General features: G+C 62.6%; 51 protein-coding genes, 2 tRNA genes and 2 pseudogenes (2 of these 55 only partly in view). 37 read left to right on the top strand and 18 right to left on the bottom strand.

Annotated features, from left to right (window positions below; all coding sequences use genetic code 11):
- The 3 genes in view from ACYHH6_RS25005 to ACYHH6_RS24995 are tightly spaced (at most 36 nt apart) and all read right to left on the bottom strand, a layout consistent with a single transcriptional unit that may run on beyond the window.
- A protein-coding gene (locus ACYHH6_RS25005; RefSeq protein WP_352588137.1) for a zinc-dependent alcohol dehydrogenase family protein crosses the window boundary here: on the bottom strand, window positions 1–711 show its 5' portion. 330 nt of this gene lie to the left of the window's left edge; only the first 711 of its 1,041 coding nucleotides appear in the window; its start codon is at window positions 709–711; its stop codon lies beyond the left edge, outside the window.
- 36 nt (window positions 712–747) lie between these two features.
- Window positions 748–1,398, bottom strand: a complete 651-nt coding sequence (maiA, locus tag ACYHH6_RS25000) for a maleylacetoacetate isomerase (protein ID WP_352588140.1) — start codon at window positions 1,396–1,398, stop codon at window positions 748–750.
- 4 nt (window positions 1,399–1,402) lie between these two features.
- Window positions 1,403–2,095, bottom strand: a complete 693-nt coding sequence (locus ACYHH6_RS24995; RefSeq protein ID WP_352588143.1) for a fumarylacetoacetate hydrolase family protein — start codon at window positions 2,093–2,095, stop codon at window positions 1,403–1,405.
- Window positions 2,096–2,303: 208 nt separating this feature from the next.
- Between ACYHH6_RS24995 and ACYHH6_RS24990 the strand changes: the two genes are divergently transcribed.
- Window positions 2,304–2,987 carry a response regulator gene (locus ACYHH6_RS24990; protein ID WP_023681717.1) on the top strand — a complete coding sequence of 228 codons (684 nt, stop codon included), beginning with the start codon at window positions 2,304–2,306 and terminating at the stop codon, window positions 2,985–2,987.
- 580 nt (window positions 2,988–3,567) lie between these two features.
- Here ACYHH6_RS24990 and ACYHH6_RS24985 read toward each other — a convergent pair.
- Both ACYHH6_RS24985 and ACYHH6_RS24980 read right to left on the bottom strand, forming a co-directional pair.
- Window positions 3,568–4,911: an ATP-binding response regulator gene (locus ACYHH6_RS24985; protein WP_352588146.1), complete on the bottom strand. Its 1,344-nt coding sequence runs from the start codon at window positions 4,909–4,911 to the stop codon at window positions 3,568–3,570.
- Window positions 4,912–4,915: 4 nt separating this feature from the next.
- The gene (locus ACYHH6_RS24980; RefSeq protein ID WP_352588149.1) at window positions 4,916–6,022 is read right to left on the bottom strand and encodes an FIST N-terminal domain-containing protein; all 1,107 of its coding nucleotides are present in this window, start codon (window positions 6,020–6,022) and stop codon (window positions 4,916–4,918) included.
- A gap of 324 nt (window positions 6,023–6,346) precedes the next feature.
- Between ACYHH6_RS24980 and ACYHH6_RS24975 the strand changes: the two genes are divergently transcribed.
- From ACYHH6_RS24975 to ACYHH6_RS24965, 3 genes are all read left to right on the top strand, one after another.
- The gene (locus ACYHH6_RS24975; protein ID WP_112565388.1) at window positions 6,347–6,847 is read left to right on the top strand and encodes a (2Fe-2S)-binding protein; all 501 of its coding nucleotides are present in this window, start codon (window positions 6,347–6,349) and stop codon (window positions 6,845–6,847) included.
- Between the two features lie 111 nt (window positions 6,848–6,958).
- Window positions 6,959–9,310 carry a xanthine dehydrogenase family protein molybdopterin-binding subunit gene (locus tag ACYHH6_RS24970; protein WP_352588152.1) on the top strand — a complete coding sequence of 784 codons (2,352 nt, stop codon included), beginning with the start codon at window positions 6,959–6,961 and terminating at the stop codon, window positions 9,308–9,310.
- 12 nt (window positions 9,311–9,322) lie between these two features.
- Window positions 9,323–10,120, top strand: a complete 798-nt coding sequence (locus ACYHH6_RS24965) for an FAD binding domain-containing protein (RefSeq protein ID WP_352588155.1) — start codon at window positions 9,323–9,325, stop codon at window positions 10,118–10,120.
- A 162-nt stretch (window positions 10,121–10,282) separates the two neighbouring features.
- On the opposite strand, the gene ACYHH6_RS24960 is transcribed toward ACYHH6_RS24965, so the two are convergent.
- The 5 genes from ACYHH6_RS24960 to ACYHH6_RS24940 all read right to left on the bottom strand — a co-directional run bounded on the left by ACYHH6_RS24960 (window position 10,283) and on the right by ACYHH6_RS24940 (window position 12,851).
- Entirely contained in the window at window positions 10,283–10,771 is a 489-nt protein-coding gene (locus ACYHH6_RS24960; RefSeq protein WP_352588158.1) for an SRPBCC family protein, read from the bottom strand.
- Between the two features lie 72 nt (window positions 10,772–10,843).
- Complete coding sequence (locus ACYHH6_RS24955) at window positions 10,844–11,335, bottom strand: GNAT family N-acetyltransferase (RefSeq protein WP_352588161.1); 492 nt, start codon at window positions 11,333–11,335, stop codon at window positions 10,844–10,846.
- Complete coding sequence (locus ACYHH6_RS24950; RefSeq protein ID WP_352588164.1) at window positions 11,332–12,087, bottom strand: copper homeostasis protein CutC; 756 nt, start codon at window positions 12,085–12,087, stop codon at window positions 11,332–11,334. The genes ACYHH6_RS24955 and ACYHH6_RS24950 overlap by 4 nt, the downstream gene beginning before the upstream one ends.
- 106 nt (window positions 12,088–12,193) lie before the next feature.
- Window positions 12,194–12,625: a cupin domain-containing protein gene (locus ACYHH6_RS24945; protein WP_112565404.1), complete on the bottom strand. Its 432-nt coding sequence runs from the start codon at window positions 12,623–12,625 to the stop codon at window positions 12,194–12,196.
- Window positions 12,626–12,689: 64 nt separating this feature from the next.
- Window positions 12,690–12,851: a hypothetical protein gene (locus ACYHH6_RS24940; RefSeq protein ID WP_352588167.1), complete on the bottom strand. Its 162-nt coding sequence runs from the start codon at window positions 12,849–12,851 to the stop codon at window positions 12,690–12,692.
- 269 nt (window positions 12,852–13,120) lie between these two features.
- On the opposite strand from ACYHH6_RS24940, the gene ACYHH6_RS24935 reads away from it, so the two are divergent.
- The 3 genes and pseudogenes from ACYHH6_RS24935 (at window position 13,121) to ACYHH6_RS24925 (ending at window position 16,345) form a co-directional block, all read left to right on the top strand.
- Window positions 13,121–13,480, top strand: coding sequence for a hypothetical protein (locus ACYHH6_RS24935; RefSeq protein ID WP_352588170.1), 360 nt, complete (start codon window positions 13,121–13,123; stop codon window positions 13,478–13,480).
- A gap of 1,286 nt (window positions 13,481–14,766) precedes the next feature.
- Window positions 14,767–14,901, top strand: a pseudogene (locus ACYHH6_RS24930) (ATP-dependent DNA ligase); the annotation flags it as partial.
- 553 nt (window positions 14,902–15,454) lie between these two features.
- A complete protein-coding gene (locus tag ACYHH6_RS24925) occupies window positions 15,455–16,345 on the top strand; it encodes an FHA domain-containing protein (protein ID WP_352588173.1) in 891 nt (296 codons plus the stop codon).
- A gap of 247 nt (window positions 16,346–16,592) precedes the next feature.
- On the opposite strand, the gene ACYHH6_RS24920 is transcribed toward ACYHH6_RS24925, so the two are convergent.
- Window positions 16,593–16,667: transfer RNA gene (locus ACYHH6_RS24920), tRNA-Asn, on the bottom strand.
- A 232-nt stretch (window positions 16,668–16,899) separates the two neighbouring features.
- On the opposite strand from ACYHH6_RS24920, the gene ACYHH6_RS24915 reads away from it, so the two are divergent.
- On the top strand, window positions 16,900–17,160 hold the full coding sequence (locus tag ACYHH6_RS24915; protein ID WP_352588176.1) for a hypothetical protein: 261 nt from the start codon (window positions 16,900–16,902) through the stop codon (window positions 17,158–17,160).
- Window positions 17,161–17,184: 24 nt separating this feature from the next.
- On the opposite strand, the gene ACYHH6_RS24910 is transcribed toward ACYHH6_RS24915, so the two are convergent.
- On the bottom strand, window positions 17,185–17,346 hold the full coding sequence (locus ACYHH6_RS24910; RefSeq protein WP_352588179.1) for a hypothetical protein: 162 nt from the start codon (window positions 17,344–17,346) through the stop codon (window positions 17,185–17,187).
- 262 nt (window positions 17,347–17,608) lie between these two features.
- On the opposite strand from ACYHH6_RS24910, the gene ACYHH6_RS24905 reads away from it, so the two are divergent.
- From ACYHH6_RS24905 to ACYHH6_RS24870, 8 genes are all read left to right on the top strand, one after another.
- A tRNA-Cys gene (locus ACYHH6_RS24905) sits at window positions 17,609–17,682 on the top strand.
- A 109-nt stretch (window positions 17,683–17,791) separates the two neighbouring features.
- The gene (locus ACYHH6_RS24900; RefSeq protein ID WP_352588182.1) at window positions 17,792–18,466 is read left to right on the top strand and encodes a protein-L-isoaspartate O-methyltransferase family protein; all 675 of its coding nucleotides are present in this window, start codon (window positions 17,792–17,794) and stop codon (window positions 18,464–18,466) included.
- A 185-nt stretch (window positions 18,467–18,651) separates the two neighbouring features.
- Complete coding sequence (locus tag ACYHH6_RS24895; protein ID WP_352588185.1) at window positions 18,652–20,040, top strand: TolC family outer membrane protein; 1,389 nt, start codon at window positions 18,652–18,654, stop codon at window positions 20,038–20,040.
- A gap of 371 nt (window positions 20,041–20,411) precedes the next feature.
- The gene (locus tag ACYHH6_RS24890; protein WP_352588188.1) at window positions 20,412–21,329 is read left to right on the top strand and encodes a PopZ family protein; all 918 of its coding nucleotides are present in this window, start codon (window positions 20,412–20,414) and stop codon (window positions 21,327–21,329) included.
- 257 nt (window positions 21,330–21,586) lie between these two features.
- Window positions 21,587–24,370 (top strand): valine--tRNA ligase, encoded by a 2,784-nt coding sequence (locus ACYHH6_RS24885; RefSeq protein ID WP_352588191.1) that lies wholly within the window; start codon window positions 21,587–21,589, stop codon window positions 24,368–24,370.
- Window positions 24,371–24,729: 359 nt separating this feature from the next.
- The gene (locus ACYHH6_RS24880) at window positions 24,730–25,965 is read left to right on the top strand and encodes an outer membrane protein transport protein (RefSeq protein WP_352588194.1); all 1,236 of its coding nucleotides are present in this window, start codon (window positions 24,730–24,732) and stop codon (window positions 25,963–25,965) included.
- A 290-nt stretch (window positions 25,966–26,255) separates the two neighbouring features.
- Entirely contained in the window at window positions 26,256–27,980 is a 1,725-nt protein-coding gene (gene ilvD, locus ACYHH6_RS24875) for a dihydroxy-acid dehydratase (RefSeq protein ID WP_352588197.1), read from the top strand.
- Entirely contained in the window at window positions 27,967–28,791 is an 825-nt protein-coding gene (locus ACYHH6_RS24870; protein ID WP_112564806.1) for a tetratricopeptide repeat protein, read from the top strand. The genes ilvD and ACYHH6_RS24870 overlap by 14 nt, the downstream gene beginning before the upstream one ends.
- Before the next feature lie 50 nt (window positions 28,792–28,841).
- On the opposite strand, the gene ACYHH6_RS24865 is transcribed toward ACYHH6_RS24870, so the two are convergent.
- The 4 genes from ACYHH6_RS24865 to erpA form a co-directional block, all read right to left on the bottom strand.
- Window positions 28,842–29,096, bottom strand: coding sequence for a hypothetical protein (locus tag ACYHH6_RS24865; protein ID WP_352588200.1), 255 nt, complete (start codon window positions 29,094–29,096; stop codon window positions 28,842–28,844).
- A gap of 115 nt (window positions 29,097–29,211) precedes the next feature.
- On the bottom strand, window positions 29,212–30,006 hold the full coding sequence (xth, locus tag ACYHH6_RS24860; RefSeq protein ID WP_352588203.1) for an exodeoxyribonuclease III: 795 nt from the start codon (window positions 30,004–30,006) through the stop codon (window positions 29,212–29,214).
- Window positions 30,007–30,014: 8 nt separating this feature from the next.
- On the bottom strand, window positions 30,015–30,407 hold the full coding sequence (locus ACYHH6_RS24855; RefSeq protein WP_112564799.1) for a VOC family protein: 393 nt from the start codon (window positions 30,405–30,407) through the stop codon (window positions 30,015–30,017).
- Window positions 30,408–30,411: 4 nt separating this feature from the next.
- Window positions 30,412–30,759 carry an iron-sulfur cluster insertion protein ErpA gene (gene erpA, locus ACYHH6_RS24850; RefSeq protein WP_142865088.1) on the bottom strand — a complete coding sequence of 116 codons (348 nt, stop codon included), beginning with the start codon at window positions 30,757–30,759 and terminating at the stop codon, window positions 30,412–30,414.
- Window positions 30,760–30,835: 76 nt separating this feature from the next.
- Between erpA and ACYHH6_RS24845 the strand changes: the two genes are divergently transcribed.
- From ACYHH6_RS24845 to ACYHH6_RS24785, 13 genes and pseudogenes are all read left to right on the top strand, one after another.
- Window positions 30,836–32,050: a deoxyguanosinetriphosphate triphosphohydrolase gene (locus ACYHH6_RS24845; protein ID WP_352588207.1), complete on the top strand. Its 1,215-nt coding sequence runs from the start codon at window positions 30,836–30,838 to the stop codon at window positions 32,048–32,050.
- Between the two features lie 62 nt (window positions 32,051–32,112).
- A complete protein-coding gene (argS, locus tag ACYHH6_RS24840) occupies window positions 32,113–33,870 on the top strand; it encodes an arginine--tRNA ligase (RefSeq protein ID WP_352588210.1) in 1,758 nt (585 codons plus the stop codon).
- Window positions 33,871–33,973: 103 nt separating this feature from the next.
- Window positions 33,974–37,333, top strand: coding sequence for an SPOR domain-containing protein (locus ACYHH6_RS24835; protein WP_488500479.1), 3,360 nt, complete (start codon window positions 33,974–33,976; stop codon window positions 37,331–37,333).
- 133 nt (window positions 37,334–37,466) lie between these two features.
- Window positions 37,467–38,486, top strand: a complete 1,020-nt coding sequence (nagZ, locus tag ACYHH6_RS24830; RefSeq protein WP_192257311.1) for a beta-N-acetylhexosaminidase — start codon at window positions 37,467–37,469, stop codon at window positions 38,484–38,486.
- A 61-nt stretch (window positions 38,487–38,547) separates the two neighbouring features.
- On the top strand, window positions 38,548–39,351 hold the full coding sequence (locus ACYHH6_RS24825) for a segregation and condensation protein A (protein WP_488500516.1): 804 nt from the start codon (window positions 38,548–38,550) through the stop codon (window positions 39,349–39,351).
- The gene (gene scpB / locus ACYHH6_RS24820; protein ID WP_352588593.1) at window positions 39,348–40,133 is read left to right on the top strand and encodes an SMC-Scp complex subunit ScpB; all 786 of its coding nucleotides are present in this window, start codon (window positions 39,348–39,350) and stop codon (window positions 40,131–40,133) included. The genes ACYHH6_RS24825 and scpB overlap by 4 nt, the downstream gene beginning before the upstream one ends.
- A 180-nt stretch (window positions 40,134–40,313) precedes the next feature.
- On the top strand, window positions 40,314–40,535 hold the full coding sequence (locus tag ACYHH6_RS24815) for a twin-arginine translocase TatA/TatE family subunit (RefSeq protein WP_023667688.1): 222 nt from the start codon (window positions 40,314–40,316) through the stop codon (window positions 40,533–40,535).
- A 29-nt stretch (window positions 40,536–40,564) separates the two neighbouring features.
- Window positions 40,565–41,311 (top strand): Sec-independent protein translocase protein TatB, encoded by a 747-nt coding sequence (tatB, locus tag ACYHH6_RS24810; protein WP_352588596.1) that lies wholly within the window; start codon window positions 40,565–40,567, stop codon window positions 41,309–41,311.
- Complete coding sequence (tatC, locus tag ACYHH6_RS24805) at window positions 41,308–42,183, top strand: twin-arginine translocase subunit TatC (RefSeq protein ID WP_192257305.1); 876 nt, start codon at window positions 41,308–41,310, stop codon at window positions 42,181–42,183. Before tatB ends, tatC begins: the two co-directional genes overlap by 4 nt.
- A 116-nt stretch (window positions 42,184–42,299) precedes the next feature.
- A complete protein-coding gene (serS, locus tag ACYHH6_RS24800; protein WP_352588600.1) occupies window positions 42,300–43,604 on the top strand; it encodes a serine--tRNA ligase in 1,305 nt (434 codons plus the stop codon).
- Window positions 43,604–44,365 (top strand): 5'/3'-nucleotidase SurE, encoded by a 762-nt coding sequence (gene surE, locus ACYHH6_RS24795; RefSeq protein ID WP_352588603.1) that lies wholly within the window; start codon window positions 43,604–43,606, stop codon window positions 44,363–44,365. Before serS ends, surE begins: the two co-directional genes overlap by 1 nt.
- A 26-nt stretch (window positions 44,366–44,391) precedes the next feature.
- A pseudogene (locus tag ACYHH6_RS24790) lies at window positions 44,392–45,046 on the top strand (protein-L-isoaspartate(D-aspartate) O-methyltransferase).
- A 259-nt stretch (window positions 45,047–45,305) separates the two neighbouring features.
- Entirely contained in the window at window positions 45,306–46,814 is a 1,509-nt protein-coding gene (locus ACYHH6_RS24785) for a peptidoglycan DD-metalloendopeptidase family protein (protein ID WP_352588609.1), read from the top strand.
- 126 nt (window positions 46,815–46,940) lie between these two features.
- On the opposite strand, the gene ACYHH6_RS24780 is transcribed toward ACYHH6_RS24785, so the two are convergent.
- Entirely contained in the window at window positions 46,941–47,831 is an 891-nt protein-coding gene (locus tag ACYHH6_RS24780) for an NAD-dependent epimerase/dehydratase family protein (RefSeq protein ID WP_352588930.1), read from the bottom strand.
- Window positions 47,832–47,942: 111 nt separating this feature from the next.
- Between ACYHH6_RS24780 and ACYHH6_RS24775 the strand changes: the two genes are divergently transcribed.
- Complete coding sequence (locus ACYHH6_RS24775) at window positions 47,943–48,758, top strand: AraC family transcriptional regulator (protein ID WP_352588612.1); 816 nt, start codon at window positions 47,943–47,945, stop codon at window positions 48,756–48,758.
- 3 nt (window positions 48,759–48,761) lie between these two features.
- Here the strand turns inward: ACYHH6_RS24775 and ACYHH6_RS24770 are convergent, their stop codons facing one another.
- Complete coding sequence (locus ACYHH6_RS24770) at window positions 48,762–49,637, bottom strand: ATP-binding protein (RefSeq protein ID WP_352588614.1); 876 nt, start codon at window positions 49,635–49,637, stop codon at window positions 48,762–48,764.
- 271 nt (window positions 49,638–49,908) lie between these two features.
- Here ACYHH6_RS24770 and yajC point away from each other — a divergent pair, with 271 nt between their 5' ends.
- The 7 genes from yajC to ACYHH6_RS24735 form a co-directional block, all read left to right on the top strand.
- A complete protein-coding gene (gene yajC / locus ACYHH6_RS24765) occupies window positions 49,909–50,256 on the top strand; it encodes a preprotein translocase subunit YajC (protein ID WP_112564772.1) in 348 nt (115 codons plus the stop codon).
- Between the two features lie 55 nt (window positions 50,257–50,311).
- The gene (locus ACYHH6_RS24760) at window positions 50,312–51,412 is read left to right on the top strand and encodes a SecDF P1 head subdomain-containing protein (protein WP_352588617.1); all 1,101 of its coding nucleotides are present in this window, start codon (window positions 50,312–50,314) and stop codon (window positions 51,410–51,412) included.
- Window positions 51,413–51,597: 185 nt separating this feature from the next.
- Window positions 51,598–54,147, top strand: coding sequence for a protein translocase subunit SecDF (gene secDF / locus ACYHH6_RS24755; RefSeq protein WP_352588620.1), 2,550 nt, complete (start codon window positions 51,598–51,600; stop codon window positions 54,145–54,147).
- An 11-nt stretch (window positions 54,148–54,158) separates the two neighbouring features.
- A complete protein-coding gene (locus ACYHH6_RS24750; protein WP_112564768.1) occupies window positions 54,159–54,548 on the top strand; it encodes an Mth938-like domain-containing protein in 390 nt (129 codons plus the stop codon).
- Window position 54,549: 1 nt separating this feature from the next.
- Window positions 54,550–55,395, top strand: coding sequence for a phytoene/squalene synthase family protein (locus tag ACYHH6_RS24745; protein WP_352588622.1), 846 nt, complete (start codon window positions 54,550–54,552; stop codon window positions 55,393–55,395).
- Between the two features lie 82 nt (window positions 55,396–55,477).
- Complete coding sequence (locus tag ACYHH6_RS24740) at window positions 55,478–55,912, top strand: hypothetical protein (RefSeq protein WP_352588624.1); 435 nt, start codon at window positions 55,478–55,480, stop codon at window positions 55,910–55,912.
- On the top strand, window positions 55,912–56,600 hold the 5' portion of the coding sequence (locus tag ACYHH6_RS24735; RefSeq protein WP_352588627.1) for a sterol desaturase family protein. It continues 262 nt past the right edge of the window; only the first 689 of its 951 coding nucleotides appear in the window; its start codon is at window positions 55,912–55,914; its stop codon lies beyond the right edge, outside the window. Before ACYHH6_RS24740 ends, ACYHH6_RS24735 begins: the two co-directional genes overlap by 1 nt.

The following is a 56,600-nucleotide window of genomic DNA, read 5'->3' as shown; positions in this document are numbered from 1 at the left end:
CGACATATGCGCGCCGCCATTGGTGATCTGCTTGACCGCCTTGACGACATTCGGCGTCGTCGAGGCGTTGATGGTCGCCACCGCGCCGATCTTTTTGGCGAAATCCAGCTTCTCGTCGGTGAGGTCGATGGCAATGACATTGGCGCCCATGGAACTGGCGATCATGATCGCCGACAGGCCGACACCGCCGCAGCCATGCACCGCCACCCATTCGCCCGGCGTCACCCGGCCCTGGTCGACAATGGCGCGAAACGAGGTGACGAAGCGGCAGCCGAGGCTGGCGGCGGTGGCGAATTCCATCTCCTCGGGCAGGCGCACCAGATTGGTGTCGGCATGCTCGATGGCGACATATTCGGCAAACGAGCCCCAGGCAGTGAAGCCGGGCTGCGTCTGGTGCTCGCAGACCTGATGATTGCCCGAAGTGCATTCGAAGCAGCGGCCGCAGCCAACGCAGAACGGCACGGTGACGCGCTCGCCGGCCTTCCAGCGGGTGACCTGCTTGCCGACGGCGACGACGATGCCGGCCAGTTCATGGCCCGGCACATGCGGCAGGGTGATGCCGTCATCATGGCCCATCCAGCCATGCCAGTCGCTACGGCAGAGCCCGGTCGCCTCGACCTTGATGACGACGCCGTCGGCGGCCGGTTTTGGATCCGGAACGGTCTGGATTCTCGGCGCCTCACCGAATTTTTCGAAGACGATGGCTTTCATCGGCAACTCTCCGTGCTCTGCTCCGGCATTGTGCGCCTATTCCGCATCTATCTGATTCTCCGGCGCTGCCTTCTGAAAGGCCGGCAGTGCCATGCAGGCGGCGTGGATGCGCGATATTGTGGGGTAGGGCGTCAGGTCGACGCCGAAGCGGGCGTTGCTGGCGATCTGGGCGACCAGACAGATGTCGGCGAGGCCCGGCGCGTCGCCGTGGCAGAAGGTGCCGGTCTCTGGCGACGAAGCCAGAATCTTTTCAAGCGGCTGGAAACCTTCGTTCACCCAGTGGCGGAACCAGTTGACGACGTCCTGATCGCCGGCGCCGAACAAGGTGCGCAGTGAGGTCAGCACGCGCAGATTGTTCACCGGGTGGATATCGCAAGCGATCATCTGCGCCAGCATTCGCACGCGCGCCCGGCCGAGCGCGTCCTTGGGCAGCAGCGGCGGTTCGGGATTGGTCTCATCGAGATACTCGATGATCGCCAGGGACTGCGTCAAAAGCGTGCCGTCGCCGAGGATCAGCGCCGGTACCAGCCCCTGCGGATTGACCGCTAGGTAAGCCGGTTCCAAATGGTCGCCATGACGTAGATGATGCGGCACGTACTCGTAGGTCAGCCCCTTCATCTCCAGCGCGATGCGCGCGCGGTAGGAGGTGGAGGAGCGGTAGTAGTTGTGGAGGACGAGGTCGCTCATCGGATCACGGCTGGCCAATGGTGATCTCGATGGTGCCGATGCCGTCGACACCGCCGGTCATCGTCTGGCCCGGCGCCACGGCGCCGACGCCTGCCGGCGTGCCGGTAAATATCAGGTCGCCCGGTTGTAGTGCAACCGACTCGCTGCAGATCGAAACGATATCGGCGATAGGCCAAATGAGTTCGGCGAGGTCGCCGTCCTGTTTCACCGCGCCGTCGATGGCGAGCCAGATGCGGCCCTTTTGCGGGTGGCCGGATTGTGCGGCAGGGACCAGCGGGCCACACGGCGCCGAGCGATCAAAAGCCTTCGACCAGTCCCAGGGCCGCGCCGCTTTCTTTGCCTCGTCCTGCAGGTCGCGGCGGGTGAGGTCGATGCCGACGCCGTAGCCCCAGACATGGTCGAGCGCTTGCGCGCGCGGGATGCGGAAGCCGGCCTTGCCGATCGCCGCGACCAGCTCGATCTCGTGGTGCAAGTTTTTGGTCAGCGGCGGGTAGGGGATCGTGCTGCCGCTGTCGACCACCGCATCGGCCGGCTTGGTGAAGAAGAAGGGCGGGTCGCGTTCGTCATTGCCGAGTTCGCGGGCATGCGCGGCGTAGTTGCGGCCGACGCAGAAGATGCGGCGCACCGCAAAACGTTCGGCCGAACCGGCGATGGCGACCGATGGGATCGCGGGCAACGGGAGGACGAAGTCTGTCATGCGCGGTCTTTCTGCTTCAGCTGCCGGCACATTTGACCGATTTCGACCGCCGGGCAAGGCATGAGCGTCCGCAAAAGCATCGGCGCCGCCTTGATTGCTTGGAAGAAGTCGGCTTCGCCTCCGGGGTTAAGATGGCGATAGACTATTTGCCAATAAGCTGCCCATGGTCAGGGGAGTATCCTGTCCAGGGAGGACTGAAACGAACCCCATGACCGCAATCAACGATCGCGCCCGCTTCCTGATCATCGACGACCATCCGCTGTTTCGCGAGGCGTTGCACAGCGCCGTGCAGATGGCCTACCCGGAAGTCGACACGGTGGAGGCGCGCTCGATCGCCGAAGCGCTGGACCTTCTGGGTGGTATAAAACCGTTCGATCTGGCACTGCTCGATCTCAACATGCCCGATGTCCATGGCTTCGACGGGCTGCTGCAGCTCAGGACCCGCCATCCGCGCCTGCCGGTGGTTGTCGTCTCGGGCTATGAGGAGCCGAAGATCATCTCCGAGGCGCTGTCCTATGGTGCGGCCGGCTTCATCCCGAAATCGGCGCGCAAAAGCGATCTCGCCGCCGCCATCCGCTCGGTGATGGAGGGCGCGATCTATGTGCCGGAAAACTACGAGGGACAGCCGCCGGACGCCGACAGCACCGACCGCGCCGACATGGTGCAGCGCCTGGCCAAGCTGACGCCGCAGCAGCTACGCGTGCTGCAGATGCTGCGCCAGGGCCTGCTCAACAAACAGATAGCCTACGAGTTGCAGGTCGGCGAGACCACGGTGAAGGCGCATGTCTCGGAGATCCTGCGCAAGCTCAACGTCTACAGCCGGACGCAAGCGGTGATCGAGGTGTCGAAGCTAGACAATGCGGAGCTTTTCCGGGATCAGGCGGGGTTTTGAGGGTGGGCTGAAAGTGCACCGTCGCCGTAATTCGGGGATGACGATGCGGGCGAGGCGGGCCATGGCGGTTTCAGAGGATTGGAAGCGAAGGGAGAAGTGCACTGTCGCCGTAAATCCAAAAAAGCATAATCACAGGCGAGGATTATTCAATTTCTTATAGCTATCCCAGATACGATTGGCGATGAATATTATGTATCGTTCATGGTAATATAAAAGATATAAAATAATAATTAAAATTATAGTTGCTGCAATCATCCCAATTAATGAAACTATAAACAATGTTGGAGAACTGTCAAATTTAATCCAGCCGAACCTACCTCTCATCTCTCCGGTCGACAAGGCGAATATAGATTTACAAATCGTATATCCGATTAATCCTATCAGGACTACATAGGTTGTAATTTTTTTCCAAACGCTCATACAGAGTATGATCCTAATATTGAATTACGGTGACAGTGAAATAATTTCTTTTGCGTCTTTTGGTTGTGATCATCAATAGATCTTGCAAAATCCCAATCTTTAAATGGCAGCGCGCTGTCGCCAGCTTTCCCAGGTTTTCAAGAAGGTGCATCGGCCACTCTTACGCCAGCAGATGCGCCAGCAGCGCCCGTAATTGCGCCGGTTTCAGCGGCTTGCGCATCAGCTCGATGCCGGCGGCGCGGGCAGCTTTGACGACCGCTTCGGAACTGTCGGCGGTGACGATCAGGGCCGGCACGGCGCGGCCGAGATAATCGCGGACTTCGGCTATTGTCGCGGTGCCGAGATCGCCATCGTCGAGATGCTGGTCGGCAATGACGATGTCGGGCACCCAGTCGGTGTCGCCGAGCAGGCTGAGTGCGTCCTCAGTCGAGGTCGCGGCGCGCACCAGGCATTGCCAGCGCTCGAGCAGGGATGTCATCGCCTGCAGTACATCGGCGTCGTTTTCGACCAGCAGCACCTTGGTGCCGAACAGGCCGTAGCCGCGCGGACGCTCCATCTCGGCAAGGCTGGCGATGGCGTCGGCGCTGGCGCCTATGCCGACCGGAACATCGATGTGGAAGATCGTGCCGCGTCCGACCTTCGAGGAGAACGTCACGGGATGGCCAAGCGCGGCGGCCATGCGCCGCACGATGGCAAGGCCGAGCCCCAGCCCGCCGCCGGAGATTCCGGCATCGGCCGGAATGGCGGAGCCGCGATGGAACTCCTCGAACACCGCCTCGCGCTGGTCGTCGGGAATGCCGCAGCCGGTGTCGGCGACGTCGATGCGGATGGTGTCGCCGCGATGCCTTGTGCCGACCAGCACGCCGCCCGAACGGGTATAGCGCAGCGCATTGGACAGGATGTTCTGCAGGATGCGGCGCAACAGCGTGCGGTCCGAACGCACCACGGCGCTGACCGGGCGGAATTTCAGTGTCAGCCCCTTCAGCTTGGCAACCGGCTGGAAATCCGAGCGTAGCGAGGAAAACAACGTCTCCAGATTGACGTCGCCAATGTCGGGTTGGACCACGCCGGCATCGAGCTTGGAAATGTCGAGCAGCGTGCGCAACAGGTCTTCCATGGTCTCCAGCGAGCGCTCGACCTGACGGACGAGTTTCTTGCCCTCGTCGCTGGTCTGCACTTCGGCCAGTGCCGAGACGGAGAGGTGGGCGGCGTTGAGCGGCTGCAGCACGTCATGGCTGGCGGCGGCCAGGAACCGGGTCTTGGACAGGTTCGCCAGTTCGGCGTTTTCCTTGGCGGCGCTGAGGTCGACGTTCGATTGCTCCAGCCGGCGCAGCGTCGAATGCAGTTCTTCGGTGCGGATGCGCACCCGGTTTTCCAGCGAAATCGCGGTCTGGAACAGCGAGAAGGCATTGCCTTGCTGGTCCATCGAGCGCTCGACGCGGCTGACCAGGGCGGCGTTGATCTTCTTCAGCCTGTCGACGTCGTCGATATCCCTGAGCGGCATGGGCCTATTCCGCCGCCTGGCGCTCGCCGAAAGCGATGCCGGTGAAAGTCTGGTTGAGATGCATCGAGCGATACTGCTCGCCATAGGTGCCGAAACCGATGACGTTGTTGACCCGGTAAAGCTCCGAAATGTCGCGGAAAACCTGGCGGTTGCGCGCATCGAGCCGGCGCAGCACGCAATCGAAACCGAGGATCATGTCGATGCCACCCAGCCGCTCCTCGACGTCGCGCAGTGCGGCGCGTGTCGATTCCACCATGTCCTTGGGCTGGGCGATCGACAGCACGACGCCGTCGTCGATGGCGCAGAAGAACGACAGCGAGCCGTCGGGATGCATCTTCTGGATCGAGCGGCAGTAATATTCGCCACCCACCTTCACCACCACCGGATGCGAGGCGAAGCTCATCGGCGTCAGGGTCTGCGCGACGATGCCGACCGAGGCGGCATATTCCTCGGCCGCATTGGTGGCGTTGAATTCGCGCACGGTGCGGTGGTCGGGATCGGATGCCGTCACCACCAGCTTCTCGTCGGTGGGAACGAAATTGTCGGTCTTGAAGACATGGAAGGGAATTTCGGTTGATATCAGCACGATGATGGCGCTGTCGGAGGCCACCTTGCCGTTCGAGATCAGCCTGGTGGTTTCGAATTTCAAATCGTCGCCCGCCGAACCGCCGATCAGCGGGATGTCGTCCAGCCCCCAATGGATGGCCGAGGTCACAGCTTCCTCGGCAAAGGACAGGCCGTCGATGAAGCAGAGCGCAAAGGTGCTGTTGGATTGGCAACTGCCGATGCGCCCGCGCAGCAGGCGCCGCAAGGCCTCGACTTCACCGGTGATCCTGTCCATGCCCGACGAGGAGAGATTGTCGACCATGGCGCTGACCGCGCAGAATGAGGCCGAAGGAAGCAGAAGAGCCAGCACATGGCCTTCCTCCAGCCCCTCCGGGGTGATCTCGCCGGCAGTCGAACAGGCGGCATAGGCCAGCGTCGGCGCATGGGTCTTCAGCGCTTGCGACAGGGCGGTGGCGTCGACCAGGCTCTGCGAGAAGAACAGCAGCGCAAAGCCTGCGTTGATGGCAGCGGCCTCGGTGGCGACCGCCCGGGCGAATGCATCCATGTCAGGCTCGTCTGTGGTGAGCGCCGACAGACCGGATGCATAGCTCGTCCGTGAACTGGCCAGCAGCTTTCTCCGCATTCCTCCGACGCATTTTTGTGTGCGCCTGTTTTTATGTCTTTTGGCGCCAGCGTCGATGACATTGTTGCCTTCAATCCGCACTTTGGCAATGGGGCGGACGAGCCGATGATTTTCGTTTCTCCATGACCGAAAGTACAATGAGCACCGTGTGTTTTTTGCGCGTTGTGCGGTGTACGAATAGCGCCTGGCCGAGCGCCAAAGCCGCATCGGCAGCATGATTACCGAGGTTATACCCAGGGAGGATGCATGTCGGACGTTTCGTTTGTCGTGAACGGAAAACGGGTCAGCGGCGCTGCCGAGGACCGAACGCTTCTGGTTCATTTCCTGCGCGAAAATCTTGGTCTCACTGGAACGCATGTCGGCTGCGACACCTCGCAATGCGGCGCCTGCGTCGTGCATGTCGACGGCAAAGCGGTGAAGTCCTGTTCGATGCTGGCCGTGCAGGCCTCCGGGTCGACCGTGGTGACGATCGAAGGGCTGGCCAACGGCGCCGACCTGCATCCGGTGCAGGCCGCGTTCAAGGAACATCATGGGCTGCAATGCGGCTTCTGCACGCCAGGCATGATCATGACGGCGACCGACATGATCGCGCGCCATCCCGAAGGCCTCGACGAGGCGACGGTTCGCACCGAGCTCGAAGGCAACATCTGCCGCTGCACCGGCTACCACAACATCGTCAAGGCGATCCTCGCCGCATCGAAGACGATGGCGAAGGCATCGAAGGGCAGGGCGAAACAGGCGGCGTGAGTAAGGCAATAGGGCAGTAGGGCAATAAGGCAGTAGGGGGACACGAGCTAATTTCCCTACTGCCGTACTGCCCTACTCACCTACTCCCCTAAATTCCGGAGGAATTTTCTTATGGGCATTGAAGGTATTGGCGCACGCGTGGCGCGCAAGGAAGACAAAAGGTTCATCACCGGCGCCGGCCGTTATGTCGACGACATGGTGGTGCCCGGCATGAAGCATGCCGCTTTCGTGCGCAGCCCGCACGCCCATGCGCAGATCAAGAAGATCGACGTCAAAAAGGCTCAAGGCATGCCCGGCGTCATCGGCGTCTTGACCGGCAAGGAACTCAAGGCCGACGGCATCGGCAACCTGATCTGCGGCTGGATGATCCATTCCAAGGACGGCTCGCCGATGAAGATGGGCGCGTGGTCGCCGCTCGCCGTCGACAAGGTGCGCTATGTCGGTGACGCCATCGTCATCGTGGTGGCCGAAACCAAGGGCCAGGCACGCGACGCGGCAGAAGCCGTCGAGATCACCTACAAGGAATTGAAGGCGGTGGTCGATGCCACCAAGGCGCTGCAAAAGGGCGCGCCGCAGATCCATGCCGAAGCCGAGGACAACCTGATCTTCGACTGGGAGATCGGCGATGCCAAGGCGACCGACGCGGCGATCAAGGCCGCCGCCCACGTCACCCGCATGAAGATCGTCAACAACCGGCTGGTGCCCAACGCCATGGAGCCACGTGCGGCGCTTGGCCATTACGACAAGGCCGAAGACCATTTCACCTGCTGGACCACCTCGCAGAACCCGCATGTCGCGCGGCTGGTGATGAGCGCCTTCTACAATGTCGCGCCGGAAAACAAGCTGCGCGTCATTGCGCCCGATGTCGGCGGCGGCTTCGGCTCGAAGATCTACATCTACCCGGAAGAAATCGTCTGCCTGTGGGCGTCGAAGAAAACCGGCGTGCCGGTCAAATGGGTCGCCGACCGCACCGAAAGCTTCCTTACCGATGCGCATGGCCGCGACCATGTCTCGACGGTCGAAATGGCGTTCGACAAGAACAACCGGATCACCGGCTTCAAGGTCGACACCATTGCCAATCTCGGCGCTTACATGTCGCTGTTCTCGTCTTGCGTGCCGACCTATCTCTACGCGACGCTGCTGTCGGGCCAGTACAACATCCCGGCCATCCACGCCAATGTGCGCACCGTCTACACCAACACCGCACCCGTTGATGCCTATCGCGGGGCAGGGCGGCCGGAAGCGACCTACCTGCTGGAGCGCACCATGGAGACGGCGGCGCGCGAACTTGGTGTGTCGCCGGCCGAACTGCGGCGCACCAACTTCATCACCGAGTTTCCGCATCAGACGCCGGTGATCATGAATTACGACGCTGGCGACTACGGCGCTTCGCTCGATGCGGCGACAAAGGCGTCCGACTATGCCGGCTTTGCCAAGCGCAAGGCAGCCGCCGCCAAGCAAGGCAAGCTGCGTGGCATCGGCATGAGCTGCTACATCGAGGCCTGCGGCATCGCGCCGTCGGCGGCGGTCGGCTCGCTCGGCGCCGGCGTCGGCCTGTGGGAATCGGCCGAGGTGCGGGTCAACGCCGTCGGCACGATCGAAGTGCTGACCGGTTCGCACAGTCACGGCCAGGGCCATGAGACGACCTTCGCGCAACTGGTCAACCAGCGCTTCGGCGTGCCGATCGACTCGGTCTCGATCGTCCATGGCGACACCGACAAGGTGCAGATGGGCATGGGTACCTACGGCTCGCGCTCGGGCGCCGTCGGCATGTCGGCCATATCAAAGGCGCTCGACAAAGTCGAGGCCAAGGCCAAGAAGATCGCCGCCCACCTGCTCGAGGCCGACGAGGGCGACATCGTCATCGAGAATGGCGAGGTCAAGGTTGCCGGCACCGACAAGAGCCTGCCCTGGTTCCAGGTGGCGCTTGCGGCCTACACCGCCCACAATCTGCCGGCCGGCATGGAGCCCGGATTGAAGGAAACCGCCTTCTACGATCCGGCGAACTTCACCTTCCCGGCAGGCTGCTACATCTGCGAGGTCGAGATCGATCCGGAGACCGGCACGACCGAGATCGTCCAGTTCGTCGCGGCGGATGATTTCGGCAACATCATCAACCCGATGATCGTCGAAGGACAGGTGCATGGCGGCATTGCCCAGGGCATCGGCCAGGCGCTGCTGGAAGGCGCGCACTACGACGCCAGCGGGCAACTGCTGACGGCGAGCTACATGGATTATACGATGCCTCGCGCGGGCGACCTGCCGTCATTCAAGGTCTCGACCTCCAACACGCCGTGCCCGAGCAATCCGCTCGGCATCAAGGGTTGCGGCGAGGCCGGCGCCATCGGCTCGCCGCCGGCGGTGATCAACGCCATCACCGACGCCATCGGGATTGTCGACATTGCCATGCCGGCCTCGCCGTCCACCGTCTGGGCGGCGATCCGCGCGGCGAAGAAGCATTGAGGAGGAACGAAGATGTATTCGGTCAACTACCATCGCGCCGCCTCGGTCGCTGACGCCGCCAAGCTGGTGAAGAGCGGCGACGCCAAGCTTTTGTCGGGTGGCATGACGCTGATCCCGGCGATGAAGACGCGGCTTGCCGCACCTTCCGACCTGGTCGACCTGTCGCGGATCAAGGAGCTGCAAGGCGTCAAAGTGTCGGGCAAGACCGTCACCATCGGCGCCGCTACCACTCACTACGACGTCGCCAATGACGAGAAGCTCAGGAAGGCCTGCCCGGCATTTGCGCATTTGGCGTCGCTGATCGGCGACCCTGCCGTGCGTTACAAGGGCACGATCGGCGGCTCGGTCGCCAACAACGATCCGGCCGCCGACTATCCGGCGGCACTGCTGGCGCTGGGCGCCACCATCGTCACCAACAAGCGCGAGATTGCGGCGGCCAAGTTCTTCACCGGCCTGTTCGAGACGGCGCTGAAGGATGGCGAGATCATCACCGCGGTCAGCTTCACCGCGCCGGCCAAGGCGGCTTACGAAAAGTTCCGCAATCCGGCATCGCGCTATGCGATCGTCGGTGTGTTCGTGGCCAAGGGCAAGGACGGGGTCAGCGTCGCCGTCACCGGCGCCGGCGATGACGGCGTGTTCCGTTCGAAAGAGATCGAGGCGGCACTGGCGAAGAACTTTGCCGCATCGGCGCTCGACGTCATCAAGGTTTCGGCGAAGAATTTGATGACCGACCTCCACGCCTCAGCCGACTACCGCGCCAGCCTGATCGCAGTGATGGCAAAACGCGCGGTGGCGGCCGCCAACGCCTGAATTTTTCTGACATGAGTGATGGAAAAGGGGCCTTCGTGGCCCCTTTTTATACGCTCAAGCTTACGCTCGCCTGGCTGCTCGTCGGCTTTCCGCTGCTGTCGGGTTCTGGATGACCGTCAACAGCGCCATGGCGCTGTTCCAGTAGCGCTCAGCGAGGCGGCATCAGGCTGCTTCGCTCTTCTTCTGCGCCGCGAGATAGCGGCGCAGTCCGGCTTCGCCGCGCGGCGTCGTCCAGCGATGGTTCCAGGCAAAGGCCGGCCTGAGCAACGGCGCCAGGAATTTGAGGATCGGCCTCTCGACCGTCACCTGCCAGACGAGATCGACGTGGGTGCCGGTTCCCGAAGGCGACAGTTCCGCCCGCCACAGCCCGTCGAAATCGCCGAATGTCTTGACCACCACCAGCCGACCGGGCTCGAGCTCGGCCGCCTCGATGATGAAGTTCAATTCATAGGGCAGGGCGCCGCGCGCCCGAGCTTTGGCGCGCGAGCCGACGACGCCCTTGCCCTTGCGGTCGAGCGGCACGACCTTCTTGTAGACGTCGCTCCACCACAGCGGCAGCAATTCGGCATCGGAGAGCACGTCCCAGACCTGTTGCGGCGTCGCCTCGGGAATGTCCCAGCTTTCGTCGAAGCGGAAGACGTTGCTCGGCATTGGTGTTTCGCCCTGGTTGCTGGAAGCGGGTACATTAGCCTTGGCTTGTTTGTGGCGCCAGAGCCGCCCGGGTCAGTCAGCGATCTGCCTGAGGTAGTAGCGCACCGCCTTCTTGCCGCCATGGATCACCGCGTCGCCGACCTCGGCAAAGCCGAGCGCGGCGTGGAAGGCGTCCGAAACCGGATTGGGCGGGTCGGCATTGACCTCGCAGGTGACGATGCTGTGGCCGGCGCGGGCGACCTCTGCGAACAGATCCTCATAGAGCCGGCGGGCATGGCCGCGGCCCCGGGCCTCGCCGGCAACGACGACGCGGTCGACATAGACGAAGCGTGGATAGCGCTCGCGGAACCAGAGGAAGTTCGGGCTATCGTAGCGCGCATCCTGGTCAAAGGTCATGATGAAGGCTTCGAGGGAGCCGATGCGCCTGATGTAAAACGCTTCGCTAAGCAGGAAGGATAGCCGTTCGGGTTCGAGCCATGACAGTTCGGCCGCATGCTCATTGTTGAGTGCGAGGATCGCCGCTTCGTCCTGGCGCGAGACGCGGCTGATCGGCGCGGCCGTCATGTCCTGGCCGCCGCAATCGTCGCCGCCACCAGCGCCGCGTCGGTCACCGTGGTGCGGTACTCGCGGTCGAGATCGGTGCCGCCCATGCCGACTTGCGGGTTGCGGTAGGCCATTGCGCTCGGCAAGTCCTTGAGCGCGGCGAAATGCATTTCCGTCAGCCCGGTGGCTGCCAGTACCCCAGCGATGTTTCCGGGATCGAGAGCGCCGCAGCCGAGAATGTTGATGCGGCTGCCGGCCTGGCGGACGAGATCCGCCAGCAGGCCGGCGCCTTCCACCGCTGTGTCCCTCTGGCCGCTGGTCAGCACGCGGCCGACCTTGGAGCGGATCAGCGCTTCCAGCGCCTCGGCGGGGTCGCGAGTCATATCGAAGGCGCGGTGGCAGGTGACGGCGAGCGGACCGGCCGCCTCGACCAGTGCGCCCATGCGCGCCTCGTCGATGGTGCCATCCGCATTGAGGCAGCCGACGACGACACCGGCGACGCCGAGATCGCGAAGTGCTGCAACATCGGCGAGCATCGAGCGGTATTCGGCCTCGCTGTAGAGGAAATCGCCGCCGCGCGGCCGCACGATGACATGGAAGGGAATGGTCGCGCTCTCGAGTGCAGCGCGCACCGTGCCGAAGCTGGGCGTGATGCCGCCTTCGACCAGGCTGGCGCAGAGCTCGACCCGGTCGGCGCCGGCGGCCTGCGCCGCCAGCAATCCGTCGATGCCTTCGACGCAGATTTCGATCAGGGGGCGAGCATTTCCGGCCAAGGGGCGATCCTTCGTGATTGCAGACGGCCAGCCCTAGCATTGGCTCGGTTGCCGGGAAAGCGGAACAGCCAATCGCTGCTTGGGCCAGCCGGCAACCCGGCCGCTGTTATTGGCGCAGCACCGTGTTCTTGGCGCCTTGCTCGACCTGGTCGATGACCAGGAGCTTGACCGGGCCGTCGCCGATATTGGTCGCCTGGTGCCACTGGCCGATCATCTCGACGATGAAATCGCCAGTCTTGTAGGTGTTGCTGTTGCCGGTCTCGACATTCGTCACCTTGAGCGTTCCAGCCTCGACATAGGCGTAGCGGGCAAACGGGTGCTTATGCACCGGCAGCGTGGCGCCCACCGCAATATCGTAGGTCGAGACCAGCACCTGGACATTTTTCTGCGGCAGCACGATCGGCTGGCCCGAAGCCGTCTGGGTGCGATCGGCAAGCGGTGTGACGACGACCGGCGGGCTGGAACTGTCCAGCGCCGCGGCAGGGTTTGCAGATAGCGCGGCCGCGAGCAGCAGTGCCGATGCCAGAATCTTTCGCATGGTTCCTCCAGGTTCTGCCTTCACCGTCCCGCGGCAGGGATGAACGCGAGCTGGCGAGCCTTGGCTATCTGTACGCCTTGAAGGCAATCAGACCAGAGAAGACGATTATCGCCATCAGGATCAGCACCCACGCGGCGACGTTACGCGAAAGGCGCCTCCGGCGACCGCGCACGGCCTGGTCTCTCCAGCGTTTGGCCTGATCAGCCCCTATGTTCAGTTTGTCCATTTTGACTTCTCCCGCGAGTACAATGCGGTTCATGCCAATTGGAGTCCAGATGTTGTCCCTGCCGTCCTATCGCCGCACCTCTGGACACCGCTTCGGGGTTTGCACAGAGCTAGTTTCTTCCGCGCCGATGGCATGTCGCGCATCTCAAAGGATCGTTTCCATAGGCCGATCCCAGATCGAACTGAATTCGATGTGAATCCCTGCTAAGCGTGGGCAAGGCTTCATCAAAATGAACGGCGACATGGTTCACGAATGTATGGAACCGATGGATGGAACAGCATCGGGAGTTCGAGGTTGCAGGAATGTGTTGGCTGGGAGATCGCCCAGGTGCGCGGTCCGCGAAAGCGGTCATCGAGGTCGAATGCGCTGAACGTGTAGCCAAGACGGCGAGATTGAAATCGCTTCGCCTGGCGCAAATTTTGCTGGAGGCGGATCCGTGCGTTTCATTCAACGAGGAACTCGACTGCTCGGTGCTTGTCGCCGTACTGGCGCGGGAAACTAAACGCCCACGTCCCGAATCCAGCGTGGGCCATCACCGGCTGCTGGATCCCAGCACGACTATTCCCTTTTTTCCATCAAAATCTAACGACTGGAAAAGCGCATTGGAAAGCACTTGTCGTAACCGTTGATTCAACCATTGCTGGTACTAATGGGTTGTGTGGGAGCGGCTCCGACAGTGCGGCGGGGGTTGGGTTGCCGGAGCCGCCTGCGCAGCCGGTTGGGATTTGACCGCGCCGTCCTATTCTGGGACAGCGCGGTCAATGATTCGTTAAAATTCTCCGGATCTAATTTCTCCGGATCTAATTAAGTGCATACTAATTGAATTGTCGGTTGGCGGCAGAGCACTGCGCAACGCGATTACGCGATGCTGGGCGTGACATCCTGGGGGCAATGATTCGGCCGGCGGTAGTTCAGCCAAGCGCTTCTTGGCAACGCAATGCCATCTTCAAGTTGGTCGATGATGTAAAGGGGCCGGCGCCGCAATGGAGGTTGCCTGATCAGCGCCGGCCAAGCGGGAATCGGGTCCGCCGCAGCTGCAGCGGTAGCTGATTCTTGACGTAACGTCATGCCGTCCTGTGATGGGCACAATCGCTGGCTTTGAAAGCAGTCTGGTGAAGCCTTCCCGCCCGACATGACAATTCGGCGGTTCGATGTCCGACATCGTCGACACGTGAGGGCCGTCAAAGTGAATTGGTTAACAGATTGGCAGAACGGCCTCTGATTTGATCGGGGAAGACTTGGCACCTTTTGTGCAAAGTCTGGAATTGCCGGCTAATCCCGGCCCTGATTTGTGTGACAAATCGGGATGGGCTCGTCGGGAGTTGGGGTTGGGGCCAACATCCGGCGAGTTCCGGTTCACAATGGGAGATAGCTACCCAAACGCGAGACTTTGGTTGCAAGCACAAGATGCACGAAATCAAACCGGCGCCCAGGCAGTCGGGTTTGGGGCTTTACCTGCCTAAGCGCCGGCCGGGCGGAATTGACCCACCGCTATAGGACCTAGCCGACTTTCGCCGTACCTTCGTCATGCGTTTGAGCAGGAGAGATCAAAACTGGGCCGCCAACCGACGGCGGCAAGCGATTCCGCCAAGCAATCAGGTCTGCCGTGCCTATAGTGCCCGTCGCCAAAATTACAGGTTGGCCCGAGAGGCGGAGAAGCAGCGCGAGACCTATTTCGGGAGCGTGCTTGGGCCTTGTCGTAACCGTTGATTCAACCGTTGCTGGTAATAAGACGGGTGTGGGAGCGGCTCCGGCACACTGGGCTGGGTAGGGCGCGTTTGCCGGAGCCGCCTGCGCAGTCGGTTGGGATTTGACCGCGCCGTCCTATTTTGGGACAGCGCGGTCAATGATTCGTTAAAATTTTCCGGAACTAATAAAGCGCATGCTAATTGAATTGCCGGTTGGGGGCTGGCGCATGCGTTTGAAGTTTGTCGAGCCGTTGATGCCGACCCTTGTGGAGAAGCCTCCCGAGGGCGATGCCTGGATTCACGAAGTCAAATTCGATGGGTATCGATCGCAGATAGTGATCGACGAAGAGGGCACGCATCTTCGCGGCGAGGAGGACTTGCGGCACGCCTCGTTACAGGATTTCCGCGAGCAGACATGATGCTGTTTCGTTGCGGAGATAGAACGCTTGGACCGACGATTAACATCCCTTATCGCCGGTTTTTGTCCCGCCGCCCTTCGTTCGTTCGAAAAGGCGACGGGACACCTTTCGACCCCTAGCTTGGCGGCTGCGCCGGCCCTGTCCCGTTCCATTGGAGGAACTGCACTTCCTTCCCAGTGATAGCCGCACGGCGTTCAAGAGCACCTCCTGCAGGAGACGGGTAGCTCGGTAGTGGCGATAGGGGGTTGGGTGGGCAGGCGCCGGCCAAAGGCGGGTAAGGTCCGCCGCTTGAGAAGCGTAACTGAGTCGCCTGCGTGCCCTTAATGGTGTGATCGCCTAAGTCAGCCGGTGGCCGGCAGCATCAGCACCGCAACCGCCCGGACGGCTATCAGAGGCAGGCGGGCCATGCCCACCATGTCGTGCTGACGGTAGCGCCACACTGCGCTGCCGTGCATTCTACAACGCAAGCATAGGCCGGTGCCGGAGTTTTAGGACGATGGATCAGGAAAGAGTTCTAGCCGCAGTCCTCTTAGCCGATGTGGTGGGCAGCACGCCGCTCTATGAGCGCATCGGCGACGATGCCGCTCTGCAGCAGGTCTCGGATTGCCTAGACGCGATACGCGAGATCGCCGCCCGGCACGGCGGTGATTTCATTCACTCGAAGGGCGATGACGTGCTTAGCCTGTTCGAGAGGCCAGAGGGGGCACTGAGGGCCGTCCGTCAAATTGTTAGCCAGCTGACAAGAGGGTCGCTGACCACCCGGATCGGATTGCACTTCGGGGCGGTTATTCGCACGCGGGGCGAAGTATTCGGCGACGTTGTCAATGTCACCGCAAGGTTGTCCACCACGGCCAACCCGGGGGAGGTGCTGATCAGCCAGAGCTTCTTCGAAGCCCTTTCCTCAGAGGGCCGCAGTTCCTTGCGGCTCATCGACAAAATGCCCTTCAAGGGGAAGGAAGAGCCGTTCGACGTCTATACCCTGGGTGGCGATGATGGGGCACTCACTACGCAGATCGCCAGCCGGGGCACCATTATCGATAGGCGGTTCGCCCCGCCAAGGCACATCAATCTGGTCATCCGCTATGGAGATCAGTTGCGATCTTGCCGCAACAACGAATTCGTGACCATCGGCCGATCTCCTGAATGCAATATCGTCGTCCCGCGGCCCTGGGTCTCAAGGCACCACGCGACCTTCACCATTTCGAACGGCAGGGCGGGGCTTGTTGAGCGAAGCTCGTCGGGCACATTTGTGTCGACTGGGCCCGACCATGAAGTGTTCGTTCGCCGTGAAGCAGTTCTCCTGTTCGGCTCCGGCGTCATCTCGCCTGGGCGGAGGTCGTCCCTCAGCGACGCTCAGATCCTTAGCTACGAAATTATCTCAGGCTGACCCGGCTGGAGAGCATCAGAGCGGCGAGGGCGAGGCGAATTGCCAATGCTGCAGCAAAGGCGCGCCAATTCCGTCTCGGCCGTGTCCGTTGCAGGCCGATCAAATCGTCAAAACGTGTTCCATGGCCATTTTCTCTCCTTCGGGCGATCTCATGCCGATCGGCGCCTAGCGAAGTCGAGTTGTGTAGATATGCTGTAGACCAGCCAATTTTCGGCTGTTCCTGCAACTCTGAAACCTATGGAAATGTTGGCTCCCCGGGCCGGATTCGAACCAGCGACCAACCGGTTAACAGCCGGTTGCTCTACCACTGAGCTACCGGGGAACAGAGGCTCTCATGTGAGTGGCGCAGCCTATAGCAAACCCGTTTCGGCTTTGCAAAGAAGCATTTCGCATTTTTTAGCGCTTTTTCATGCAATGGTTTCTGGCAATCGCCCGATGAAACCACATATGAGCGGTCTTGGACGCCGTCCGGCCCTGGTCGGCGGAACCGAAAGGGCGATTGCAGCCTTTACGATATATGGCTTTAACTGGTGGCAACCGGATCGACGTTCGACATGACTGCAGCAGGCGAAAACCAGGCACCGGCGCGGAAAATTGCGGTGTTCGGCCGCGAGTTCACCATGCCGCGCTCACGCGTCCTCAGGATCGCCATCGGCGTCGTGCTGGTGTTTTTCGGCATTCTCGGCTTCTTGCCGATTCTCGGTTTCTGGATGATTCCGCTCGGCCTTTTGGTGCTTTCCTACGAATTTGCCGCGGTGCGCCGCCAGCGGCGGCGGTTCGTCGTCTGGTGGGAACGACGCCGGCGGCCGGGTTGAAAGCGATGGGCGCACGGTCCCGGCTCAGCCGTCGCTGCGCTTTTCCAGCCCCTCGCAGATTTCCTTGAGGACGGCAGCCGCTGAAGCCAGCCGCGCGCGATCGTGCGGCGAGAGCCGGCTTGCGCCCTCGATGGCGAGGCGGTCGATCGCGTAGCGCACAAGCTGTTCGCAGCGCAGCAGCGACAATCTGCCCGATGTGCTGGATACCCTGTCTGCCGCGGGCCGACGCATGGATTACCTCCATCTCCCGCTACGCAGAGCCATGGGTTCGAGTTTCGTCCGGCGCTCGGTCATGCTTAATGACCGGCTAATATGCTGGCGTGCCAAGCGATTAGCCGCTCGGGAACCACGTTGCGGAGGCTGACGCGGAAAGCGCGCCGGAATGCTGCGCGGACGCTTGACGACCTTTCGTCGCCACCATATTGAGTTCGCTCGCCGGGAGCGACGAGGCCTCGTGGCGGAGTGGTTACGCAGAGGACTGCAAATCCTTGCACCCCGGTTCGATTCCGGGCGAGGCCTCCAGTTGCTTCAGCTCCCGCGCGGCGGGGGCTTGAGTTCCGGTCGAATGCGCCGCAGTGTTGGCGCGGCAAGCGCATCTCGGCGCATTGGTTTTTGACGGATTGGTTGGGACATGAGCGCTGATTTCTCCGAGCTTCGAGTCAAGATGGTTGACGGCCAGGTCCGCACCACCGATGTGACCGACGCAGCATTGCTCGATGCCATGCTTGCCGTGCCGCGCGAGGCCTTTGTAGGGGCCGAGCAGCAGGCTCTTGCCTATATTGACGAGGATATCCGCATCGCCGACGGCGCCGACGGCAACGGAGCGCGCTACCTCATGGAGCCGTCGCCGCTGGCCAAGCTTTTGCAACTGGCCGAGATCGACGCCGGCGATTCGGTACTCGATGTCGGCTGCGGCACCGGCTATTGCGCAGCACTCCTGTCCAGGCTGGCAAAATCCGTCATTGCGCTGGAAAGCGATGCCGGACTGGCAGAAACGGCCGAGGCCGCACTCTCGGCGCAGGGCTGCGACAATGTCACCGTGGTCACCGGGCCGCTGCCGCAAGGCCATGCCGCCAAGGCGCCCTACAATGTGATTCTGATCGGCGGCAGCGTCGAGGAAGTGCCGGCGGCGCTGCTCGGCCAACTCGCCGAAGGTGGCCGTCTGGTCGCCGTTGAAGGGCAGGGCAATGCGGGTGTGGCCCGGTTGTTTTTTAAAGCAGGGGGGGTTGTAACCGGAAGAAGGGCATTTAATGCGGCAATTAAGCCACTACCGGGATTTGAACGTATTCATGCGTTCGAATTCTAAGTGATTTTGCCTTGCAGCAAAGGCGCTGTCATGTTGGCTTGCGATTGGACAATCGTTGCTGATTTGGTTAACCGGTGTTTCGGGAGGCCGTCAGCGGGGGAACGATAATCGACGCGGCGCTGGCTGATCCCTCGGGATTGGCTGGCGTGGCGTGGTTCCCGTGCAAAACGAATGAGGGATTTAAAGTGCCGTCCTTAGCCAAAAGCTTGTTTGCTACCGTCCTTATTTCCGCGACAGCGCTTTCGCCGATAGCCGCCTCGGCGGAAACCATTCTCGGCGCGCTTTCCAAGGCCTACCAGAACAATTCGTCGCTGAATTCGGCCCGTGCGGGCGTGCGCGTCACCGATGAGGGCGTGGCGATCGCCAAGTCGGGATACAGGCCGGTCATTACCGGGAATGCGGACGTCGGCTACGCCAGCCGGCACCTCAACGGTTCAAACGCCGGCACTCGTCTGACAACCGGGAGCTTCGGCGTCGCCATCAATCAGATGCTGTTTGACGGGTTTCAGACCAAGAACAACGTCGCGGCAGCCGAGGCGCAGGTCAAGGCGTCGGTCGAGAGCCTGCGCAACACCGAAGAGAATACGCTGTTCAACGCGGCAAGCGCCTATATGGATGTCATCCATGACCGTCAGGTGGCGGTGCTGACCGAACAGAATTTGCAGTTCCTGACCGAGCAGGCGCGCGCGGCGCGCTCGCGCTTTGAGGTCGGCGAAGGCACGCGTACCGACGTGGCGCAGGCCGACGCCTCGCGCTCGGAGGCGGTGGCGCAGTTGAGTGCGGCCCGCGCGCAGGCGCTGGCCAGTGCCGCAACCTATCGCCAGATCGTCGGTGACGAGCCGGGCAAGCTCAAGGCGGCGTCGCCATTGGCGAAGCTTTTGCCGAGGAGCCTCGATGCGGCGATCGACATCGCGGCGACCGAACATCCGGCCATTCTTTCTACCGAGCATCTGGTCGACGCGGCCGCATTTCAAGTGAAGTCGCACGAAGGTGCGCTGCTGCCGCAGCTTTCCGCTTCCGCCGGCGTTTCGGACGACTACTCCAAAAACTCGCCGGAAACCTTGACGTCGCAGAATGGCACCACCCGTTCCGCCAACATCGGTGCGACACTGACCATTCCGATCTATTCGGGTGGCCGCACCTCGGCCCTGGTCCGCCAGTCGAAGGAATCGCTTAGCCAGGCTCGCATCGAGGTCGATGTCAGCCGCGACCAGGTGCGTCAGGCGGTGACATCGGCATGGACGCAATACACCGCTGCACAGGAGAGCGTCGCGGCCAACCGGCAGGTGATCGCCGCCGCGCAGTTGGCTTTGAACGGCGTTATCGAAGAGCGCAATGTCGGCCAGCGCACGACGCTCGATGTGCTGAACGCCCAGAACGATGTCATCAGCGCCAAGATCAACCTTGCCACCTCCGAGCGCGATGTGGTGGTGGCGAGCTATGCTATCCTCTCGGCCATGGGCCGCCTGTCGGTCGAGAGCCTGGCGTTGAATGTGGTGAAGTACAAGCCTGAAGAGCACTACAGAGCCGTCAAGGACAAGTGGATCGGTCTGCGCACACCGGACGGCCGCTGATCGCGCCCAGGCGGTTTCAAGTCCCGCCAGGATTGGAGTGTTAGAGCGCCGCGCATTCCACGGATTCGCGGCGCTATCCTTTTGTACCGACAGGATCTTTTCCGAAGAAGGTTTTCGGTTCGCAGCCATGTCTAAATTGTTGAAATCCCGCATCTCCCGAGATTGGGGATTCTCCGATGGCGATCCGTCGGCTACGCTGTCGCCATGATTCGTGTCCGGCTTTGACGGACAGAGAATCTTAGAACGGGTCACTACAGCGCCGCGCGTCCGATTGGACGCGCAAGGACGCTGTAGCACTTGGATTTTGCGCATGATCCTGTCCGAAAATCGAACCGATTTTCGGGGTCATGCGCGGGGCGGCGGATGTGACGATGGCGACGGCAAGCAGCGCGCAGCGCGAACCTTCCATGGAAGAAATACTGGCTTCCATCAGAAGGATCATCGAAGACAGCGACACCGGCCGCAAGCAGCCGGGTGACGCCGATGAGTTGCGTCAGGACCTTGTACCTGCCGCCGGGCCGGCCTCGGATGTCGACGCCTTCCGCAGCGAGCCGCACAGCGCGGCCGAAAGCAAGAAGCCGGTGACGCTAGCCGAGGTGCAGGCGCAACTGGCCGAACCTGTCGCGGCGCGGCTGGAGCCGCGCTCCGAGCCGGCTTCGGTGAAGCCGGCCACGCTGGCAAATCCTGCTGCTACAACCGTCGCGCCCCCCACGCATGCGCCGATGACCCTGGCGGAAGTGAGCGCCAGAATAGCCAGCGAGTCTGCCCCGGCAGCCAGGGCGGAAGCGCCAGCCCGGCCAAAGGCGGAGACCACCGATTCCATCGTCACCGATTGGCGGCGCGAAATTGCAGCCGTGGGCAGCCAGACAAAGCCCGCCGATGTGGCCAAGCCGCTAGACGTCAGGCCGCCAGAGATCAGGCCGCAAGAGATGAGGCAGGAAGAGACCGAGAAGCGGCAGGCTGCTGCCGCGGAGATCGAGGCTTTCGAGGACGATCTCGCGGCCGAGCCGGCTTTCGAGTCAGGCCCGTCGAGCAGCGAGCAGGCGCGCCAGGCCGATGCAACACCGGTTCGCTCGGCGATCGTTTCGGAACACACCGGACGGCAGGTCGCAGCGGCCTTCGGCGAGCTCTCCGACGCCTTTGCCAGCCGCAGCAAGAAGACCTTCGACGAGATGGCCGAGGAGATGCTTCGGCCGATGCTGCAGGATTGGCTGGACAACAATCTGCCGACGCTGGTCGAGCGCCTGGTGCGCGAGGAAATCGAGCGCGTCGCGCGCGGCGCGCAGTAATTCCGCCGATCCGAAGAGGAAAAGCGCGGCCTTGAGCTTTTTCTGAGCTTCAGCTTCCCTTGGCTGCTGTGGCAAAAGCGATCAGGTTGCCGTCGATATCCGCGGCAATGAAACCACGGGCATGGCCTTCCCGTTGAAATGACCGGGGCGACGCCTATTTGCCGGTGAAGGACCAGGCCGCCCTGCGGTTGACTTGGCCAAAACCTTCCGATTTACACCGGGTCAGCAAAACTCCCGATAGCGCGGACCATTTTCCCATGCTTGAAAAGACCTACGACGCCAAGACCGTCGAGCCCAAGATCGCCAAAATCTGGGAAGAGGCGGACGCCTTTCGCGCCGGCGCCGGCGCGGAGGAGGGTGCCGAGGCCTTCACCATCGTCATCCCGCCGCCCAACGTCACCGGCTCGCTGCATATGGGCCATGCGCTCAACAACACGCTGCAGGACATCCTCGTGCGCTTCGAGCGCATGCGCGGCAAGAATGTGCTGTGGCAGCCCGGCATGGACCATGCCGGCATCGCCACGCAGATGGTGGTCGAACGCCAGCTGATGGAAAAACAGATCCATCGCCGCGACCTCACCCGCGAACAATTCATCGAGAAGGTCTGGGAGTGGAAGGCCGAATCCGGCGGCGCCATCTTCAACCAGCTGAAGCGGCTCGGCGCCTCGGCCGACTGGTCGCGCGAACGCTTCACCATGGATGAGGGCCTGTCCAAGGCCGTGCTCGAAGTCTTCGTCGGCCTGTACAAGGAGGGGCTGATCTACAAGGACAATCGCCTTGTGAACTGGGACCCGAAGTTGTTGACGGCGATCTCCGACCTCGAGGTCGAGCCGCAGGAGGTCAACGGCAATCTGTGGCACTTCCGCTATCCGATCGAGGGCGAGGCGTTCGATCCGGAAAATCCGAAAACCTTCATCACCGTGGCGACGACCCGCCCGGAGACGATGCTGGGCGATACGGCGGTCGCCGTGCACCCGGACGACGAGCGCTACCGGCATCTGGTCGGCAAGAATGTCGTCCTGCCTATCGTCGGCCGGAAGATCCCTGTTGTGGCTGACGAGTATTCCGATCCGGAAAAAGGCTCCGGCGCGGTCAAGATCACGCCGGCGCACGACTTCAACGATTTCGAGGTCGGCAAGCGCCACAAGCTGCCGGCCATCAACATCCTGACCATCGAGGCAGCCATCAAACTGAAGGACAACGAGGACTTCCTCGCTGGCCTTGAGATCACGCCGGAGCGTCAGGCCGTCTGGGACGAACTCGACGGTCTCGACCGTTTCGTCGCGCGCAAGAAGATCGTCGACCTGATGGAGGCCGGCGGCTTCCTCGAAAAGGTCGAGCCGCACCGTCATGCCGTGCCGCATGGCGACCGCGGCGGCGTGCCGATCGAGCCGTTCCTGACCGAGCAGTGGTATGCCAATGCCGCCGAACTCGCCAAACCGGCAATCGCCTCGGTGCGCGAAGGCCGTACCAACTTCGTGCCGAAGAACTGGGAAAAGACCTATTTCGACTGGATGGAGAACATCCAGCCCTGGTGCATTTCGCGCCAGTTGTGGTGGGGCCACCAGATCCCGGCCTGGTACGGGCCTGACGGGCGCGTCTTTGTCGAGAAGACCGAGGAAGAGGCGCTGGCCGCTGCCATCGAATATTATCTGGCGCTGGAAGGGCCGTGGAAGGCCTGGGTCGAGGACAAGCTCGAGAATTTCAAGCCGGGCGAGATCCTGACCCGTGACGAGGATGTGCTCGACACCTGGTTCTCCTCGGCACTTTGGCCGTTCTCGACGCTGGGCTGGCCGGATCACACGCCGGAGCTGAAGACCTATTACCAGACCGACGTGCTGGTGACCGGCTTCGACATCATCTTCTTCTGGGTCGCCCGGATGATGATGATGGGCCTGCACTTCATGCACGAGGAGCCGTTCCACACAGTCTATGTGCATGCGCTGGTGCGCGACAAGAACGGGCAGAAGATGTCGAAGTCGAAAGGCAACGTCATCGATCCGCTCGACCTCATCGACGAGTTTGGCGCCGACGCGCTGCGCTTCACGCTGACGGTGATGGCGGCGCAGGGGCGCGATGTGAAGCTCGACCCGGCGCGCATCGCCGGCTACCGCAATTTCGGCACCAAGCTGTGGAACGCGACGCGCTTTGCCGAGATGAACGAGGTCGCGCGCAATGACGATTTCTGGTTGAACGACGCCAAGCTGCCGGTCAACCGCTGGATCCTGACCGAGCTGACCAGGGCGTCGCACGCGATCACCGAGGGCATCACCAGCTACCGCTTCAACGAGGCGGCGGGCGCTGCCTACCGCTTTGTCTGGAACCTGTTCTGCGACTGGTATCTGGAACTTCTGAAGCCGGTGTTCATGGGCACTGACGAGGCGGCCAAGGCGGAAAGCCGCGCCTGCGTCGCCTTCGTGCTCGACGAGATCTACAAGCTCCTGCATCCGATGATGCCGTTCATGACCGAGGAATTGTGGGCGCAGACGGCAGGCGAGGGCAGGACGCGCGCAACGCTGCTTTGCCACGCCGCCTGGCCATCACCAGACTTCGAGGACGCGGATGCGGCCGCCGACATCAACTGGCTGGTCGATCTGGTCTCCGGCATACGCTCAGTGCGCTCGGAAATGAACGTGCCGCCGGCAGCGATCGCGCCGCTGGTGGTGGTCGGCGCCAGCGCCGAGACCCATCAGAGGCTGGAACGCCATGCTTCCGCCATCAAGCGGCTGGCACGGGTCGGCGACATCTCGCTGCAGGACGCAGCGCCCAAGGGTTCGGCCCAGATCGTGCTCAACGAAGCGACCATCTGTCTGCCGCTCGGCAGCCTGATCGATCTCTCCGCCGAGGCGGCGCGGCTGCAGAAGGAACTGGCCAAGGTGACCGAGGAAATCGCACGGCTGCACAAGAAGCTTTCGAACGAAAGATTCGTCGCCAGCGCGCCGGAAGAGATCGTTGCAGCCGAGCGCGAAAAACTCGACGAATACCGCGATCAGCAGGAGAAGCTTTCGGTGGCGTTGACCAGGGTGCGCGACGCCGGTTGAACACCCGGTTCGCGAGGCCCCGACTAGCGCTTCTCGACAGCTCTTTTGCCCAAAAAACAGGCATTCCGTTGCGTTAATATTGACGTAAACGGAAAGTTTCAGCCCCATTGTTGCCATAATGTAACAATCGGGCGGAATGCCGGCAAAACAGCCGGATTTCGCGCCGTTTTAAGCGTTTCTTTCTGATTTTTTTCCTAATGTGCCTCCCAAATGGCCATTTTTGGACCTGCTGGCCAGGCCGCCACTGTGTTCGAAATCAGGTCCGCAAGAGTGTACGTGTACGCTATGTGATTTCATTGTTGCACCGTTAACCTGAATTGGTTCTAGCTTCACCCACTAGTATTTCGGGGAGGACATCCATGAGCAATTTGCGTTTGAAAACACTGCTGGGGGCGGGGTGTTTTTCGCTGGGCTTGATCGGTTCCGCGCATGCCGGCGGCATCGAGCGCGGTGGCTACGACATCGACCTTCTGTTCGACCCAGCTCCGTTCGCCACGGAAGCCGAGGCGACTTATGTGATGCCACAGCGCAAGCTCAAGAACGCGGTCGATACCGATCCGAGTGACGGCAATCTTACATTCCTGGGCAGCACGGCGAAAGACAGCAAGAGCTACTGGGTGCCGCGCATCGGCGTCAAGGCCGAGGTCGTCAAGGGCGTCGACTGCATGTTCGACTATTCCCAGCCGTGGGGCGCGCACACAAATCCGGGTCTGTGGGCCGGTGCCGAGTCCAACATAGAAACCGACATCAAGAGCAACAACTACGCCGGCACTTGTTCTTACAAGATGGATGCCGGCAAAGGCCAGGTTCGCTTCATCGGCGGCGTCTATTACCAGGAAGTCTATGGCTTCAAGGAAGACCTGGTGTCGCCGCTGGTGCCGGGTTTCCAGGGAACCGGTCGTGTTGATCTCAAGGGCACGGGCTGGGGCTGGCGCGCCGGCCTTGCCTATGAAATCCCAGAAATCGCGCTGCGCGCCAGCCTCGTCTACAATTCGCGGGTCAAGCTCGACAACATCTCGGGCACGCTGGACTTGACGCATGTTGGCCTTGTCGTGCTGCCGATCTATGGTGCGACGCAGTACATGCCGGATACGGTCGAATTGAAGTTGCAGTCAGGCATTGCGCCCGGCTGGCTCGCCTTCGGTTCGCTCAAGTGGGTCAACTGGAGCCTGCTGCAGAGTGTTCCGATTTGCGTCGTAGGTACTCCCGCTGCGGCATGCGTTACGGGTGATGCTCTGCATTCAGGCCAGATTACCTCGCTGGACCTGATGTATCGCGACGGCTGGACGGTTACGGGCGGCATCGGCCACAAGTTCAACGATGAGTGGAGCGCGGCCGGCCAGCTTTCCTGGGATCGTGGCACATCACACGGCTACGGCTCGCAGACCGACACCTGGACGTTGGGCGGCGGCGTCGCCTACACGCCTTCGCGCAATATCGAAGTTCGTCTGGCCGGCGCGGTCGGCGTCCTGACCAGCGGTCATTCAGGGGTCGTGAATGGCGACAACGGTTACCAAGCCGGCACCGACGTCAGCTACGATTTCGGCAACGATCTGGTCACGGCCATTTCTGGCGGCGTCAAGATCAAGTTCTAAGCCTCTGAAAATTCACACAAAAGGCCGGGCACTTGCCCGGCCTTTTTCGTTTGAGGCACGGTGTCGAGCCGTGCCGCCACGCGCCGGCGTTGCAAATCCGTCTCATCACTTTCGCCTCTCGCGATTGTGACGTTTTGGCAACAGTTCCCGGCCAACCCCCGCGCTGCGGCCCCGGCCGAAGAAATTGCCCATTTCCCGCCATAAACCCGGCGCACCTCGAATTCGTCTCGGGACACGCGCCAGAAGGCTCGGCGATGGGGCAGGCCGCACCGCCCGCGGCAAGGAAGAGTATGGACGCCAAAGTCATTTCCAAGGCCAAGCTGCCTAGCCGCCATGTGACCGTCGGTCCGGCGCGTGCGCCGCATCGCTCGTATCTCTATGCCATGGGCCTGTCGGCGGCCGAGATCGCGCAGCCGCTGGTCGGCGTCGCCTCCTGCTGGAACGAAGCCGCACCTTGCAACATCTCGCTGATGCGTCAGGCGCAGGTGGTCAAGAAGGGCGTCGCGGCCGCCAACGGCACGCCGCGCGAGTTCTGCACCATCACCGTCACCGACGGCATCGCAATGGGCCACCAGGGCATGAAGTCGTCGCTGGTGTCGCGCGACGTGATCGCCGATTCGGTCGAACTCACCATGCGCGGCCATTGCTACGATGCGCTGGTCGGCCTTGCCGGCTGCGACAAGTCGCTGCCCGGCATGATGATGGCCATGGTGCGGCTCAACGTGCCGTCGATCTTCATCTATGGCGGCTCGATCCTGCCCGGCAGCTATCGCGGCCGCCAGATCACCGTGCAGGATGTATTCGAGGCGGTCGGCCAGCATTCGGTCGGCACGGTCAGCGATGCCGAGCTGCTCGAGATCGAGCAGGCCGCCTGTCCGTCAGCCGGCTCCTGCGGCGCCCAGTTCACCGCCAACACCATGGCCACCGTCGCCGAGGCGATCGGCCTGGCGCTGCCCTATTCCTGCGGCGCGCCGGCGCCTTACGAGATGCGTGACCGCTTCAACTTCGCCTCCGGCGAAAAGATCATGGAGCTGATCGCCAAGAACATCCGGCCGCGCGACATCATCACGCTGAAGGCGCTGGAGAACGCGGCGACGGTGGTGTCGGCCACCGGCGGCTCGACCAATGCGGCTTTACACCTGCCGGCGATCGCGCATGAGGCCGGAATCAAGTTCGACCTGTTCGACGTCGCCGCGATTTTCGAAAAGACCCCCTACATCGCCGATCTCAAGCCGGGCGGCAAATATGTCGCCAAGGACATGTTCGAGGCCGGCGGCATTCCGCTGCTGATGAAGACGCTGCTCGACCACGGCTATCTGCATGGCGACTGCCTGACCGTGACTGGCCGTACTTTGGCCGAAAACATGGAGCATGTTGCCTGGAATGATAGCCAGGATGTGGTCCGTCCCGCCAACCGACCAATCACCCAAACCGGCGGTGTCGTGGGCTTGAAGGGCAACCTTGCCCCCGAAGGCGCGATCGTGAAGGTCGCGGGCATGACGGAGCTGAAATTCTCTGGCCCGGCACGCTGTTTCGATTCGGAAGAGGAATGTTTCGAGGCGGTCACGCACCGCAATTACCGGGAAGGCGAGGTTCTCGTCATCCGCTACGAAGGTCCGCGCGGCGGCCCCGGCATGCGCGAGATGTTGTCGACGACGGCGGCGCTCTACGGCCAGGGCATGGGCGGCAAGGTGGCCCTTATCACTGACGGCCGTTTTTCGGGCGCGACGCGCGGGTTCTGCATCGGCCATGTCGGGCCCGAAGCTGCCGTTGGCGGACCGATCGGACTGCTGAAGGACGGCGATGTGATCTCGATCGATGCAACCAAAGGCACGATCGAGGTCGACCTGTCCGAGGCTGAACTGGCAAGGAGGGCGAAGGCCTGGAAGGCGCGCACGACCGACTACCAGTCGGGCGCGATCTGGAAATATGCACAGACGGTAGGGCCTGCCCGCGACGGCGCGGTCACCCATCCCGGCGGTGCCAAAGAAACACATTGCTATGCGGATATCTGAGTTGTTGAGGTCATCTGTCCTTCCGGCACTGGTCGCTGTCGCGATCTTTGGCGCCGTGGGCCAGGCCATGGCCTTCGACGACAAGGTGTTCGACGACAAGACCGGCGTGAAGCCGCAATCGAGCCCGTGGGCCGTGTTCCAGTTCGGCTTCTCCGCTTACAAGAGCGGCCACAAGGAACAGGCGGTCGAGGCCTATAAATACGCCGCCGAAAACGGCCAGATCGGCGCCACCTGGAAGCTCGCGCGCATGTATGCCGAAGGCGACGGCGTGACCCGCGACGACTATGCGGCCTTCAAATTCTTCTCCGAGATCGTCGATCAGGATGTCGAGCCGGGATCGCCGGAGGAAAGCTATGTCTCCGACGCGCTGGTGGCGCTGGGCGACTATCTCAGGACAGGCATTCCCGGCAGCCCGGTCGAGGAGAACGAGGTCGCGGCGCAGGAATACTACATGCGCGCAGCCGCCAATTACCGCAATCCGAACGCCCAGTTCGAGATGGGCCAGATGTTCCTGAAGGGCGAGGGCGGCGTGAAGGCCAGCGTCAAGCAGGCCGGCCGCTGGTTCCAGCTTGCCGCCGAAAAGGGCCATGCCGGTGCCCAGGCGACGCTGGGCAATCTTCTGTTCCAGAGCGGCAAGATCGTGCGCGGGCTGGCAATGATGACGGCCGCGCTCGAACGCGCCTCGCCGGCCGACCAGCCATGGATCCGCGGCATGCAGGAAGAGGCGTTTGCCGCCGCCGGCGAAGCCGACCGCCGCACCGCCATATCGCTGGCCGACGATATTCTCACCAAGGGCGGCGGCGACCAGTAAGGGTCCTGCGCTGATCTCCCCCGCAAGGGAGGAGATCAGCTCTCGACTTGTCAGTTCGCGATCGGTTCCGTCGGCACCGCGTTGTGCGCCGGCATCGAGATGGGCGTGACCTTCAGGTGAGGCTTCATCGTGTTGTCGGGGCAGGTGTCGCCGATCTTCGTCCATGAGGTGTTGTTGAGCACGAGGTCGCAGCGGGCCATGTGGCTCTGGTCGGAAACCGTCAGGCAAGCGACCTGGCCGACCTGGTACGACTTGCCATTGGCCAGGCACTGCTGGTCGGCGAATGCCGCTGCGGGTGCAGCCATGGCAAATGCCAGGCCGATCGGACAAAGAAGGAATCGTATGGTCATGGAACCCCAGCCGCCATGCTGATTTCCGAATGAAGAGCGCGATTGCGGCGATATCAGGGTTCGGCAGCTATCAGGCCGGCAGCAAGGCCAGATCGATCGCCACCGGCACATGGTCGGACGGTTTTTCCCAGGCGCGCACGTGCTTTTCGATCGACGCCGAGGAAAAGCGGTTGGCGGCTTCGGGCGACAACAGCAGATGGTCGATGCGAATGCCGTTGTTCTTCTGCCAGGCGCCGGCCTGGTAATCCCAGAAGGTGTAGACGTCGGCAGCGTCGGTGACGGCGCGCACCGCCTCGGTGAAGCCGAGATTCTTCAGCCGCCGGAAGGCCTGTCGGGTCTGCGGCTGGAACAGCGCATCGCCAAGCCAGTTCTCGGGGAAGCGCGCGTCGATCGGCTCGGGGATGACATTGTAGTCGCCGGCGAGCACCAGCGCCTCTTCCAAAAGCAGGCGCTGCTCGGCCCAGCGATGCAGCCGCTCCATCCAGGACAGCTTGTAGGGGAACTTCTTGTCGTCATCGATCGGATTGCCGTTGGGCAGATAGAGCGAGGCGACGCGCAACGCGCCCTGATCGGTCGAGAACACGCCCTCGATGAAGCGCGCCTGCTCATCCGTGTCGTCGCCCGGCAGGCCTCGGATAACCTCATCAAAGGGCAGCTTCGACAGCAAGGCGACGCCATTGAAACCCTTCTGGCCGTGGGTTTCGACATTGTAGCCCAGGGCCTCGATCTCGGCGCGCGGGAACTGTTCGTCGACTGTCTTGATCTCCTGCAGGCAGACGATGTCGGGCTGGCTTTCGGTCAGCCAATGGGTGAGGTTGCCGATGCGGGCGCGAACGCCGTTGATGTTCCAGGTGACGATTTTCATGGGCGGCCTCAGGGATGTTCGGGCGGGAGACGTTCGACAAGCCCGATCGTATTGCCTGCCGGGTCCTTTAGAAAGGCCATCCACTCGCTTTCCCCCGCTGGACCGAACGTGCCTTCGCTGTCGCGATGAACAAGCGCTGGCGGTGCGGTGAAGGGAACGCCTTCGGCTTTCGCCTCGGCATGGAAGGCTTCGAGCCCAGCGATGTCGAGATAGACAGTGCCGGCCGGCACGCCGTCGGTGAACAGCAGCCTGATATCGCCGGCCATGATGAAGGCCATGCCGGGCGGATCGTAGCGGGCGTGAACACCCAGGCCGAGCACGTCGCGCCAGAAGGCCAGCGTGACATCCAGATCGCGCCCGGCCGACAGCGCGACCTGACGGACCGCGCCGATCGCAGGCATGTGATTAAATGGAGAAACTGGTGCCGCAGCCGCAGGAGGCGACTGCATTCGGGTTGCGGATCTGGAACGACTGACCCATCAGATCGTCGACGAAGTCGATCACCGAGCCACCCATATAGACCAGCGAAAGGTCGTCGATCAGCACGGTGGCACCGTCCTTTTCGATGGCGACGTCGTCGTCGTTGCGGGTATCGACCAGGTCGAACTTGTAGGAAAAGCCGGAGCAACCGCCGCCTTCGACGGAGACGCGCAGCGCCGTCTTGCCGGCTTCGCCAGACACGATTTTGGCGATCCGCCTGGCGGCGGAGTCGGTCATCTCGACTTTCATGGCAGTCTTGGCATCAGCGCCCATGGGCGTCACCTTGCTTTCGGTTTCACATGATAGGTATGAAGCGGGAAGGGGCAAGTCAACTGCGGCGGCATCAGCCATGACAAATGAGCTTGGCGACATCGGCTTCGGCTATCGGCCGCGCGCGGACTATGCCAGTGATCCCGCCAAGTCGCGTGGGCGGCTCTATGACGAGGTCGAAAGCCCGACCCGCACGCCGTTCCAGCGCGACCGCGACCGTATCATCCATTCCACCGCCTTCCGCCGGCTGAAGCACAAGACGCAGGTGTTCGTCGCCCATGAGGGCGACCACTACCGCACCCGGCTGACACATTCGATCGAGGTGGCGCAGATCGCGCGGGCTCTGGCGCGGGCGCTGCGCGGCGACGAGGATCTGGCCGAGGCGGTCGCTCTGGTCCACGATTTCGGCCATACGCCGTTCGGTCATACCGGCGAGGACGCACTGAACGAGCGGATGTCCCAATGGGGCGGCTTCGACCATAATGCGCAGTCGCTGCGCGTGGTGACGCGGCTGGAGCGGCGCTATGCCGAGTTCGACGGGCTGAACCTGACGTGGGAGACGCTGGAAGGCCTGGTCAAGCACAATGGCCCACTGACCGACGCCAAGGGAAAAGGCCTCAAGGGTCCGGTGCCGCAGGCGATCCGCGACTATTCCGAACTGCACGACCTCGAACTCGACCGTTTCGCCGGGATCGAAGCGCAATGCGCGGCGATCGCCGACGACATCGCCTACAACACCCACGACATAGATGACGGCCTGCGCTCCGGCTTCCTGACGCTGGACATGCTGGAGACGGTTGCGCTGCCGGGATCGATCCTCGAAAGCGTGCGCGCACGCTATCCCGGCCTCGACGACGTGCGCACCGGCCATGAACTGATGCGCCGGCAGATCACCATGATGGTCGAGGATGTCATCGTTTCGACCACCGCCAACTTGGCGCGTGTAAAACCTGACAGCGCCGAAGCGGTGCGGGCGGCGGGCGAGACGATGGTGACGTTTTCCGCCGGGATGGCGGCGACCGAGAAGGAATTGAAGGCGTTTCTCTACAAGCACCTCTACCGGCACGATGAGGTGATGCGTGTGCGTGGCGACGCCGAGCAGATCGTGCGCGACCTGTTCGATGTCTATTTCGCCGATCCGCGCGCCATGCCGGATGGCTGGCGCGAAGGGCTCGATCGGGCCGAGGATCGCATCAAGGCGCGCAGCGTCGCCGATTTCCTGGCGGGGATGACGGACACCTACGCCTTGAAGGAACACCGCCGTCTGTTTGACCATACGCCCGATTTAAGCTAGGGCGGGCGCGATTTGCCGGCCAATGAGCCGGTTCTCCTGCACAGTCCGCCAGAGCAAGACCCATGAACATCTTCGCCGATTTCAGCGCGCGAATCACAAAAGCCGTCGAAGCGCTTGATTTGAAAGACAGTAATGGCGTTTCGCCTGACCTGTCGCGCATCGCCGTGGAGCCGCCGCGCGACGCCAGCCATGGCGATCTCGCCACCAATGCGGCGATGGTGCTGGCCAAGCCGACCGGGCAGAACCCGCGCGCGCTGGCCGAACGGCTGGTGCAGGCGCTGCGCAACGATGCCGATGTCGCCGCGGCCGAGGTCGCCGGCCCGGGCTTCGTCAATCTCAGGCTCAAGGACACCTTCTGGCAGGCGCATCTGACCGCGCTGCTCGGGCAGGGACGCAACTATGGCCGCTCGACCATCGGCGGCGGCAAGAAGACCAATGTCGAATATGTGTCGGCCAACCCGACCGGACCGATGCATGTCGGCCATTGCCGGGGTGCGGTGGTCGGCGACACGCTGGCCAATCTGATGGGCTTCGCCGGCTATGACGTGACCAAGGAATACATCATCAACGACGCCGGCGGTCAGATCGACGTGCTCGGCCGCTCGGTCATATTGCGGTATCGGGAGGCGCTCGGCGACGAGATCGGCGAAATTCCGCCTGGCCTTTATCCCGGCGACTATTTGGTCCCTCTTGGCCAGGCGCTGGCGACAGAGTTCGGCCGCAGTCTGCTGCAAATGCCGGATGACGAGGCGCTGGCCATCGTCAAGGACCGCGCCATAGATGCGATGATGGTGATGATCCGCGAGGATCTGGCGCTGCTCAACGTGCATCATGACGTGTTCTTCTCCGAGCGCACGCTGCATGCCGACAACGCCAAGAAGATCCGCTCGGCGATCAACGATCTGACGCTGAAGGGCCACATCTACAAGGGCAAGCTGCCGCCGCCCAAGGGCGAAAAGCCGGACGACTGGGAAGACCGCGAGCAGACTTTGTTCCGCTCGACCGCGGTTGGCGACGACATGGACCGGGCTCTGGTCAAGTCCGACGGCTCGTTCACCTATTTCGCCGCCGATGTCGCCTATCTCAAGGACAAGGTCGACCGCGGCTTTGTCGATCTGATCTATGTGCTGGGCGCCGACCATGGCGGTTACGTCAAGCGGTTGGAAGCGCTGGCGCGGGCGATTGCCGGCGACGACGTGAAGCTCACGGTTCTGCTTAGCAATCTGGTCAAGCTGTTTCGCGACGGCGAGCCGGTCCGGATGGGAAAAAGGGCTGGGAATTTCATCACGGCGCGGGAAGTCATTGAAGAGGTCGGCCGTGACGCGGTGCGCTTCATGATGCTGTTCCGCAAGAATGACGCGCCGCTCGACTTCGACTTCGCCAAGGTGACCGAACAATCCAAGGACAATCCGGTGTTCTACGTGCAGTACGCCTCGGCGCGATGCCATTCGGTGTTCCGGCAAGCGAGCGAGCAATTGGGCGAAGCCAATTTCGACCGCAAAAGCCTGGCGGCCGCCTCGGCGTCGCTGACCGATGAGGGCGAGATCGGCCTGATCCGGAAGCTGGCTGAATATCCCCGGCTGATCGAATCCGCAGCCCTTGCGCTGGAGCCGCATCGGCTGGCATTCTACCTCTACGACTTGGCCTCCAGCTTTCATGGCCACTGGAATCGGGGCACCGATAATCCCGACTTACGTTTTGTTAAGGTTAACGACCGACAATTGACACATGCCAGACTAGGGCTGGTGCAGGCTGTTTCGGATGTTTTGACCTCCGGCCTGACGCTGATTGGGGCTGATGCGCCCACTGAAATGCGTTAGGTTTGACTAAAAAACCTGTCACCATTTGCCCACATTGCGCTGGTAAGGGCCAACCCTGCGCGACGTCCATGGCGTCCGAATGAGTGCGAGTTCGGGAACAATAATGGCAGACAGAACCCAGCTGAGAGCAGCCGACAACAACGACATCGCCGAGGATGATCCGTTCGCGGAACTGACCAGGATCATGGGTTTCGATCCACGCCAGCCGGTCAAACCAAAGGCGCCGGTCGTCCAGAAGGTTGCGGACGAGGGCGATTTTGACATCGACCTCGAGAAGGAGTTGATGGGCGAACTCGGCGACGACCTCGTCTCCATGGAGGTTAGCCAGCCAACTCCCGAGGTTCACCAACCTGCCGCCGAGAGTCGCGAGCCGGCTTTCGAAACCGCCGATGCCGCGATGGACGATGCGCTTGCCGCTTCGCTGGACCATGATTTCGTGTTCGACGACGCCGCCGATCATGATTTTGGCACTCGCCCGCAAGCCGTGGCGCCAGCCGCCGAGCCTTCGTTTGCCGAGCCCGCATTCGACGAACCTGCATTCAATGACGATTTCGACATGGCTGTCGCCAGTTCGCTAGAAAACGTGTCGCCGCTCGAAGACGACCTGCCGGTGGACGATGAGCTTGCCGCCTCGCTCGAGCAGGGATTGCTGCTCGATGACGATGCGACCGATGACGTCGCCCATAGCGCCGGTGTCGCCGAGGTTGCTGCCGCGCCTGCTGACGATGTCGCATTCGACGATGATTTCGACAATGCCGTCTCGCTGTCGCTGGAAGACGAACTGACGCTGGACAGAAATGTGCCGGCGCAGGACCAGTATGCCGCTCCGGCAACAGAGGCGCCGGTCGTCGACGCCGGCGACCACGCTGTTGCCGATGAGGATTTTTCCGACCATTTCGACGACGCAATGGCCGATGTCGACATGGATTTCGCTGCCCGGGATTTCGCTGGCCAGGATTTCGAGCCTGAGGCTTTCGAAGCTCAGCCTGTTGAAGCCGAGGCTCCGGAAGAGCGCGATCTGGATGTCAGCGATCTGGAGGCCAGCGCCCCGGTTGAGATGGATGCGCCGGAAGTCGACGAGACGCCGGCGTGGACTGCGGAGGCAAGCCCCTCTCATGAGGCCGCGCACGAAGCGTTCGACGATTTCGACCTGAGCATCGACGACGCGGTTGCCGACCATGAGCCGGCTGCCGAGGTCGCCGCCGCCCCGGTCCAGCCAGCCCCAATCGCACCCGCTTATGTAGCGCCCGCTGTTGTGGCGCCCACCGTTGTGGCGACCCCGGCCGCGCCGGCTGCTGACGAACGGACTTTGGAAGATGAACTCAACGCGCTGCTTGGCGCGATGACCACACCACGGCCGGCGCCAGTCATCGAGCCCACACGGGCCTATGAGCCTGTCGTCCCGGTGCAGCGGTCCGCTGCGGCGCCGGCGGCTCCTGCCGACAATCTCGACTGGGACCTGGACGAACAGGCGCCTGCGCAGGTTCCTCAAGCGGCCGCGGTCCAGAACGATACCGATTTCGACGATCTGCTTGCCGGTGAACTCGAGGGCCATGAGCCCGAGATCGAGTTCGACGATCATGCCTTCGACGCGGCCTTGGCCAAGGGCATCGATCTCGGTAATGACGACACAGCCGCACCGGTCGCTGGCGATTGGCGCTCGACGCCGCCGGAGCCGGCGCGTTCGTGGAGCCGCGTGACCCCGACCCCTGCCCAGCCTTCCTTTGCAGCGCAGCCGCAACCTTCTTTTGCAGCGCAGCCCCAAGCTTCTTTTGCAGAAGAGCCTTCCATGCCTGCGGCAGCCGCGCCAACCTATCGCGACCAGCCGGTCGCGGCGGCCGCCTATGTGGCGCCGGCGCCGGCGCCGGCGCGCCAAGCGCCGCCTCAGGCTTATGACGAGATGCCGGACGTCGAGACGGTCGATGTGCCGGAGCGCGTGGTGGCGATCGCCGACGACCTCGATATTCCCGAGCTCAGCTTCCAGGAAGACGAGCCGGCGGCTTATGACGATATCGACGCCGAATTCGCCGACCTGCTCACCGATATGAATGCAGTGGAAGTGCCGCCGCCGCCTGCGGCCACGCGCAGCGCCGCCTATGACGACGAATCATACAGCTCAGGCTTCAGTTCGGGCCATGAGCTCGACCAGCGCGCTTATGCGGCGCAGCCCGCCGCTGCGCCTGCCGCCGCAGCGCAAACTGCCTATGCAGCCGGTGGCTTCGACATGGGCGATTTGCCCGGCAGTCAGCCGGTTTCGCAGGCCGACGATTTCTCGGTCGACGAACTCGACTACGATCCGGACCTGGACGAGGCGATGGCGGTGCCGGGCCTTGCCGAACAGGAAGCCGCAAAGCCGCGCCGGAGCGGCCTGTTTATCGCCGCGGTCGTCGGCGCGGTGGCCGTTATCGGTGGCCTCGGCGCCTTTGCCCTGTCCTTTGGCGGCAAGGGCGGCAGCGACGCTCCCGTGATCGTCAAGGCTGATAACACCCCGATCAAAGTCAAGCCGGAAAATCCGGGCGGCGCTGTCGTGCCGAACCAGGACAACAAGGTTTATGACGCGGTCGCCAAGGGCACCAAGCCGGCCGAGCCGGTGCAGGAGAAGCTGGTCACATCAACCGAAGAGCCGGTCGATGTGAAGGCAAAGGAGCCGGAAAGCCGCGTTGTCGATCTGTCGCCCGACGAGACCGACGCTGCCCCGGGCACCGATGCCGCCGGAAACCCCGACGCTGCCGGCAATCCCGATGCGGCTGCAGCCCCCGCGCCCAAATCCGAGGACCGCATCGCGCAGGTTCTGCAGGAAGCCGACAAAAACCCCGATACGGTCGCCGTTGCTCCGCGCAAGGTGCGGACCATGGTGGTCAAGCCTGACGGCTCGCTGGTGGCACGCGAGGATCCGGCGCCGGCCGCGCCGCAAATTGCGGCTGCCGAGCCGCTTGACCCGGCGCCGCAGCACGTCGCCCCTTCAGCCGATGCCGAGCAGACCGGCACCGTGGCGCCTGCCACCGATCAGGCAAACAGCGACCAGGCCAGTGCCGTGACCGCCAAGCCGGTCAAGCCGGTGAAGCCGGCGGCCGCGCCGAAGGTTGAGACCCAGTCCGCCAACACGCCGGAGACGGTTGCCGTGGCGCCGCAGCGCCCGTCCGACCAGCCGGTCGACGTGGTCGGCGAGGTCAAGCCCGACCAGGTTGCCTCCATTCCGGCGACGGCTTCGACATCAGGCGGTTCGTGGTCGATGCAGATTGCTTCGCAGCCGACGGTCGAAAGCGCCCAGGCCAACTATGCCGACCTGCAGCGCCGCTACGGCAGCGTGCTGGCCGGCCGCACCGCCAACATCGTCAAGGCCGAGATCGCCGGCAAGGGTACTTTCTACCGCGTCCGCGTCCCGGCGCAGTCGCGCAATGATGCGATCAATCTGTGCACCAGCTACAAGGCTGCCGGCGGCAACTGCTTCGTGTCGCGCTAAGATCTGATCCAATTATCAGAGCCGGCGCGTCCCAAGGGGTCGCGCCGGCTTTTTCATGTGGATGAGCAAGCGGTTCAGGCGCTTGCCATCCTGGGTGATTCCCTTTGACGGCGCGAAGCCCTAAACTCTTGGGATGACCGAATCAAAATCCATGATCCTCGGCTGTGCCGGGAAATCGCTCACTCGCGACGAAATCCGCTTCTATCGCAATGAATGCCCGTGGGGCTTCATCCTGTTTGCGCGCAACATCGGCGAGACCGAGCAGATCCGCGATCTGGTCGCCGAAATGCGCGACTGCATCGGGCGCCCCGATGCGCTGGTGTTCATCGACCAGGAAGGTGGAAGGGTGCAGCGCCTGCGGCCGCCGCTGGCGCCGAACTATCCGGCCGGCGGTGCGCTCGGCGCATTGTGGCGCAAGGACCATGATGCCGGCACGCGTGCCGCCTGGCTGATGGCGCGGCTGCATGCTTTCGACCTGTTGCGCTACGGCATCTCGGCCGATTGCCTGCCGGTGCTGGATGTGCCGATCGAGGGCGCCAGCGACGTTATCGGCGCGCGCGCCTACGGCAAGGAGCCACGCCCGGTCATCGAGCTTGGCCGCGCGGCGGCGGAAGGGCTGATGTCGGGCGGCGTGCTGCCGGTCATGAAGCACATTCCGGGCCATGGGCGCGCCTTTGCCGACACGCATTTCGAACTGCCTGTGGTCGATGCCTCGCTGAGTGACCTTCAGCGGCATGATTTCGCCCCGTTCCGGGAGCTTAGCCATCTGCCGATGGCGATGACGGCGCATGTCGTCTACAGCGCCATCGATCCAAACAACCCGGCGACGACGTCGGGCAAGGTCATCGACGAGATCATCCGCCGCGAGATCGGCTTCGACGGGCTTCTGATGAGCGACGACACTTCGATGAAGGCACTTTCTGGGGATTTCCCGACAAAGGCGGCCGCGATCCTTGCGGCTGGCTGCGATCTGGTCCTTCACTGCAATGGCGTTTTCGAGGAGATGGCGGGCATCGCATCGCGAACCACAGGACTTGAAGGCACGTCGCTGGAACGCGCCAAGCGGGCGCTGACCTATATAAGGGATCGTGACCGGGCCGACGAAACCGAGATACGCGCCGAGTTTGCCACCTATTTTGACGCAGTGGCCTAGACAGGAGACAAAGGGGCAAGTGGCGGAAACATTGGATAGCAAGGCTGCGAAGGCCGCACCGATGGACCGTCTGTGGGCCGAGAACGACGATTTACGCGTCACCGGCGATCCGTCGCTGGTCGTCGATGTCGCCGGTTTCGAAGGTCCGCTCGACCTCCTGCTGCACCTCGCCCGCACCCAGAAGGTCGATCTGGCGCGCATTTCGATCCTGGCGCTGGTCGAGCAATATCTGACCTTTGTCGAGACGGCGAGGGCGCTGCGGCTCGAGCTTGCCGCCGACTATTTGGTGATGGCGGCATGGCTGGCCTTCCTCAAGTCGAAGCTTTTGATCCCCAAGCAGCCCGGCGAGGAAGGCGAGAGCGGCGAGGAACTGGCGGCGGTGCTGCAATTCCGGCTGAAACGGCTGGAGGCCATGCGCGATGCCTCGGCGCGGCTGGTCAACCGCAACCGGCTCGGCCGCGACGTGTTTGCGCGCGGCATGCCCGAAATGGTCATCGTCGAAAAGCGCAACGCCTATTCGGCCTCGCTCTACGATCTGCTCACCGCCTATGCCCAGCAGCGCCAGAAGCAGGCGATCACCAATGTGACGATCGCCAGGCGCGGCGTCTGGTCGCTCAAGGATGCGCGTGACATCCTGGCCCGGCTGATCGGTTCGATGCGTGACTGGACGACGCTCGACAGCTTCCTGATAGAATATATGACGAGCCCGGAAGAGCGGCGCACGGCGATCGCCAGTTCGTTCGCCGCGACACTGGAACTGGTGCGCGAGCGCCAGATCGATGTGCGGCAGGACCAGGCATTTGCGCCGATCTATCTGCGCGACCACCGGGCATCGGCAATCAAGGCAGTTGAGGTGGCATCATGAGCGAACGCGCCAACGCTTCGGTCATTCCGTTCAAGGTCGAAGAAGAGACGGAGGAGGGCATTATCGCCCAGGACCCGACCGAGACCCACAATTCGTCCCAAAACTCGCCCATGAACCCCGGCGAACGGCTGCATATGGCGGAAGCCGTGCGCATGGCCGAGGCGATCGTGTTCGCCAGCGCCGAGCCGGTCAGTGAAAAACAGCTCGCAGCCAGACTGCCCGACGGCATCAACATCGCCGCTGCCATGGCCGATCTGCAGCAAATCTATGCGCGGCGCGGCGTCAATCTGGTCCGGGTCGGCGACGCCTGGGCATTCCGCACCGCCGGCGATCTCGCCTTCCTGATGAGCAGGGATACGGTTCAGCAAAGGAAGCTCTCACGCGCGGCGCTCGAAGTGCTGGCGATCATCGCCTACCACCAGCCGGTGACGCGCGCCGAGATCGAGGACATCAGAGGCGTCGAGACGTCTAAGGGCACGCTGGACACGCTTCTGGAGACGGAATGGGTGCGGATGCGCGGCCGTCGCCGCACGCCCGGCCGTCCGGTCACCTACGGCACGACGGACAGCTTCCTCGATCATTTCGCGCTGGAGGAAATCCGCGATCTTCCCGGCATGGACGAGTTGAAGGGGGCGGGGCTGCTTTCCGGCCGCATGCCGTCGAATTTCGCCATCCCGCTGCCGCCGGCCGATCCGGATGCGCTGACCGAGGATGAGGACGCGCTGACCGACATCGACCTCGAGGAACTCGGCCTGTTGACGCCACGCGTCACGGAAGATTGACCGCGGGCCGCTGTCAAAAAGCTGCATTGCGGCTGTAGATGCGCCGATTGGTAGCGGGCAGCTTTGCCGAAAATGCGTGACATAAGCCGCGCCTTCATAAACTTTGTCGCGGTTGTGTTTGAATCCCAACGCGAAAACGCATAGATCATCGCCAGGGAAAACATTCGAGAGAGAGTTACAATGGGTTCATTTTCGATTTGGCACTGGATGATCGTGCTGGTGATCGTGCTGCTGGTGTTCGGCCGCGGCAAGATTCCCGAGCTGATGGGCGACATGGCCAAGGGCATCAAGAGCTTCAAGAAGGGCATGGCCGACGACGACACCGCCGATGACAAGCGCACCGTCGAGCACCGCCCCGACGAGACCGTTTCGGCCGTGAAGGAAAAGGCCAGCAAGAGCTGAGCCCAAGGTTCTAGTCGGAACAGATTGCCATGTTTGAAGTCGGCTGGACCGAAATGCTGGTGATCGCGATCGTCATGATCGTGGTCGTCGGGCCCAAGGATTTGCCCAATATGCTGCGCACCTTCGGCCGCACGACGGCGAAGCTGCGCGCGATGGCCGCCGACTTCCAGAAGCAGTTCAATGAGGCGCTGAAGGAAGCCGAACTCGACGACGTCAAGAAGTCGGTCGATACGCTCAGGGGCCTCAATCCGGCAGCCGAGATCCGCAAGCAGCTCAATCCGTTCGAACAGGCGGCAGCCGATGTTCGCTCCGGCGTCGATGCGGTGATGAAGCCGAAGCCCGCCGTCGATCCCTCAACGCCGGCGGCAGAGACACCGCAGGCAGCGGAGCCGCTCAAGAACGGCGCGACGGTGATGCCCGGTGTCAACGGACCGGACGCTGCCCCGCCAGCGCCGATTTTCCCGGCCATGACCGACGAGTCCGTGGTAACAGCGGCCGCTGCAACGACAGCGCCGCAAAAAGCGCCTGCAAAGAACGCCGCGGCACCGAAGCAAGCGAACGCCCCGGCAGCCAAGACGGCGGCAACCAAGGCAGCACCGGCAAAGTCGGCACCTGCCGCCAAAGCTTCGGCCAAGGCGTCAGCAGCGGTCGCCAAGGTGGCACCGGCAAAAGCCAGTAAATCAGCTGCTGCACCAAAGGCAGCTACAAAGGCTGACCCGAAGCCTGCGCCGGCCAAAAAGCCTGCGCCTAAGAAGACGGCCGGAGCCGCCAAGTGAGCATTACGGACAGCGAAAAGGACGAGATCGAGAAGTCGTCGGCTCCGCTGATGGAGCATCTGATCGAACTGCGGCGGCGGCTGATCTGGTCGATCGGCGGCTTCTTCGCCGCTTTCCTCGTCTGCTTCTTCTTTGCCAAGAAGCTGTTCAACCTTTTGGTCATCCCGTTCAAATGGGCGACGCAATGGGCCGGGCTCGATCCGCACAAGGTCGAGCTGATCTACACGGCGCCGCAGGAATTCTTCTTCACACAGGTCAAGCTCGCCATGTTCGGCGGCATGGTGATCGCCTTTCCGCTAATCGCCACCCAGATCTACAAATTCATCGCGCCCGGCCTCTACAAGAACGAACGCAACGCCTTCCTGCCATTCCTGATCGCTTCGCCGATCCTGTTCCTGATGGGCGCGTCGCTGGTCTATTTCTTCTTCACGCCGATGGTGATGTGGTTCTTCCTCGCCATGCAGCAGGCCGGCACTGACGACCAGGTGCAGATTTCGCTGCTGCCGAAAGTGTCGGAATATCTCAGCCTGATCATGACGCTGATCTTCTCCTTCGGCCTAGTGTTCCAGCTGCCGGTGGTGACCAGCCTGATGACGCGCGTCGGCATGCTGTCGTCGAAGGCGCTGGCCGAAAAGCGCAAATGGGCGATCGTCATCGCCTTCGTCGTCGCGGCCGTGCTGACGCCGCCCGATCCGATGAGCCAGATCGGTTTGGCCATCCCGACCATTCTGCTTTACGAAGTGTCGATCTGGGCGGCCCGGTTCATCGAGCGCGATCAGGTCAAGCAGAAGCTGGCGCGCGAGAAGCAGGAAGCTGCCGAAGCCGTGGCCGAAAAGGCAGCGAAAGCGTCTTCGACGCAGGCTCCCTCCTAGCCGCACCGTTCTGGTGTCCGCGTCTGCGGAAAAACGCGACGGTCGCTGAACGCTCGTCTTGCATCGATCAAGGATGCGGTTTACGCCCTCTGGCCTAGCTCAGGAGCGTACTACCCATGCTTGATATCAAATGGATTCGCGACAACCCGAAGGCCCTTGTCGAGGCGCTGGCAAAGCGCTCGTGGTCGGCTGACGAGGCGCAGTCCACGGTCGATGATCTGATCGCCAGGGACGAGGCGCGGCGCGAGCACGTCACCGAGTTGCAGACGAAGCAGGAGCGTCGCAACGCCGCCTCGAAGGAGATCGGCAACGCCATGCGCTCGGGCGACGCAGCCCTTGCCGAAAAGCTCAAGGCCGAAGTCGGCGACATCAAGACCTTCATCCAGAATGGCGAGGCGCGCGAGCGCGAACTTGACAAGGCGCTGAACGATGCGCTGGCGGTGCTGCCTAACGTGCCGCTCGATGACGTTCCGGTCGGCAAGGACGAGCACGACAATGTTGTCAAACACATTGTCGGCAAGGTGCCGACGCGGCCGAACTGGGTGAAGGAGCATTTCGAGATCGGCGAAGCGCTCGGCATGATGGATTTCGAGCGGGCGGCAAAGCTGTCGGGGTCGCGCTTCACCGTGCTGAAGAGCGGGCTGGCGCGGATGGAGCGCGCCATCGGCCAATTCATGCTCGACCTGCACACGACCGAGCACGGCTATGAGGAAATCATCCCGCCTCTAATGGTCAAGGACGAGGTCCTGTTCGGCACCAACCAGTTGCCGAAATTCGAGGACGATCTGTTCTTCACGCCGCATGGAGATGGCCGGCTGGGGCTGATCCCGACCGCCGAAGTGCCGCTCACCAATCTGGTGCGCGAAGAAATCACCGCGCATGAAAAACTGCCGCTGCGCTACACCGCGCTGACGCCATGTTTCCGCTCTGAAGCCGGATCGGCTGGACGCGACACGCGCGGCATGCTGCGCCAGCACCAGTTCTACAAAGTCGAACTGGTGTCGATCACCGATCAGGAATCGTCGCTCGCCGAGCATGAGCGGATGACGCAATGCGCCGAGGAAGTGCTGAAGCGGCTCGGCCTGCCGTTCCGCACCATGACGCTGTGCACCGGCGACATGGGCTTCGGCGCGCGCAAGACCTACGACATCGAAGTCTGGCTGCCTGGCCAGAACGCCTATCGCGAGATCTCGTCGTGCTCGGTCTGCGGCGATTTCCAGGCCCGGCGCATGGATGCCCGCTACAAGGACCGGGACGGCAAGGGCAATCGCTTCGTGCACACTCTCAACGGTTCGGGCACCGCCGTTGGCCGCGCTCTCATAGCTGTCATCGAAAACTACCAGAATGAGGATGGCAGCGTAACCATTCCTGAAGTGCTGCGGCCTTATATGGGCGGCCTGGCGAAGATCGAATCGAAATAATGCGCATTCTTCTGACCAATGATGACGGCATCCACGCCGAGGGCCTGGCGTCGCTCGAACGCATCGCCCGCACGCTGTCGGACGATGTCTGGGTGGTGGCGCCTGAGCAGGACCAGTCCGGCTATGCGCATTCGCTGTCGATCTCGGAGCCGCTGCGCCTGAGGAAGATTGGCGAAAAACATTATGCCGTGCGCGGCACGCCGACCGACTGCGTCATCATGGGCGTCAAGAAGATCCTGCCCGGCGCTCCCGACCTGATCCTGTCAGGCGTCAATTCCGGCGCCAACATCGCCGACGACGTCACCTATTCCGGCACGGTCGCCGGCGCCATGGAAGGCGCGCTGCTCGGCATCCGCTCGATCGCGCTCAGTCAGGGCTATTCCTATGTCGGCGAGGATCGCGTCGTCCCCTACGAGACCACCGAGGCCCTGGCGCCGGCGCTGCTGAAGAAGCTCGTCGCCATGCCGCTGCCGGACGGCGTGCTGCTCAACGTCAATTTTCCCAACTGTTTGCCCGATGAGGTCGCCGGCACGGTCGTCACCTCACAAGGCAAACTGGTGCATAGCCTGTGGGTCGACGAGCGCCGCGACGGGCGCGGCCTGCCTTACTACTGGCTGCGCTTCGGCCGCGAGCCGGTCGAGGGCAGGCAAGGCACCGATCTCTACGCTCTACGCAATCGGTTGGTGTCGGTGACGCCGCTGCAGCTCGACCTCACTGCGCATGAAATCCGTGATCAACTGACCAAGGCTCTGGCTGAATAGGGTTTTGGCATGAACAAGGTGTTGGCATGAACCTGCCGCTCGACGACCGCGAGGGTTTTGCTGCTTTCCTGCTGCGCCTGCGCGGCCAGGGCGCGGTGCCGAAGGCGCTGATCGCCGCCTTCGAGGCGACGCCGAGGCGCGGCTTCCTCAACGGCCAGTACCACTCGATTGCGTGGTCGGACGGCATGCTGCCGATCGAATGCGGCGAGGCGATCGAGGGCGCCGACCTGCAGGCGGCGGTGATCGCATCGTTGGCGATAGAGTTCTGGCAACCGGGTGCTCGAGATCGGCACGGGGTCCGGCTATACGGCGGCGGTGATGTCTCGGCTGGCAGCACGCATCGTCAGCGTCGATCGCTACAAGACGCTGGCCGAGCAGGCGAGGCAGCGCTTCGAGGCGCTCGGCATCGGCAATGTCGTCGTCCGCCAGGCAGACGGTTCAAACGGGCTCGCCAATGAAGGGCCGTTCGACCGCATCGTCGCCTGGGCGGCTTTCGACAGTCTGCCGCGCTTCCTGCTCGACCAGCTGTCGAGCGGCGGCATCGTCATTGCGCCGATCGGACCGGAAGAGGGCGAGCAGGTGCTGGCCAAGCTGACCAAGGTCGGCAGCCGTTTCGAGCGCGAGGACATTGGCACCGTGCGCCTGCAGCCGATCCTGCGCAGCGTCGCGGCCGTCATCTAGGTGCATTGATATTCAGGTGAGGCCGGCCTGCAAATGCCAGCTTCCTGCGCTTCCGGTGCTCACGTACCTGAGTACGCTCCGCTCCGGTTCTCGGAATCTGTCATTTTCGACTCGGCCTGACCTGAATCTCAACGCACCTTCGGCGCCTTCGAAAATGTTTTAAGAAAATTTGCGTCGGATTCTAATGGGTTAACCCGCCAGTAACATTAACGCGCTTTAATCATGACCAGTGTGTACCGGGTCTGTGCGGGTTAGTGCGATGCAATTCAGTGTTTTGAAGGCAAACGGGCGTACTCTGTCGCGGGGTTGCGCCGTCCTCATGCTAGCCGGAGTGGCAGCGGGATGTAGCTCCCAGGCCTCGCGGTTCAACGGTGTCGACGACGTCTTCACCTCCTCGACCAACAATCAGCGCGCCATCATCGACAAGCAGAGCGCCGCGCAGCCCTATCCGGGCGATGTGGCGGCAGCACCCATCGCTGCAGCACCTGTCGATGGCAGCCATAGCCAGTCGGTCAGCCGCTCCAGCCTGGAGCCGGTCACCGTCCAGCAGCTGCCGCCGCCAAGCCAGCCGGCGGCGGCGGCGCCGATGCGCACCGCTTCCGCGCCGGCGCTTGCACCGGCACCGCATGTCGACAGGACGACGACGACCGGCACCGTTCAGCCGGCAAGGCCGTTCAAGAACGCTGACGAGCCTTATGCACCGAAGCCGGCCGCTGCAGGCACGCCGCATGCCACCGAGATCGTCGTCAGGGACGGCGAGACCATTTCCGGCATCGCCCAGCGCTATCATGTGCCGGCCGACGTGATCATGAAGGTCAACGGCTTGAGCGCCACCAAGGGCCTGAAGACCGGCCAGAAGCTGGTCATCCCGGCCTATGCCTATTCGAGCAAGGGCACCGAGCCGAAGGTCGCCGACGGCAAGCCGGCGAACAGCCCCAAGGCGCCGGCGCCGGAGAAGGTCGCCGTGCTGCCGCAGCAGCCAAAACTCAAGGACGGCAAATCCGCCGCGCAGGTCGACGCTTCGGCTGCGAACAAGCCGAAGACCGACCAGCCGGCGCAGGTTGCCGCGGCTGCACCAAAGGCCGGCGCAGGCACCTATACAGTCCAGTCGGGCGATAGCCTGTCCTCCATCGCCAGGAAGACCGGCGTCGGCGTCGTGGCACTGAAGCAGGCCAACGGCATGCAGGACGGTCTGCTCAAGATCGGCCAGACGCTGAAGGTTCCGGCAGGTGGCACGGCAACGGTCGCCAGCGCCAAGCCGGCAAAGGTCGATCCGGTGACGACGGCGACCACCCAGCCGGCGGCAAAGCCGACGGAGACGCTCGCCACCTACACGCCGCCGAAGAAGGACGCCAAGGTCATCCAGCAGGCCGAGGACGACGACGCTGTCGCCCCGGACGCCACCGGCATTGGCAAGATGCGTTGGCCGGTGCGTGGCCGTGTCATCTCCAGCTTTGGTGGCGGCAAGGACGGTGTCGACATCGCCGTGCCGGAGGGGACGCCGGTCAAGGCGGCCGAGAACGGCGTGGTCATCTACGCCGGCGACGGCCTCAAGGAATTCGGCAACACGGTGCTGGTGCGCCACGAGAACGGGCTGGTCACCGTCTATGGCCACGCCAGTTCGATCGAGGTGCAGCGCGGCCAGAAGGTCAAGCGTGGCCAGGAAATCGCGCTGTCGGGCATGAGCGGCACCACCGACTCGCCGAAACTGCACTTCGAAGTGCGCAAGAACTCGGCCCCGGTCGATCCGTCCGGCTATCTCGAATAGTCGGGCTGTCTCGAATAGAACAATAAACGATTGCAGGCCGTCTGACCTCCAGTCCGGCCCGCCGGCTCAGCCCGCTCCGCAAGGGGCGGGCTTTTTCAGTTGCGGAAGATTGCCTGACGACCGGACTTACCGATAATCCTGGAGGGTGTCGGCGATCATCTCCTCGAGACTGCTGGCCTTAACGCCCAGAAGCGTCTCCGCGTCGGAGGAATCAATCAGCAAGGGGGTCTCGAAGAGGTACCTCATCTCGATCAGCTCATGCATGCCGAGCGCTTCCATCTCGGGGATGGAGTAGGAGTGCGTCTCGGCAATATCCCGGCCAAGCATCGCCGCGGTTTTGCGGATAAGCTCGTTGGGCGAGGCGTATTGCGAGGGGACATGAAATGCCCGTCCCCATTCGCCGGTGTAGCGGGAGGCGGCGACGAGCGTCCTGGCGACGTCCTTGGTGAAGCTCCAGGCATGAGTGGCGTCGAGGTCACCAATGAAAGCGGTTGGCTTGCTCTCGATGATGGAGGGCAGCGCGATCAGCGAGAAGTAGCTGATCGCGCCGTGCCCGAGATAGTCGCTGGACCGGATTTCGATCGCCGGCACGCTGGCGCGGGCCGCCCGCTGCCACATGATCGTCCTGGCGGTTCCCTTCTTCGAATTCGGGTCCAGCGGCATGTCGGAGCGCAGCGGGTTTTCGCAATTCCTGCCGTAACCATAGAGGTTTCCAAGCACGATGAGCTTGGCGCCTACTGCTTCCGCGGCGCGCACGGTGCCGTCGATTATGGGGAAAAAGTCTGTTGGCCAGCGATGATATGTGGCCATGGCACACATGAAAACGGCATCGGCGCCCTGGCACACACGCGACAGCGCCGAGGCGTCCGTGGCGTCGGCCTGTATCGACCGCACATTCCGCAACACGTTCGAACCGATACTTCGGCTGGTCAGGATGACATCATGGCCTTCCTCGCCAAGAAGGCGAGCCGTCTCGCGACCAACCGGGCCCGCGCCGACAACAACATACGAACTCATCGCAACCTCTCTTCCGTGTTTAAAGGAGAGGCGGGAGTACAGGTTCGCGGCGTTGAAAATCGCGCGGGAATTGCCAAATCTTGAACAGGTTTCGCCATGAATCGAGAGAGCATGCTTCCGCAATTCGCTCCGGCCTCGTCCGACGTCACGATGGTTTGCCGGCATATCGAGGCAGGCGTCCATCGGCTGCCCCGCGCGGCGCACCATCGCATCATGGTGCATGCAAGCGCGGCGACGCGTTCCTACTGCAATCAGGCCGGGCGATATTTCGTCAGGCGCGCCGGCGACATCGACCTTGTGCCGGCCGGCGAGGAGGGCGGTTTCGTGGCCGAAACCCCGTTCGACACGATGGAGATCGTCTTGCAGCCGGCCTTGATGGAAAGGGTCGCCGCGGAACTTGGCGGCAAGGCGCGAGCATCGCGGCTGGACACACGACATTTGCTGCGTGACCAGCGGATCGAGCATCTGGCTCGAGCGCTGCAGAGCGATCTCGCCGCAGGCGCGCCGAGTGGCCCTTTATTTGCGGAAAGCATCGGCGCCGCGCTTGCGGTGAGGCTGCTCGGCCTCGATGGCCCTGACATGGTTCGAGCGAACCGGTTGTCTGACGCCCAGCTCAAGCGTGTCCTCGAACACATCGAGGCCGCTCTCGACGAGCCGCTTTCGATCGATCGCTTGAGCCGGGTGGCCGGCGCGAGCAGTTCGCATCTGCGCACATGGTTCAAGGCGGCGATGGGCGTCACCTTGCATCGCTATGTGTTGCGACGCCGCGTGGAAAGGGCGTGCGTCCTGCTGCGGCGCGGCGATCTCAGCACGAGCGAGATAGCGGCGTTGACCGGCTTCGCGCACCAATCACACCTGGCGTATTGGATGCGCCGCGAGATCGGCCAGACGCCGCGCGACTTGCGACGGGCGCAGCCGCCCAAGTGACATTCAATCCTTCAGCGGCTTGCCAAGCCGGCCGGCGAGATCCTGCGTGAACTGCCAGGCGACGCGGCCGGAGCGGCTGCCGCGCGTCGTTGCCCATTCCAACGCTTCGGCGCGCAGCTGCTCCGGGTCGATGTCCAGCTTGTGATGGCTGGCATAGCCGTTGATCATGTCGAGATACTCGTCCTGCGAACATTTGTGGAAGCCGAGCCACAGGCCGAAACGATCGGACAGCGAGACCTTTTCCTCGACAGCCTCGGACGGGTTGATGGCCGTCGAGCGCTCATTGTCGATCATGTCGCGCGGCAGCAGGTGCCGGCGGTTCGACGTGGCATAGAAGATGACATTGGCCGGGCGACCCTCGACGCCGCCTTCAAGGGCTGCCTTCAGCGACTTGTAGGACGTGTCGTCATGGTCGAACGACAGATCGTCGCAAAACAGGATGATGCGAAAGGGCGCCGCCTTCAATTGGCCCATCAGCCTGGGCAGCGTGTCGATGTCCTCGCGATGGATCTCGATCAGTTTCAGCGGCAGGTCCGATTTGGCTTTGGCGTTGATCTCGGCATGCACGGCCTTGACCAGCGAGGATTTGCCCATGCCGCGCGCGCCCCACAACAGCACATTGTTGGCAGCGTAGCCGGCGGCGAAGCGCTCGGTGTTTTCGACCAGTATGTCGCGTACGCGGTCGACGCCGCGGATCAGGCCGATGTCGACGCGATTGACCTTGCGCACCGGTTCGAGATAGCCGGGATCGGCCTGCCAGACGAAGCAGTCGGCCACGGCAAGATCGGTCTGCGTCACCGGCGGCCGGGCGAGGCGGGTGACAGCCTCAATCAGGCGGTCGAGCTTTTGGTTCAGGGCCTCGATGGTGCTGTCGGTCATGTCTCGGTCTTTTGTTGTTCTGCAAACGTGCGTAGCGGGCGGAAATCGTCCTGGTCCGGGCGAGATAGGAACTGGTTCCAAGCTTTTGTTTGAGCGTGATCTTTTGTGCAAACCACGCCCGTTATCCGGGAGCATGCTCTAACACGGGTCACCGGGCTGGAAAAGCAGCCGAAAGCCGGCACGTCCAGTTGCATTGGCAACTTTACCCACTATATTCCGGCCAAATTTGGCGAGGCCGCCTTATGGCCTTCTTCGTAACCAGGAGTTCTTGATGTTCGTCACACCGGCATACGCCCAAGCCACCGGAACTCCGCTTGGCCCGTTCGGGGATATCGGCATGATACTCCCGTTCGTGCTGATCTTCGTGATCATGTATTTCCTCATCATCCGGCCCCAGCGCGCGCAGCTGAAGAAACGCCAGGAGATGCTCTCGGCGGTGCGCCGTGGCGACACGGTCATCACCGGCGGCGGGTTCGTCGGCAAGGTGACCAAGGTGATCGACGACCATGAGCTTGAGATCGACCTCGGCGGCGGCACCAAGGTGACGGCACTGCGCTCGACGATCGCCGATGTGCGGGTCAAGGGCGAGCCGGTGGCCAACCAGAACGCGAAGAAGTAAGTCCAGAACAGAACCGGATTTTAGGGCAGGGTAAACCAGCAACGGGCAACGCCATATGCGGTTTTCGCGCCTTACGAAGATCCTGATCTGGCTGGCGGTTGCGGTCGTGGTGGTGTTCGGCGTGCTGCTCGGCGCGCGCTCCCTGAAGCCGGACGGCACGCTCGACGATCTTCTTGCCTGGCTGCCTAAGCGGCACGCGAGCTTCGAGCAGCTGGGCAGCTCGCAGTTGCTGCTCGAGGTGGACAAGGACGATCTGATCAAGTCTCGTCTCGAGACGGTGCTTGCCGACATTCGCACGCTGCTGCGCGACGCTCGAGTTGGCTATAAGGGGCTTGGTCAGTCGGGCCGCGAGGCACATCTCGAGATTAGAGATCCAGCACAAGTCGATGCCGCCAAGAAAGCCCTGAAGATATTTACCGATCCAGTCGCCGGGGATAATCCGGTCAAGGAGATGCTGCTTGATGAGCCGGAACCAGGACTGCTCAGGTTCACGCTGACGGATGACGGCTTGAAGCTGCGGACGTCGATGGCGCTGGCGCAATCGCTGGAAGTCGTCGAACGCCGGGTCAGCGACGGCATCGGTGTCGAACCGATCGTAAAGCCGCAAGGCAATGACCGCATCCTTGTTCAGGTGCCTGGCTTGCAGACGCCAGCTCGGCTTACCGACATTCTGGGGCAGCCCGGCAATTTGACCTTGCAGATGGTCGATACGACGATGCCGGTACAGGACGCTCTCAATGGCCGTCCGCCGGCAGGCTCCTCGGTGCTTTATTCGCAGGACGATCCGCCGGTTCCGTATCTGGTCGAAAATCGCGTCATTGTTTCCGGCGACAACATCGTCAATGCCCAGGCAACCTATAACTCGGCCATGAACGAGCCGGTTGTATCGTTCGCCTTCGATTCCAAGGGTAAGACGCGTTTTGCCCAGGCGACCTCACAGAATGTCGGCAGACCCTTTGCGATAATCCTCGACAATCAGGTGCTTTCGGCGCCCATCATCCGCGAGCCGATCCTTGGCGGTACCGGTCAGATATCAGGCAACTTCACCAAGGAGAGCGCCGACGACCTTGCTCTACTCCTGCGTTCGGGCCCGATGCCGGCAAAGCTGAAAATAGTCGACGTGCGCACGATAGCGCCCGGCGGCGTTCAGAATTAGAATGGAAACCGACAGAGGCGATTGACGCTGAAACCGCTGCCAGCGGCAGCGCCGAATTGACCTTAGCGCGCTCGACAATCGACGATGTGCAGGGTAAGGGCGAGCCGGTGGCAAATAACAACGCCAAGAAATAACCGAATTGTCGGCGGAACGATCCGCCAGTATGCCCTGACGGACGACGCCATATGCTGTATTTTTCGCGCCTGAAGATGATCCTGATCTGGCTGGCCGTGGCCGCCACGTTCATCCTTGCCGCGCCCAACCTTTTCCCCGCCAGCACATTGGCTCAGTTGCCCAGTTGGGTGCCGAAGCGGCAGATGACCCTCGGTCTCGATCTGCAGGGCGGCTCGCACATCCTTTTGCAGATGGACCAGAACGATCTGGTCAAGGCGCAGCTGGAGACGACGCGCGACGAAATCCGCACGCTGCTGCGCGACGCCAAGGTGGGCTATACCGGCCTTGGCGGCACCGGCAGGACCGTGCAGGTGCGCATCACCGACCCAAATCAGATCGACGCCGCGAAGAAGGCGCTGAAGCCGCTGACCGATCCGGTCGCTGCCGGCCTGTTCACCGGCGGCTCCATCCAGGAAATGTCGCTGGATGATTCCGAAGCCGGCCTGTTGAAATTCACCGTCACCGACGCCGGCATCAAATACCGCACCTCGGCTGCACTGGCGCAGTCGATCGAAGTCGTCGAGCGCCGCGTCAACGAACTCGGCACCACCGAGCCGATCGTGCAGCGGCAGGGCGACGACCGTGTGCTCGTCCAGGTGCCCGGTCTGCAGGATCCGCAAAGACTGAAGGAGATCATCGGCCAGACCGCCAAGATGACCTTCCAGATGGTCGATACGTCTATGTCGGTGCAGGATGCCCTGAATGGCCGCCCGCCCGCAGGCTCGTCGGTGCTTTATTCGCAGGACGATCCGCCTGTTCCGTATCTGGTCGAAAACCGCGTCATCGTTTCGGGCGAGGATCTCGCCAAGGCGACGGCAACCTACAACTCGCAGACCAACGAGCCGGTGGTTTCGTTCACCTTCAATTCGCGCGGCGCCACCCGGTTCGGCCAGGCGACCCAGCAGAATGTCGGCAAGCCATTCGCCATCATCCTCGACAATCAGGTAATCTCGGCGCCGGTCATTCGCGAACCGATCCTTGGCGGCAGCGGCCAGATTTCGGGCAATTTCACCGCTGAAAGCGCCAATGATCTCGCCGTGCTGCTGCGCGCCGGCGCGCTGCCGGCGAAGCTGACCGTGATCGAAGAACGCACGGTAGGCCCGGGCCTTGGCCAGGATTCGATCCATGCCGGCAAGGTCGCCGGCATTATCGGCTCCATCCTTGTCGTCGCCTTCATGTTCGTCGCCTACGGCTTCCTCGGCTTCCTCGCCAACATTGCGCTTGCCGTGCACGTGGCGATGATCGTCGGTCTGTTGTCGTTGCTTGGTGCGACGCTGACCTTGCCCGGCATTGCCGGTATCGTGCTGACCATCGGCATGGCGGTCGATTCCAACGTGCTGATTTATGAGCGCATCCGCGAGGAGCGACGGCTTGGCCGCTCCGTGATCCAGGCGATCGATACCGGCTTCTCGAAGGCGTTGGCGACCATCGTCGATTCCAACGTGACGTCGCTGATCGCCACCGTGGTGCTGTTTTATCTCGGCACCGGCCCGGTCAAGGGCTTCGCCATCACCTATGCCATCGGCATCCTGACCACGGTGTTCACCGCCTTCACCTTCACCCGTCTGCTGGTGTCGATCTGGCTGCGCCGCGCGCGCCCGAAGGAATTGCCGCGTGCGCCGGTGACCTTCATTCCGCCGGGCACAAAAATCCCGTTCATGGGCATCCGCCGCTGGACCTTCGCGCTGTCCAGCCTGCTGTCGGTCCTGTCGGTTATTGGATTCCTGACCATCGACATCAATTACGGCATCGATTTCAAGGGCGGCTCGATCATCGAGGTGCAGTCCAAGCAAGGCGACGCCGATATCGGCGATATCAGAAGCCGGCTGTCGGAGCTCAACATCGGTGAAGTGCAGGTGCAGCAGTTCGGCGCCCCCAACGACGTGCTGATCCGCGTCGGCACCCAGGAGGGTGGCGAGAATGCCGAGCAGACCGTCATCGACAAGGTGCGCGGTGAGCTGCAGGATAATTATGATTTCCGCCGCGTCGAAGTGGTGGGTCCCACGGTTTCGGGCGAACTGGCCAAGCAAGGCACCATTGCCATGCTGGTCGCGCTGATAGGCATCCTGGTCTATGTCTGGTTCCGCTTCGAATGGCAGTTCGCCGTCGGCGCCATCGTGGCGACGGTGCACGATGTGGTGATGACGCTGGGCTTCTTCGTCATCACCGGGCTTGAGTTCAACCAGTCGTCGTTGGCGGCGATCCTGACCATCATCGGCTATTCGTTGAACGATACGATCGTCGTTTATGATCGCGTCCGCGAGGATCTGCGAAAATACAAAAAGATGCCGCTGCCGCAATTGCTGAACAACGCCATCAACGAGACCCTGTCGAGAACGACGCTGACCTCGGTGACGACGATCCTGGCGCTGTTGGCGCTGGTGCTGTTCGGCGGTGAAGTGATCCGGTCGTTCACCATGGCGATGCTGTTCGGCGTTGTCTTCGGCACCTATTCGTCGATCTTCATCGCAGCACCCTTGCTGATCCTGTTCAGGCTAAGGCCGCAGGCGACGGCGGACGAGGAGAAGCCGGTGGGTGGCGGCAAGGCCGTGGCGACCTGACGGCCACCCCGGTGGCAAAAGGCATCGTCATCCGCGAGGCGCATTTCCCCGGCCGCGCGCCGATCGAGGCCTATGGCAATGGCGGCTTCCGCTTCGCCGATATGTCGCATCGCGGCTCGCTGCTGTGCCTGCCCTCGGGCATCCATGGCTGGGAACCGGCCGATCCGCTGGCGCTGACGGCGGCGGATTTCAGCCTACTTTTGGCCGAGGCCGGCAAGGTCGAAATCCTGCTGGTCGGCACCGGCAAGGATTTGCGACCGTTGCCGGCGGCACTGCGCGCGGCATTGAAAGCGGCGGGCATTGCCTCCGACCCGATGTCGACGGGAGCGGCGGTGCGGACCTACAATGTGCTGCTTGCCGAAGACCGCGCGGTGGCCGCAGCCCTTATCGCCGTCGACTGACGTGACCGATACCGCCAACATCGTCAGGGAGGCGGTGCGCGCCGGCGACCATGACCGCTATGTCAGCGCGCTCTATGCACCTGCCGACAAGCGCCAGACCTTGTTCTCGCTCTACGCCTTCAATGCCGAGATCGCGTCTGTCCGCGATCGTATTCACGAGGCGCTGCCTGGCGAGGTGAGGTTGCAATGGTGGCGCGATGTCATCGCCACTGAGGCCGCAGTCTCCGGCAACCCGCTCGCCGACGCGCTGAAGGCGACGATTGCCGATCGCGGCCTGCCGAAAGCTGCCTTCGACAACATGCTCGAAGCCCGCATCTTCGACCTCTACGACGATCCGATGCCGTCGCGTACCGATCTTGAAGGCTATTGCGGCGAGACGGCGGCAGCGCTGATCCAGCTTGCGGCGATGGTGCTCGATCCCATTGAGGCGCCGCGCTTTGCCGAACTGGCGGGCAGGGCGGGCTGTGCGCAGGCAATGACCGGCCTGTTGCTGCTATTGCCGCTGCATCGCCGGCGCGGCCAATGTTTCGTGCCTGCGGATATCCTGGCGGCGGCGGGCTCGTCGCCTGAGGAGTTTGTCAAAGGCGATGGCGGACCCGGCGCGGCGCGGGCGGTGGCTGCAATGATCGCGCTGGCGCAGGAGCATCTCAGCGCTTTCGAGCAAGGCGCGTCGGCCCTGCCGGACACGCTGCGTCCGGCCTTTTTGCCACTGGCCCTGACCAGCGCCTATCTCGGCAAGATGAAGGACGGCCGGCGCTCGCCTCTGGCCGGAGCGATGCGGCTTTCGGCCTTGCGCCGGCACTGGCTGTTGCTCAGGCGCGCAATGCGGGGCTGGCCAGCCATTTGACGTAAACGTCAATCGTGCTAGAGATTCTTCGGCCCGAAATCGTCGCCAAAAGACGCGACCGGTCCGGAGGAGATTTCTGTCCATGAGCCTGCCCGTTCTGGTGGCCCTCGTCACTGTCGGCATTGCGCTGTCGGTGCTCGCCGTGCACTTCACCGGCGGCAGTAAGATTGCGACGCTGGCCGGCGCCGATCATGCGCTCAGCCGATTTGCCGATGATTTTCCCGACGAGAAGGTGGCGACGGTGCGGCTGACAGCTGATGGGCGGACGGCGTTCCTCGATCTCGGGCAAGGGCGCTGCGGCTTCGTCCACAGCGTCGGCGACTGTTTTTTGACGCGCATCGTCACGCGGCACGACATCCAGGCCTTGGACGTCGATGAAGCCGGCACGATTTCGCTCAGACTGGCCGACTTCACCTGGAAAGGCGGACGCTTCGCCTTCGCCGACAAGGCTGATGCCAAGGCTGTCGCGGCAGCGCTTGGGCCGCACAATCCGAGCCTGGCGAAGGAGGCCGCGTGATGGACGACTACAATTTCCCTAAAGTGACCCAGCTTGCCATTCCGTTCTTCGTCGCCGCCATCCTGATCGAATTGTGGCTGGTGCGGACCGGCCGCGCCAAGGGATCGTTCGAGACGCGCGACACGCTGACCAGCCTGATGATGGGCACCGGCAATGTCGTCGCCGGCCTGCTGCTCGGCGTCGTGTCCTACTGGGCGTTGTTGTGGCTCTGGCAGTTCCGCTTCTTCAATCTCGGCCTGTCGGTATGGGTGTTCCTGGCCGCCTTCCTGCTCGATGATCTGCGCTACTACGTCTACCACCGCATCGCGCACCGGGTGCGCTGGGTGTGGGCCGAGCACGTCAACCACCATTCCAGCCAGCACTACAATCTGTCGACGGCGCTCCGGCAAAGCTGGACCGGGCTGTTCACCTTCATGTTCGTGCTGCAGGCGCCGTTGGTGCTGCTCGGCTTCCATCCGGCGGTGATCGCCTTCACCTTCGGTTTCAACCTGGTCTGGCAGTTCTGGATCCACACCGAGGCGATCGGCAAGATGTGGGGCTGGTTCGAATTCATCTTCAACACGCCCTCGCACCACCGCGTCCACCACGCCACCAATCCGCGCTATCTCGACGCCAACTATGCCGGCACGCTGATCATCTGGGACCGCATGTTCGGCACCTTCGTCGAGGAGTTGGAGGAGGACCGGCC

The organism is Mesorhizobium sp. P171375 (assembly GCF_057786075.1).
The sequence above is the reverse complement of the archived record's forward strand: the minus strand, read 5'-3'. Positions and strand labels throughout refer to the sequence as shown.

What these genes read in the sequence shown, in the direction of transcription:
- ACYHH6_RS24965 (WP_352588155.1), top strand. Translation starts at nt 9,323, where the DNA reads ATGTATTCGGTCAACTACCATCGCGCCGCCTCGGTCGCTGACGCCGCC.
- ACYHH6_RS24960 (WP_352588158.1), bottom strand. Translation starts at nt 10,771, where the DNA reads ATGCCGAGCAACGTCTTCCGCTTCGACGAAAGCTGGGACATTCCCGAG.
- ACYHH6_RS24780 (WP_352588930.1), bottom strand. Translation starts at nt 47,831, where the DNA reads ATGAGTTCGTATGTTGTTGTCGGCGCGGGCCCGGTTGGTCGCGAGACG.
- ACYHH6_RS24870 (WP_112564806.1), top strand. Translation starts at nt 27,967, where the DNA reads ATGCGGATATCTGAGTTGTTGAGGTCATCTGTCCTTCCGGCACTGGTC.
- ACYHH6_RS24925 (WP_352588173.1), top strand. Translation starts at nt 15,455, where the DNA reads ATGGATCAGGAAAGAGTTCTAGCCGCAGTCCTCTTAGCCGATGTGGTG.
- maiA (WP_352588140.1), bottom strand. Translation starts at nt 1,398, where the DNA reads ATGAGCGACCTCGTCCTCCACAACTACTACCGCTCCTCCACCTCCTAC.
- ACYHH6_RS24845 (WP_352588207.1), top strand. Translation starts at nt 30,836, where the DNA reads ATGACAAATGAGCTTGGCGACATCGGCTTCGGCTATCGGCCGCGCGCG.
- ACYHH6_RS24825 (WP_488500516.1), top strand. Translation starts at nt 38,548, where the DNA reads ATGGACCGTCTGTGGGCCGAGAACGACGATTTACGCGTCACCGGCGAT.
- ACYHH6_RS24980 (WP_352588149.1), bottom strand. Translation starts at nt 6,022, where the DNA reads ATGGATGCATTCGCCCGGGCGGTCGCCACCGAGGCCGCTGCCATCAAC.
- ACYHH6_RS24955 (WP_352588161.1), bottom strand. Translation starts at nt 11,335, where the DNA reads ATGACGGCCGCGCCGATCAGCCGCGTCTCGCGCCAGGACGAAGCGGCG.
- ACYHH6_RS24970 (WP_352588152.1), top strand. Translation starts at nt 6,959, where the DNA reads ATGGGCATTGAAGGTATTGGCGCACGCGTGGCGCGCAAGGAAGACAAA.
- secDF (WP_352588620.1), top strand. Translation starts at nt 51,598, where the DNA reads ATGCTGTATTTTTCGCGCCTGAAGATGATCCTGATCTGGCTGGCCGTG.
- surE (WP_352588603.1), top strand. Translation starts at nt 43,604, where the DNA reads ATGCGCATTCTTCTGACCAATGATGACGGCATCCACGCCGAGGGCCTG.
- ACYHH6_RS24985 (WP_352588146.1), bottom strand. Translation starts at nt 4,911, where the DNA reads ATGCCGCTCAGGGATATCGACGACGTCGACAGGCTGAAGAAGATCAAC.
- ACYHH6_RS24880 (WP_352588194.1), top strand. Translation starts at nt 24,730, where the DNA reads ATGAGCAATTTGCGTTTGAAAACACTGCTGGGGGCGGGGTGTTTTTCG.
- serS (WP_352588600.1), top strand. Translation starts at nt 42,300, where the DNA reads ATGCTTGATATCAAATGGATTCGCGACAACCCGAAGGCCCTTGTCGAG.
- ACYHH6_RS24835 (WP_488500479.1), top strand. Translation starts at nt 33,974, where the DNA reads ATGGCAGACAGAACCCAGCTGAGAGCAGCCGACAACAACGACATCGCC.
- scpB (WP_352588593.1), top strand. Translation starts at nt 39,348, where the DNA reads ATGAGCGAACGCGCCAACGCTTCGGTCATTCCGTTCAAGGTCGAAGAA.
- yajC (WP_112564772.1), top strand. Translation starts at nt 49,909, where the DNA reads ATGTTCGTCACACCGGCATACGCCCAAGCCACCGGAACTCCGCTTGGC.
- ACYHH6_RS24975 (WP_112565388.1), top strand. Translation starts at nt 6,347, where the DNA reads ATGTCGGACGTTTCGTTTGTCGTGAACGGAAAACGGGTCAGCGGCGCT.
- erpA (WP_142865088.1), bottom strand. Translation starts at nt 30,759, where the DNA reads ATGGGCGCTGATGCCAAGACTGCCATGAAAGTCGAGATGACCGACTCC.
- ACYHH6_RS24900 (WP_352588182.1), top strand. Translation starts at nt 17,792, where the DNA reads ATGAGCGCTGATTTCTCCGAGCTTCGAGTCAAGATGGTTGACGGCCAG.
- tatB (WP_352588596.1), top strand. Translation starts at nt 40,565, where the DNA reads ATGTTTGAAGTCGGCTGGACCGAAATGCTGGTGATCGCGATCGTCATG.
- ACYHH6_RS24890 (WP_352588188.1), top strand. Translation starts at nt 20,412, where the DNA reads ATGGCGACGGCAAGCAGCGCGCAGCGCGAACCTTCCATGGAAGAAATA.
- ACYHH6_RS24865 (WP_352588200.1), bottom strand. Translation starts at nt 29,096, where the DNA reads ATGGCTGCACCCGCAGCGGCATTCGCCGACCAGCAGTGCCTGGCCAAT.
- ACYHH6_RS24915 (WP_352588176.1), top strand. Translation starts at nt 16,900, where the DNA reads ATGACTGCAGCAGGCGAAAACCAGGCACCGGCGCGGAAAATTGCGGTG.
- ACYHH6_RS24770 (WP_352588614.1), bottom strand. Translation starts at nt 49,637, where the DNA reads ATGACCGACAGCACCATCGAGGCCCTGAACCAAAAGCTCGACCGCCTG.
- xth (WP_352588203.1), bottom strand. Translation starts at nt 30,006, where the DNA reads ATGAAAATCGTCACCTGGAACATCAACGGCGTTCGCGCCCGCATCGGC.
- ilvD (WP_352588197.1), top strand. Translation starts at nt 26,256, where the DNA reads ATGGACGCCAAAGTCATTTCCAAGGCCAAGCTGCCTAGCCGCCATGTG.
- nagZ (WP_192257311.1), top strand. Translation starts at nt 37,467, where the DNA reads ATGACCGAATCAAAATCCATGATCCTCGGCTGTGCCGGGAAATCGCTC.
- ACYHH6_RS24885 (WP_352588191.1), top strand. Translation starts at nt 21,587, where the DNA reads ATGCTTGAAAAGACCTACGACGCCAAGACCGTCGAGCCCAAGATCGCC.
- argS (WP_352588210.1), top strand. Translation starts at nt 32,113, where the DNA reads ATGAACATCTTCGCCGATTTCAGCGCGCGAATCACAAAAGCCGTCGAA.
- ACYHH6_RS24995 (WP_352588143.1), bottom strand. Translation starts at nt 2,095, where the DNA reads ATGACAGACTTCGTCCTCCCGTTGCCCGCGATCCCATCGGTCGCCATC.
- ACYHH6_RS24760 (WP_352588617.1), top strand. Translation starts at nt 50,312, where the DNA reads ATGCGGTTTTCGCGCCTTACGAAGATCCTGATCTGGCTGGCGGTTGCG.
- ACYHH6_RS24935 (WP_352588170.1), top strand. Translation starts at nt 13,121, where the DNA reads ATGGAACAGCATCGGGAGTTCGAGGTTGCAGGAATGTGTTGGCTGGGA.
- ACYHH6_RS24785 (WP_352588609.1), top strand. Translation starts at nt 45,306, where the DNA reads ATGCAATTCAGTGTTTTGAAGGCAAACGGGCGTACTCTGTCGCGGGGT.
- ACYHH6_RS24940 (WP_352588167.1), bottom strand. Translation starts at nt 12,851, where the DNA reads ATGGACAAACTGAACATAGGGGCTGATCAGGCCAAACGCTGGAGAGAC.
- ACYHH6_RS24990 (WP_023681717.1), top strand. Translation starts at nt 2,304, where the DNA reads ATGACCGCAATCAACGATCGCGCCCGCTTCCTGATCATCGACGACCAT.
- ACYHH6_RS24855 (WP_112564799.1), bottom strand. Translation starts at nt 30,407, where the DNA reads ATGCCTGCGATCGGCGCGGTCCGTCAGGTCGCGCTGTCGGCCGGGCGC.
- ACYHH6_RS24740 (WP_352588624.1), top strand. Translation starts at nt 55,478, where the DNA reads ATGAGCCTGCCCGTTCTGGTGGCCCTCGTCACTGTCGGCATTGCGCTG.
- ACYHH6_RS24945 (WP_112565404.1), bottom strand. Translation starts at nt 12,625, where the DNA reads ATGCGAAAGATTCTGGCATCGGCACTGCTGCTCGCGGCCGCGCTATCT.
- ACYHH6_RS24775 (WP_352588612.1), top strand. Translation starts at nt 47,943, where the DNA reads ATGCTTCCGCAATTCGCTCCGGCCTCGTCCGACGTCACGATGGTTTGC.
- ACYHH6_RS24815 (WP_023667688.1), top strand. Translation starts at nt 40,314, where the DNA reads ATGGGTTCATTTTCGATTTGGCACTGGATGATCGTGCTGGTGATCGTG.